We start from the raw sequence: 43,206 nt of genomic DNA, 5'->3' as shown, positions 1-43,206 counted from the left end.
CATCAGGACGAGGTACGGAGCGGCAAAGCTCCACTCCTCGTCCGATACATCTGTTGGGTACGGTTTGCGTTCTGGCATTGCGCCAGGTTACCAGGTTTGGCACAAAGTGCCTAACACGCTCTAGGCGATTATTCCAATCCGCGATGCTCGTTGTATCCAGCCTATCTAGGTTTCAAGGAGATCGTGGCGGCCCTTCCGGATCTTTGGCGAAGTGATCTGGACGGTCTGAGCGACAAACAGTTAATCAATCGTCTTGATCGGTTGCTGTACGGAGCTCAAGGCGATCAATTACTTGAAGATGATGAACGGACCGTTTTCGAGTGCCAACGCGATTGGGAGAAATATGGCGCGTTCAATTTCTTGACAAATTGGGGCGAGCAATTCGACGGGGAAGGCAAGGCTTTCATTTTCTGCCCACCGGCACAACCATCGAAGATTCTTATTCTGCAACGCGGCTTCGACACGATTCGATCCTTGCATACATCAGTGACCGCCGCCACCGACGCTATCCATAAGTTCCTCAAGTGGTTTGATGAGTCGGCAGCGCAGCTTGCCAACCCAAACCCAATCTAGCCGCGCACGTTGACCGACTGCTCAAAATCGTCAAATGGAACCAGATCGATGCAAAGCACCTCTTCAGTTTTTCAAAAAACTGCCGATTAGCATGCTGAGCCCCTGTTGAACGGAATAATCGTGTTTACTCCGGAGTTTTCAGCAAAGGATGGCACGGAGCATATCCTCGTCGTCAATCATTACATTGAGACTGAAGAAGCGCTTAACCTGAGTGTTGCGTTCGTTCGCGCTCGCATCAGCTTCGGTCAGTTGCACCTCCCTTTTCAAAGCGTGAACCTGGTGGCAATTTATGATGTCCGCGGACAAGCAGTCCCAGATTTTCTCGAGGCTCGTCTCCAGGACGCGCTTGGAGACGTCGCGGAGGTTCGGGTGAAGCGAACATGAGCCTGCAATTCATAGCGCATAAGGTGTCCGTGAGCGACATCGAGAGACGTCTGGCGTCGCTGGACTGCGAAGCTGAAGTGTTTCCAATCCATAGCGAGCATGTCGGCATCTCTGTCCCGACTCGGCTTGTCGAGTCAGTCGGCGAGCATAACATCCGCGCGGCGATGCGCAACATTCGCATCTATGACCTCTACTCAGGTGCCTGGACTGCCTAAACTCTCACCGGGAAACAACGGTGACTGGGGCTTGCGTCACTTGCCCTGTCGTCGAACCGCTGCCATACAACGCTCAATAATCACTCCATGCGAATCCATAGTCCCGATCGCAGCGCGCTGGCGCCGCTGACCTACCACTCGACGGTGGTCAACTATCTGCTTGAACGCGAGCCGGAGGTTTGGCGTTGGGCATGTGAGCGTGCCACTGGCGCTGGGCTCTCGGAGGAACTGCGCACCATGCTACTGCGCGATACCTACCGCATCGACGCCGACGCGCACCGTGAGGTACATGCCGCCTTGGCGATTGCGATGGAGCGATTAGGCATTGAAGCACCAGCCACCCTGTACCAATCCGCAGGGCAGCAGATGAACGCTTCGCTCGTCTACGTACCGGGCGAGGTTCACATCATTCTTCAAGGGCCGCTGCTGGACCGGCTGTCACCAGAGGAGTTACTGGCGGTATTCGGACATGAATTGGCGCATTACCTGCTGTGGTCGCGCGACAATGGGCGCTTTCTTGCCGCTGATCGCATCTTGAGCGACGCGGTGGCGGCACCGGACGCGCGTAGCAGTCACCGCGAGACCTACCGCCGTTATGCCCTTCACACGGAGCTTTTTGCCGACCGAGGCGGCTCGGTGGCAGCGGGCGCGGTTGCGCCGGCGGTATCGACGCTGGTCAAGGTGCAGACCGGAATTGCCACCGTTGACGCGGCGGCCTACCTGCGGCAGGCAGCCGAGATCGATTCGCATGAAGCGGGCGCGAGTGCGGCACACAGCCATCCGGAGACCTTCATTCGCGCCCGTGCGCTGGCATTGTGGTGGGATGGGGCCGACGACCTGGATGCGTGGATCGACACCAGGCTGCACGGCCCGCTGACACTGGAGCGTCTGGACCTGCCCGGACAAGTGCGGCTGCAGACCCTCACGCGTGGTTTCCTTGCCCGCTATCTGGCCGGCGCGCCGCTCACGAGTGACGCGGTGCTTGCACAAGTGCGCATGTTGTTCCCTGACTGGGGTGCTGATGAGCCAGCCGTCGGACTCGAGGTATTCGACGCCGTTGCAGTCGACGACAGCGTGCGCGGCTACCTCAACGCGCTGATGGTGGACCTCGCGCTCGCCGATCCCGACCAGCAGGATGCGGCCTTGTTGCGAGCGGGGCAGGTAGCCCAAACGCTGGGGAGCCTCGACGCTCTGCGGCTCAATCTGCGTCGCGATGCAGGTTTCGGCAAGCGCGAGCTGGACCGATACAACCGGCAACTGGCGAAGGAGAGTCAGGCATGAGCGACAGCGCGATCGCAAACAACAATCCGCGTACCCTGCGCAGTCTGATTGCAGCGCAAGGTAGCGCGGCACTGTCCACCGACGACGTGCTGGTGTTGATTGTGCCGCTATTTCACCAAGTTGCCGCGCTGCACGCACAAGGCAAGGTTGCCGCGCTTGACGCCGATAGCATCTTGGTGGGTGAAGATGGCGTGCTCCGCCTGCGTAGAGCCGAGGGCAAATCGCCGGCCATCGACATCGGTGCGGTGCACCGGGTGCAGCCGCATCCGGCGTCGGGCCTGAATATCGTCGGTGCCTTACAACGCACCCATTCCGAAGATGGTCGCCGCGAAGAAACCGATCTGGCGTTGCAACTCGACGTTGCTGCGCCGATTGAGCGACCCGTGTACCTGCTGGGTCCTGCCAGTTGGGAACTGCAGATCGGGCACCATGATGAAATCAGCGATATTTTCCTGCTCGGCTTGATGTTGGCGAGTCTTGCCTGCGGATTGGATTTCGCCGACGAAGACGATTTACGCAGCTTCGTCGCCCACCGCCGCAATCTGTTCCTGGTGTGCGAGAGACTGCACCCTATCGTGGCCGCGGTCATCGTCGAGATGACGGAGATCAACCGGCACGAGCGCGCGACGGACCTCGCAGCCCTGGCCGCGCGCCTGAGCACCTGGCGTGAACAGCCCCTCGTTCTCGACGTGGAGCGCGCTCTCGCAGCCGCCAGCGGTGCGATGCCGCGTCGACGCGCGGTACTCATGCATTTGCGCGATCGCCTGTTCGATCTGTCCCGGCGCAACCGGTTACTTCACTTTCGACCTTCCGCGGCCAGCGTGAACCTGACAGTGGCCAGCGTGCCGCTGATGCTGCAGATCGAAAGTGTACGGCCCGAGCACATTTGCACGTGGGGCGGCCCCTTTGCGGACGATCTTGTGTCGGGCAAGCAAGTCTCGCTGCAGCGCTGGCTTCGCTTCGACGACCAGCCGTACCTGCCGGCGGCCCTCGACAGACTCATCGCCGAAACCCGGCGAGATCGGGCCGAATTCGGCTTCAGCAACCTGCGCCTCGTGATTGCCTTTTTGCGCTGGCACAACCTGAAGGAGTCACCGGACGAGCGCATTGTTTCGCCGCTGCTTTGGCTGCCGGTCGAACTGGTCAAGCGCAAGGGGGTGCGAGATCAGTACGTGATCCAATGCACGAGCGGCGAAGCCGAGTTCAATCCTGTCTTGCGCCATCACCTTGGCCAGCTGTACGACATCCGGCTGCCCGAGACGGTCGACCTGGGCCGCACTACGCTCGCGGAGATACACGCCGACATCCTGAGTCAGATCCGGCGCTCCGAACCCGCGGTGGAGCTCCGTCTGGTCGACCGGGCGGCGGTACGGCTCGTGCGGCAGAAGGCGCTTCAGCGCATGCAGCAATTCAAGCGTCGGAGGCCGGGCGCAAGTGTGAGACGCGCGAGGGAGGACGGACGGCTGCCGCCTTACAGCTACGCACAAGACGACTATCGGCCTCTTGGGCGAGCACTTTTTGAACTTTGGGTTCGGCCAAGCGAGCTGCCGCAGCGTTTCGAGGCGGGTGCCGCGCCGAGTGCCGGGCTCCGTCAGCCCCATATGGCCGATCCGATTGTCGAGACAGCCGACACCGACGACCGTTTAGGTTTCGCGCTTCAAGAGTCTGAAGGGCACCGCTACGCCTGGGATCTGGATCTGACTCAGGTGACGTTGGCTAACTTCAACTACAAGAAGATGTCGCTGGTACGCGACTATTCCCAATTGCTCGACGAACCTCGCGAGAACCCCGCTTTTGACCGAGTGTTCTCCATCGAGCCGCGTGAGGTGGAGGCCGAGGCGCCGCCACCACTTCAAGCGGCTGAACGATGGAGCGTCGTGGCTTCCGACGCCACGCAGAATGCAGCGGTGGGGTTGGCGCGCAACCAGCGCAGCTTCATCATTCAGGGGCCGCCGGGAACGGGAAAATCCCAGACCATCACCAACCTGATCGCCGATTACGCAGCCCGCGGCAAGCGCGTGCTGTTTGTCTGCGAGAAACGTGCTGCGCTGGACGTGGTGTTCCATCGGCTCAAGCAGAGCCGCCTGGAAGCATTGTGCTGCTTGATCCACGATTCGCAGACCGACAAGAAGGCTTTTATCGCCGATCTGCGCGACTGCTACGAGCGCTGGATTTCGCAGCCTCACGGTAGCGAAACGCTGGAGGCGCGTCGCAAGCAAGCGGTGGATTTGCTGACGGAGCAACAGCAACGCATCGACAGTTTCGAGTCGGCCATGGCGGCGATTTGCGAGCCCGTCGGCGACAGCGTGCGCGCGCTTCTGCGGCGTCTTGCCGAGCTTCCCAGTGCCCCCGAACCGGGGGCGGCGATGCGCGAGCGCTTGCCAACTTTGGCGAGCTGGGACCACTACCGGGATTTGACGCAGCGTGTACACCGCGCCATGCGCGAGCGCTTCGGCGTGGATAGTCTTGCCGCACATCCGTTCGCCAAGCTGTCCCGGCAATTGCTGGGCGACGAGCGCGCATTCGGCCGGGCCGAACAATTGTGCGAAGTTGCGGAAGCCCAGTTCGAAGCGCTGGACCGGTTATTGGATAGTTCGGAGTACAGGATCTCTCATGACACCGCCCTGGAACATGCATGCTCCATCGCGACTGACTGTGTGTGGCTGCTGGACACCGGACTTGCTTCGCATCTCGATCTTCTCGATAAATCCTCACCGGCGCATGGTGAAATGCAGAAGGTTCGTGCCGAGCTCGATACGCACACACGGGCGCTGAGCGTTGCCCAAGACGCAACATCGAATTGGCGCGACAAGCTCAGTCGGGACGATACGGAATCCGCACTCATACTGGTTCGCCGGCTGGAGTCGTCGCCGACGCGCTGGCTGCAGCCGCGTTGGTGGCGCCTACGCGCGGAGCTGAAGCGCCGCTACGATTTCGGCAAGCACGCAGTTCATCCCGGCTACCTTAAGGTATTGGACGCGCTTGCTACCGAGCACGCCGCCAGCGCTGCGCTCGCCGCAGCCGATGCCCAGAGCCGGCAGCGGTATGGCGTCGGCGATATGCTCGCATTTACGTCGGCACTCGCCGAACTCGAGCGGCGTCTCCAGAAATCCGAAGGGCTTCGAGATCTCATCGGCAATCTGCGCGGCTCTGCTGATCCGCTAGCGACGGCGCGCGAACAGGCAAGTGCCCAAGACCCATTGGACAAGCTGGCTCAACATGTCGGCCTCGACCTTGCCGTGAACCCCGACACGCGTTTGGGCGAGCTTGCCGAACTGCTTCGAGACCTGCGTGAAGCGCTGGCCGATTTGCCCGATCTCTTGCCGCTGCTGCGTTCTGTCCACGCGGGAGATCCCACCTATGCCGTTGCGCTTCAATCGCTGGATTACCCGCCTGTCCAACTGGATGCGCTGATCGCCGACGAAGCGCTGCGGAGACTGGAACGGGAGAGTCTCACGCTGGCGCGCTTCAGCGGCGCCGCGCTGGCTCAGGCGGCACGTGCCGTCGCGCAAGGACAGCGCGAGTTGCTGGCCCTCAACGCCGAGGTGGTAAGCGCAAGGAGGCATCAGCAGTTCGCTGAACACGTGCGCCAATCCACGTTGTCGGCCACGCAACTCGATGCCGAAGGCAAGACGTTCAAGAAACGTTACGCCGCCGGTCGCCGCGAACTGGAGCATGAGTTCGGCAAAAGCATGCGCCACCGGTCGATCCGCGAACTCAGCGACGACGACTCGGGACTGATCGTGAACGATCTGAAACCGATCTGGCTGATGAGCCCGCTCTCGGTTTCCGACACTCTGCCGCTGTCACCGGATCTGTTTGACGTGGTGATCTTTGACGAGGCTAGTCAGATTCCCACCGAGGAATCGGTGCCTGCGTTGAGTCGCGCGAGCCAGGTGGTCGTAGTCGGAGACGAAATGCAGTTGCCGCCGACCACATTCTTCTCCACCAGCAGCAGCGAAGACGACGAAATCGTGGTGGAAGAGGACGGCGAGCGTATCGCGATCAACCTCGATTCAGACAGCTTGTTGAACCAGGCTGCTCGGAACTTGCCTGCTACGCTGCTGGCCTGGCACTACCGCAGCCGTCACGAATCGCTGATCAGCTTCTCCAACGCAGCGTTTTACGATGGTCGCCTGGTCACCATTCCTGACCGCGTGCTCGAGCGCAGCGAGGAAGACGTGATCCCCGTGCGCTCGGACCAGGGTGACGCAGGAATTGCCGGTGCGGACGCGCTTTTGGCGCGGCCGGTCAGCTTCCATCGGTTAAGCGATGGCGTATATCTGGAGCGGTGTAACGAGCCCGAGGCGCGGTATATCGCGCAAACTGTGCGTGAGCTGCTGCGTAGGGAGACCGGGTTGAGCCTCGGCATTGTGGCGTTCTCCGAGGCGCAGCAAACCGCAATCGAGGCCGCACTCGAAGCACTCGAGCGAGAGGACGCGGATTTCGCCGCGCGTCTTGAGCGGGAGTATGTACGCGAGGACGACGATCAGTTCAATGGCTTGTTCGTCAAGAATCTGGAGAACGTCCAGGGCGACGAACGCGACGTCATCATTCTTAGCATCTGCTACGCGCCAGGTCCGGACGGCAAGATGCAAATGAATTTCGGCCCGATCAACCAGCGCGGCGGGGAGAAGCGCCTCAACGTCATCTTCAGCCGTGCGCGCCATCGAATGGCGGTCGTATCGACGATACAGGCCGAGGCCATTACCAACGTGCACAACGATGGCGCCGCGGCGTTGCGTGCTTTCCTGCAGTTCGCACAGGCGAGCGCCCAAGGACAGTTCGAGAGGGCGCAGGCGACGCTTGGTTCGCTAAACCCGGGGGCGCGTGAAGCTTTCGCGCGGCAGGCCGCATCCGACAGCATCCGCAACGCAATGGCCGACGCACTACGGGCACGCGGTCATGACGTCCACGTCAATGTAGGCCGATCGCAGTTCCGATGCGACCTCGCCGTTGTCGATCCGTCAGCGGCGCACTACGCGCTCGCGATTTTGCTCGATAGTCCGGCGGAAACGGTGACCGATGCCGCCGAGCGCTACGTTTTCCGCCCCGGCGTGCTGCGCAGCTTTGGATGGCGGGTGCTGGATATTCCGGGTAAGGATTGGCTGCATGACCGCGACGCGGTGCTGACCCGAATAGAGTCCATGCTGGCCGATGGGGAAGACAGGGCACTGGATATCGAGGTCGAATTGCCGGCGCCGATGCCAACGAAACCGGCGGCATCGGCTTCACTCGCGACCGACGATTTTCGTATTGCACACGCTGATGAACCGCAAATAGAACTGGTGCGCAATCTGCGCTTTGAGGGCGGAACTTCGCACAAGTTTTGGCGCGTTACGCTGCGGGGCGCTGAACTTAGCGTCAGCTATGGGCGCGTAGGCACCAGCGGGCAGACGAATCTGAAGCAGTACGACAGCGCAGAACGGGCTCGTCGCGAGATGGATAAGCTCGTCACGGAGAAATTGCGCAAGGGTTACGTCGAAGAGTGAACCCGGTGAGACTTGGCGGGGGCTCTATCTGACCCGCCAAGTTAATTCAATTAACAGCAGTTGCGCTCCCCTTCCTAATGAAACGAATACTCGCCCGTCTCCTGACCGCAGTTCGCACCTCTACCGCGTCTCAAGCCGCGCCAAAGGTCGAAACAGTGAATGTCAACTCGTTGCGATACACCATGCCGACAGTCGCGGCAGACTCTATCGTTTACGTCGCTGCAACTAAAGAGTCTTCTCAAGGAGTGCCGCAATTTCACGAGGACGAATGGGCGCAACTGGAGTTCTTCCCAAGAGCGAGATTTGGGGAAATTCAAAAAATTCTCAAGGAGTACAAGTCCTTTGAGGCAGCAAATCGCAGTGAGCACGGATGGAAGGATATCTATGCCCGGCGTATCACTCGCGGTCCAGTCGTATCTAATAGCGTGTCTCCGGGGGAGCTTGCTACTTTAGTGTCCGGAACGTTACTTCAAGCTCCTATTCTTGGGACGTTTTCCGCAGTACTCGGTCAAGTCGAGAACGGGTTCTCTATAGAGCTAGGTGAGAACGCCTATCTCTACGGAATTCAAAATGAAAGTGGCACAACGGTACTTGCGGCCAGTCTCTCTGGTGCAGATGACATGCTTCTAACAAACGCTTTCGCGAGTGTCAGTGAGCGTTTTGGGTTAATTCTGGTTGATTGGCGGCAACAATTCATTTTGGTCTCGGTAGACAAGAATGGAAATATTGATGTTTGGCGCCCTTAAGCATGCTGAATGCTTAAGGGAAACTGGCGAACTCGCAAGTTACGCTGCCGTTACCCTCAGATCATCGGACTACGGTCGCCCGATTAGTCAAGCGTTGAACGGCCACTTTCTGATAGGTCAGATGGCCGCTTCGGGGCTACTAAAGCCTGTCGAATCGGGCCGCGGTCGGCCGAGGCCGTGTGGAAACTGTTTTCTTCTCCCTTACGGGCCCGTTCGCCCGCCCTAATCGAGTCAGGCCCGATGATTCGTGTCTATGGCGCGATGGTGCGCATGGGAACTCTCATTTTGTCGCGCGGCACATACCCGGCCTGACAGAGCCTGTCCAGCGCACAAAGCCCCTCCGGGCTTATGCTCCAGCCATCTTCATCGCCTTCAATGTTCTGGCGACACCGAGTATGTTTATGACCCGCTTCAGGTTGTAGGTCAACACCTGAAGGCTCATTTCAGTGCTCACCCGTCCGAGCGTTCGCGTCAGGAAGTGTGTGGCTCCCATCCAATGCTTCAGCGTGCCGAAGACGTGTTCGACAGTGCTTCTCCGGATCGTCATTGCATCCGGCTTGCGATCCAGCCGACGCTGCATGGCTTCCAGTATCTGTTCGTGTTCCCATCGTCGGATGCGGCGATAGTCGCTCGGAGAACATCGCTCCTTGAGATGACAACGCGGGCAGGCGGTGGGCCAGTACACCTGCAGATTCATGTTATGCTCAATGGTCGTGAATCGACGGATAGCACGCTCCCCTGCAGGGCATCGATACTCATCGTTCTTCGCGATGTAGACAAAGTCTCGCTTGGTAAAGAGACCCTTCTTCCTTGATGCCGAAGTGAGCGGTTTCGGGACATACGCCTTGACCCCCGCCAGTTCGCATGCACGGATATCCGGGCCGCTGAAGTAACCTCGATCGGCCAGCACCTTCAGCTTCGGTTTGCCCATCGCATTCTTCGCCAACAACGCCATCCTGCTGAGTTGCCCGTGATCGCCTCCGACGTTCGTCACCTCGTGTTCGACGATCAGGTGATGCTTCGTATCGACGGCGACCTGAACGTTGTAGCCGACCGTTTCGGTTCTTTTGCCACCACTGGTCATCGAACGGGAATCCGGGTCGGTAAGCGACAACTGCCTGTCCGGCACTTTCTTCAACTGCTTTCTGATCTGCTCGAGCTCACGCATCTGCTGACGCAAGACCGCGATCTTCTCGTAGAGGTGCACGGTCTTCACATCGAAACCTATCGGACTGGTCCGGTCTGCGGTTTCAATCATGTCGAGATATCGCTGGACGCTTTCCTCAATCTGTTGTTGCCGCTTGTCGATCTTGCCGGCCGTGTAGTTTCTGTCACGGCTGTTCACCGCCTTGAACTTGCTGCCGTCGATTGCGACCATGTCGCCGGCCAGGAGCTTCAGTCCGCGACACAGTTCGACGAAACGTCGGCATACGTTGCGAATCGCCGGGCCGTTGTCGCGGCGAAAGTCAGCGATTGTCTTGAAGTCCGGCGCCAGACGTCCTGTCAGCCACATCAGTTCAATATTGCGCTGGCATTCGCGCTCAAGACGGCGGCTGGAGGGTACCCGGATCAGATACCCGTAAATGTAAATCCGGAGCATCACGTCTGGATGATAGGACGGGCGGCCCGTCAGCGCCGGTGTCGAACCGTTGAAACCGAGTTCCGCAAGGTCCAGTTCGTCGACGAAGGCATCTATGACCCTGACCGGATTGTCCTGTCCAATATAGTCATCGACGCATTCGGGAAGTAGTGCGACCTGCTTGCGGTCATCACCTTCAACGAATCGCTTCATGAGTCACCCTGTCTCAACACGTTGATTCAGTTTAGACGATCAATGCGTTTTCACACGGCCTCGGCCATTCACTTACGAAGACACGAAACAAGCGCTCCCTCGTCAGCCAAAGCGGCCAGTCAGCACGACAGCTTGCGATGCCAATAGCGGAACCTGGCTAATCGTGAATGTTTCGCGTGAAATCAATAGGCGACAGGTCCAAAATGGCCCAAATAACCGATCTGGGTCAAGATCATTCGATTGATGCACTTCACGATGACACTGCTTTGTTCGATCGGTCGACCGAAGAGAGCGAAGTTAGGAATCGTATACGCCTTGGCGTACTGCTCGGCTTGTGGATGAAAACGGCGTAGCGAAAGGCCATATGCGGTCTCAAAGGGACGCCCGCCAGTGCGAAGTAGACTGAAATAGGAGGGATAGATAACACCGTCGAAACCTGCACCTCTCGCAGCCATCGCAATATCGCGAGAGATTTCGTACGAATGTGATTTCGCAAGAAAGAGCATATGGATAGCCATGTCCAAGCTCTCGAATTCGGTGACCTCCTCTTTGAGGACCGCTGTAAGCTCCAAAAGCCGCAAGTCTCTGACGGGTTGCAACGTGGCAACATACATATCATCCTCGACCGTGGCGCGACATTCGTGGATGCAGATATCTATATCTTGTGATCCATACATGACCGGGAAGCCCACAGAATCGAGCCGTCCCTTCCCGGCGAAGTGCAATGGAGGGCTGTCATATTCGTGTGGCTCGGCATGATGCTGAGGGTTCACTCGGACGCGATAAAACAATTCGTCCTTCGCGAGTGTTCGAACAGGATATTCTTTTAATACACGGTCAATGATCTGAGGACGTGTCGCCGGATCTTGCAACGCCTTCAACGGCTCGACTTCTCCAAACATCCAGAAACGCGGACCGTAATGGAAGAAACCGATCTTTGCCGCGTCCTCGATCAGCTTCACATCGTTTCTCAGCCATGGCGACGGCGAGATATCGCTCTTGCCGTAATGGTGCTCGTTGCATTGCACGCGCGGTGCCGCGCCATAGTCAAATCGGATAGTCGTGCCGCTGACAAAGAAGCGGTGCGCAATCCCCAATACGTGTTCCTTCGTGAGCTTTTTCCCATCATGGCTCTTGCAGTTTGGGCACTCCCCTTCCTGTTCGACACCATGCTTCCACGAGTCAATCCGCAATCCCTCGTCTGCAAAGCAATTAGAGCAAAGTAGAAACTGAGTAGTGTTCGCTACTTCGTCGGTCATTTCAGATCCTTCGAGTTTGCTGGAGAGTGAAGTACGAAATAAGGGATGAACGCAAAATAAAACTCCTATTTGACTTACGGCTTTAGCTGCAACCGATGATGTAGTCAGGAGTTCCTTGGTAATTTCGAATTAACGAACCTCCGAGCCGTTCAGTTGCTACTTGAACATACGAAGCTTGAAAGCACGGTTAGGTATCTCAGCATCGACACGGCGGCGCGTTCACACGAAAAGCTCAAGGTCAACCTGACCGAGCGCTTTCGCTCAGAACGCGCGCTAACGCGGCAATACGATAGAACGGGCACCGATCAGTGGCGCGTCGGACTCTGACTGATATTCGTCCTTGCCGATCGAGAACGGACCAATTATGGTTTGGATATAGTCGAACCATCTCTCCCCAAGTGTATTCACAAACGCGACGAGCCCGTCTGACGCACGGTCGCTGTACATTGGTGCCCACACAAGACGCGGAACATTAGATCCCGGCAACTCAACATATCGATTTACTGTCATATAGATACAACAGTCGATAGATGAATAGGACGTAGAAAGAATATTTCCTATCAAGGCTCTCACACGATCAGGACCCAGGGATGCAAATCCATCATTCACTACTATTGCTACGCCTCCATTGGATTTTATTTTAAAATGCTCCTTTGTTTCTTTTATTTGTGCGTTTGCCTTCTTAAGGATGCGCGTCAAAGGCGGTCTGAAGAGGCGAACGTAATCACGAGCAAACCACTGCGGCTCGCCTTTCCCGCCAAACAACGCAGGCCGCCAGTCTGGATCCTCGGCGACGACTCTTTGCATAAGCTCATTAAATCCCTTGGCGAAAGCAGGAGAGTTAGAAAACTCGGTTTCAATTTCCTTCAGCTCTGCAATAACGCCATCTTCAAAGAAAGCGAAATCAGCATTTTGAAAGTTACGAGGCTGTGGAACTAGGTCTTCAACCACGGCCCCACCGACATGTGCAACAAAGCCTCTCCACGTTTTCTCCACCGGAACGGGGTTATGTGGGCCGGTATCCCAAAACCCAGGAATTGCTGTCATGTTTGCGCTTGTTGGTTAAGTGTGCCCGCAACGCAGCCGACGGGCGATTGGCCACTATACTCCGGCAAGCGACAGTGGAGGCGCTGCCACGGAACGGCTGCTCCGGGTCGAACACGGCCAAATATGTGCCAAGCGAAGTCTCGACCTGAGACGAACGCGAAAGACAGCATGAGCAGCCAAGAGCACATGAATGCCCCAGCACCCACGCCCGGTGGCATTTCTGGTGGTATCTGCACCAGCAAAATTCCTCAAACCCGCGCCAGCCAAGCGATAGCAGGATTTTTTCGATTCCGGCCCTGGCACCATTAGCATGTAAAGCGAAGATAGATAATGCCCACAAAACCCGCTACAGCAAAGGCTTAGCGGGTTTTTTGTTGTCTGCCGTTGTAAAGCAACGAATGCTGACAATAGGCGCCATTCGGGGGCATGTCGCTACACTGACGTTTTGACCGGCGTAAATGTCCCCATGAATCGCAACCTATGGCACTGACCGACGCAGTCAGTGGTATCTGGCTCGTTTCCGGGCCTTCCCAGCGGGAGATACCACCATGCCGCTCACCGATGTACAGGTTAGGACCGCTCGCTACAACCCCGAGAAAACCGGCAATCCCCTCGCAGACGCCTAACCTGCACTCCCGCACCACCGTCGACAGCGAAAAATATCGCACGCCGCAAAATGCATAAACAATCAGCGATGCTGACGATACAAAAAACAACCCACACCGAAAAAATCGCGCATGCCGCGAGCCGAACCTCTCCCGCGACATACCTATCGGCGCTTACCGGCTCGCGGCGCCCACCCCACCCCGCGCAACCTCGCGCCGACGCTTGACCACATAACCGCCCCACATCAGCACGAGCCACACTGGCACGAGCCATACCGACACCGACAACCCCGGCGTCATCGCGAGAATCACGAGGATCAGCGCCATGAACGCGAGGCAGATCCAGTTGCTGACCGGGAACCAGAACGAGCGGAACACGAGCGTTTCGCCGGCGGCCAGCATCGCTCTGCGCGACTTCAGATGCGTGAGGCTGATCAGCGCCCAGTTCAGCACCAGCGCCGCGACCACGAGCGACATCAACAGGCCGAGCGCTTCGGCCGGAATCAGGTAGTTGATGATTACGCACGCGAACGTCGCCAGCGCCGACAGACCGATCGCCAGATACGGCACGCCGCGGCGGTCGACCTTCAGCAGCGCGCGCGGCGCGTTGCCCTGCTCCGCGAGACCGTAGAGCATGCGGCTGTTCGCATACACGCCGCTGTTGTACACCGACAGCGCCGCGGTCAGCACCACGACGTTGAGCACGTTGGCGGTCAGCGTCGAGCCGATCTGCGAGAAGATCATCACGAACGGGCTGCCGCCCGCCGCCACCTCGTTCCACGGATACAGCGACAGCAGCACCGCGAGCGAGCAGATGTAGAAAATCAGAATCCGCACGATCACCTGGTTGACGGCCTTCGGAATGCTCTTCTGCGGCTCGGCGGCCTCGGCCGCCGTAATGCCGATCAGCTCGAGCCCGCCGAACGAGAACATGATCACCGCGAGCATCATGAAGAGCCCATGAAAGCCATGCGGGAAAAAGCCGCCGTGGCTCCACAGGTTCGCGACCGTCGCCTGCGGGCCGCCGTGACCGCTCGCGAGCAGATAGCCGCCGAACACGATCATGCCGATCACCGCCGCGACCTTGATGATCGCGAACCAGAACTCGGTTTCGCCGTATGCCTTCACGTTGGCGAGATTGATCGCGTTGACGATCGCGAAGCACACCAGCGCCGACACCCACGACGGCACGCCCGGCCACCAGTAATGCACGTAGGTGCCCACCGCGGTCAGCTCGGCCATGCTCACGAGCACGTAGAGCACCCAGTAGTTCCAGCCCGACAGGAAGCCCGGGAAGTCGCCCCAGTATTTGTAGGCAAAGTGGCTGAACGAGCCGGCCACCGGCTCCTGCGCGACCATCTCGCCGAGCTGGCGCATCATCATGAAGGCGATCACGCCGCCGATCGCGTAGCCGAGAATCATCGACGGACCGGCCGCCTGCAATACGCTCGCCGAGCCGAGAAAGAGACCCGTGCCGATCGCGCCGCCCAGCGCGATCAACTGGATGTGGCGATTCTTGAGCCCGCGCTTCAGGCCTTCCTGCTGTTGTGTACTATTCATTGCGCCTTGCCGTGTGGAAACCGTTGTGTCCGGACCGCTGTCTCCGGTCCCCTGTATCGGGGCCCATTGCCCGGCCAGCTGTGGTTGCGGTGACGGCCTAGCCCGGCAAAACCGGTAATGTTACCTTGGCCGATATTCCTCAGACATTCGTGGCAACCCGCGTTGGTTCAGCACCGCACCTAAGCGCGAGGATTGTGATTGTCGCCGCGATAGGGCTTCGGTATGTTGCCGGAGTCGAACTCTCAGCCTGCGGAGATTCAGCATGTTGCCCAAACGCCTGCTTTGCGCCGCCGTTCTGTCTCTCTGCTTCGCGAACGTAAGCGCGCTTGCGCAAACGGCGCCCGACGCCGCATCGGCCGAACAGTCACCGCCTTCGGCCGGATCGCCGTCCGGGAACGAGCCCGCGGACCAGGCCGCGCCAGCGGCTCCGGTGGCGACGGCCCCGCCGGCGCCCGCCGCCGCTCCCGCCGCCCCTGCAAAAGACCAGCCTGCCGCCGCGCCGCTCGCCGGCCCGGTGCGCAACATCGTGCTCGTGCATGGCGCGTTCGTCGACGGTTCGAGCTGGAACGGCGTCGTCGCGAAGCTGCAGCAGAAGGGCTATCACGTGACGTCGGTGCAGAACCCGCTTACCTCGCTCGCCGACGACGTCGCCGCGACCCGCCGCGTGCTCGCGCGCGAGCATGGCCCGGTGCTGCTCGTCGGGCATTCGTGGGGCGGCGTCGTCATCACCGAGGTCGCGGCGAATGCGCCGAACGTCGCGGGGCTCGTGTACGTTGCGGCGATCGCGCCGGAACTGCACGAATCGGCGATGGACGTGATGAAGCAAGGCACGCCGATGCCCGCCAGCCAGAGCATCAGCAAGGATGCGAACGGCTTCCTGTGGGTCGATCGCGCGCGCTATCGCGCCGACCTCGCCGCCGACGTGCCCGAGAACGTCACACGCGTGCTCGCGGCCGCGCAGGTGCCGATCGCCGCGCAGGCGTTCGACGAAGCGGTCGATCAGGTCGGCTGGAAAGATAAACCGTCGTGGTACGTGCTGACGACGAAGGACCGGGCGGTCTCGCCCGCGTTGCAGAAAGCGCTCGCCGAGCGCATCGGCGCGAAGGTCGTGCCGGTCGCGTCGAGCCATCTGGCGCCGGTGTCGCACGCGGGCGCGGTGGCGGAAGCGATCGATCACGCGGCGCGCGAGCTGAGCCGTCAGCAGTAGACGCTGCCGGTAACGGTCCACATCGGCGCCGCGTCGGCACGGGACCCTCCCTTGTCATGCGGAAGCCCGGCGTGACAGCACCGGCCCTCTGTGCTTGCCCGCGCCCGACGATGAGCCTCGCCGGGACAGGCAAGCGTGCTACACGCTCACGGGCTCGAACGGCAACGTCACCTTGCCATGCGCGTCGACGGTAACACAGCCGCTGGGTCCGTCTGCTCGGGAATGTCAGCAAGGCGCGCCGCGGGCGACACGACAATAATCAGCGCCTGCACGAGAAACGCGAGCGCGGCCGCGACGAGGCATGCGTCGATGCTCCAACGGGCGCTGAGCGCCGCGCCGAACAGCGCGCCCACCGGCCGCGCGCCATAGGTTGCGGTGCTGATGAGCGCCGAGACGCGGCCCATCATGCGCTCGGGCGTGATGGCCTGACGCAGTGTCGTCGAAGCGACGACCCACAGGATCGGTCCCGCGCCGAGCAGAAAGAAGCTCGCGAGCGCGAGCCAGAACGATGGCGCGACGAGCGTCGCGACCATCACGAGCGAAGCGAGCAAGCCGCACGACGGACCGATGACGAGCAGGCGACCGAACGCGAGACGCCGTGCGATCGCGGGCGCTGCAAGCGCACCGCATACCATGCCGACGCCATACGCGCCGAGCGTCACGCCGACCATCGAGGCGCCGAGCCCGAGCCGATGCACCGCATACGGCACATACACCGCTTGCAGGATAAAGAAGCCGAGGTTGAAGAACACGGCCGTCAGCAGCATCGGCAACAGCAAGGCATCGCGCAGCACGAAGCGCGTGCCGTCGCGCAGTTCCAGCATGAAGCGACGCGGCGGCACGGCGGCGCGCGGCGGTTCGCGCAGTCCCGCGAGCAATGCGACGGCCAGCGCCGACAATGCGGCCGCGCCGCCGTAGGCCCAGCCCGCGCCGATCCAGCCGACCAGCAAGCCGCCGAGCGCCGGCCCCGCCGAATACGCGACACTGCGCGCGAGTTCGAGCCGGCCGTTGGCATTCGCGTAGGCGGCGCGCGGCACGATCGACGGTACCAGCGATGGCGCCGCGACGTTGTAGGCCACGGTGCCGGTCGCGGCGACGAAGCCGAGCGCGGCCAGCAGCGGCAGGTTCAACGCATGCGTGAGAACGAGCAGCAGCACGCAGAGCATCGCGAGCACGCGCACGCTTTCGGCAAGTGTCATCAGCACGCGGCGCGAATGGCGGTCGGCCCAGACGCCGAGCGGAATCGACAGCAGCAGGAACGGCAGCGTCTGCGCGGTTTGCAACAGACCGGTATCGCGCGCGCTGGCGCCCAGCGCGAACACCGCGACGAGCGGCGCGGCGGCGAGACTGATCTGCTCGGCCGACTGCGCGCACAGATTCGACCAGGCGAGACGCTGGAATGCGGCGGGCAAGCGGCTCGCCGCGGCAAACGAAGACGATGAAGACGTGGCGGGCATCGGCCAACTCCGGAGTTCATGACGAGACGTTCATCGTCGCCGCCCGGCCGTCGCGCCGCGCTCCGCTTCTTGCGGTGTTATTCTTCGCTCGCCATGAATCTCGAAAGCATCCTCTTCACTCAAGGTTTCGGTTCGCGCCGACAATGCCGCGCCCTGATCAGCGACGCGCGCGTGAGCATCGACGGCACCGTATGCACCGATGCCGACGCCGACTTCCCCGTCGCCGACGGCACGTTGCGCTTTAACGTCGACGGTGTCGAATGGCCGTATCGCGAGCACGCGTATCTGCTGCTGAACAAGCCGGCCGGCTACGAATGCTCGCGCGATCCGCAGCATCATCCGAGCGTGTTCAGCCTGCTGCCGCCGCCATTCGCCGAGCGCGGCGTGCAGTGCGTGGGCCGCCTCGATCAGGACACCACGGGCCTGCTGCTGCTCTCCGACGACGGCAAGTTCGTGCATCAGTTCACGTCGCCGAAACGCAAGGTGCCGAAGCTCTATGTCGCGACCACGCGCCATCCGCTCGACGACGCGCAACTGGGCGCGTTGCGCGACGGCGTGCTGCTGCACGGCGAAACGAAACCGAGCGCCGCGCTCGACGCGCAAGCACGCGATCCGCACACGCTCGCACTCACGGTGCTCGAAGGCAAGTACCACCAGGTCAAGCGGATGATCGCGGCATCGGGCAACCGCTGCGAAGCGCTGCATCGCGAGCGGATCGGCGGACTCGTGCTGCCCGCGACGCTCGCGCCCGGCGCGTGGCAATGGCTCGACGAAGCCGACCTCGGTTCTTTACGGAGCGGGTAAACCACGGCTGCGCCACGATCGCGCCGACACTGTCCCCATAAGCCTTTGATGCGCCGGGAAAAAAGCCCGCGCACATCGTGGTACATCGTGGTGCACCGCACAGACGGCGCTGCGCCGCAGCATGCCGTTCCTTTCATGCCGCCCTATACTCGTTTAAACAAACGACTACAAAGATTTTCAAGGAGGGGCGCCATGCATATCGACAGCACGAACGCGATCTCGCAGGCGATGATTGCCTTTATCTGCTTTGCGCTGCTGCTGATCGGCGGCTTGATGGTCATCATGCGACGGCGGCATACGTATCATCCGGGCCTGATCGGCGCCCTGATCGGCGGAATGCTGTGCTTCCTGCTGCTGGAAGTACTGCCGACGCTGACCTGAAGCGAGCGGACCGCGCGGGTGACGCGGAGGGTCGTTGCACGCGGGCAAGCGCCCGATGCAACGCGACGGGTCAGTGTTTTCGCGAGGGCAGCGATATCTCGCACCCTGCCCCTACGCGCCCTTCGCCGCGTCCCGCAAAAAATCCTCGACGCTCGGATAACGCAAGCGCACGCGCAGCTCGTCCTTGAGACGCCGGTTCACGAGCCGCCTCGATTCGCGCATGAAGGACAGCAGGCTCGGATCGATCTGCCGCTCGGCCTGCGCGCGCGTGATGCGCGGCGCGCGTGCGAGCCCGAACGTGTCGGCGACGAGATCGAAGTACTCGCCCATCTTCAGCGAAGAATCGTCGGACGCGTGGATCACGCGCGCGGGTTTGCCGTGCGTCGCGAGGCGCACGAGGATCGCGGCGAGATCGTCGGCGTGAATGTGATTCGTGTAGACGTCGTCGGCCGCGTTGAGCGCCGGCGTGCCCTTCTTGAGCCGCGCGAGCGGCAGCCGGTTGCGCGCATAGATGCCGGGAATCCGCGCAATGCTTGCCGTCACGGCGCCGCGCGCGGTCGCGCGCCGCAACTGCCGCTCGGCCGACACGCGACGTTTCGCGCGCGCATTGGCCGGCCTGACGGCACGCGTTTCGTCGATCCACGCGCCGCCGCAGTCGCCGTAGACGCCCGTCGTGCTCGCGTAGACGATGCGCGACGCGCCGCGCGAAGCGGCAGCCCGGCGCACCCTGTCGGGTACAATACCGGCTGCTTCAGCGTCCAGAAATGAAGCGCGCGCGCGGCGCATGCGCGCGATCGGCGCGACGGCGGGAATCCACGTACAAGCGCGCATGCCAGCGCCCATGCGGCGCACCTGACCCGCGCTGCCGAGCGTCGCCAGCAGTGCGCGAGTGCGGCGGTCGTCGTCACCTGACTTCTGTGGCGGCGCGAGATGCAGCACGGTCGGCGCGAGACCCGCGAGCCGTTTGAGGCTGCGGCGCTCGTCGAGATCGCCGACGAGCGGCGTCGCGCCCGCGGCGCGCAGTTCGGCGCAACGCGCGGCATGGCTCGTCAAGGCGAAGACCCGCGCGCGCGGTTGCAGCAAGGGCACGCAGCGCAGGCCGACGTCGCCGCATCCTACGATCAGCACGCGCGGGCGGCGGAAATTTCGTGTCGCTTTCATGGTGGACGCATTGTAGCCGTCACACACAACAGGTACCGCGCGGTCAATGCGCGCGGGTCCGCTAACGATTCCGATTTTTCGATTCGAACAACTCTATGGCATTTAACGTCACGCTCCGGCAAAGCGGCCGGCAGTTTCAGGTAGAACAGGACGAGCCGGTGCTCTCCGCCGCCCTGCGTCAAGGTATCGGCCTGCCGTACGGCTGCAAGAACGGCGCGTGCGGTTCGTGCAAGGGCACCGTGGTGAGCGGCGAGGTCGAGCAGCGCGCGCATTCGTCGTCGGCGTTGTCGAACGACGAAAAGACGCGCGGCATGGCACTGCTGTGCTGCGCGACCGCGTGCTCCGATCTCGAAGTCGACATCCGCGAAGTCGCCGGCGTCGGCGACGTGCAGGTCAAGAAGCTGCCGTGCCGCGTGAACGCGATCGAGCGCCGCGCCGACGACGTGGTCGTCGTGAAGCTGCAACTGCCCGCCAACGAACGTCTGCAATATCTGGCCGGCCAGTACCTCGAATTCATCCTGAAGGACGGCAAGCGCCGCAGCTATTCGATGGCGAATGCGCCGCACGCCGAAGGCCCGATCGAACTGCACATCCGCCACATGCCGGGCGGTGCGTTCACCGATCACGTGTTCGGCACGATGAAGGAGCGCGACATCCTGCGCTTCGAAGCGCCGCTCGGCACGTTCTTCCTGCGCGAGGATTCGGACAAGCCGATCGTGCTGCTCGCGTCGGGCACCGGCTTTGCGCCGCTGAAGGCGATCGTCGAACACGCGGTGTTCAAGAACATCGCGCGCCCGATGACGCTCTACTGGGGCGCGCGCCGCAAGAAAGACCTGTATCTGCTCGAACTTGCCGAGCAATGGGCGCGCGAAATTCCGAACTTCAGGTTCGTGCCGGTGCTCTCCGAACCCGATGCGAGCGATGCGTGGACGGGCCGTACCGGCTTCGTGCATCGCGCGGTCATTGAAGACCTGCCCGATCTGTCGGCCTACCAGGTGTATGCGTGCGGCGCGCCGGTGATGGTCGAATCGGCGCAGCGCGATTTCACGCAGCATCACCAGTTGTCGGAAGACGAGTTCTACGCAGACTCGTTCACGAGCGCGGCCGATCTCGCAAACGCGGTCTGATCCGGCGCACGGCGTGTTCATGGCGCGTTGAGTCCGCGCGGCGCAGCGCGGGTTCAACGCGGGTCCAGCGTGAACCCAGCGCGCGGAACATGTCAGCATCAAGGCAGAGACTCAAAAATCCGCCTCGTTGCGATGTCATGCAAATTCATGGTTTACACCGGCGCTTTTCTTATCGTATTCTTTCGCGCATGAACCGCATCCAGTCCGAACTCCGACGTCGCCGCTCGCCGCTTCCTTAGGGACGCCGCTGGCTTCGTCACGGATTCGCGCCGCACACGACACTGGGCGCAAGCAGTTCGAATCATGAAAGCCACGGCATGCCGTGGCTTTTCTGTTTTTCCAGCCGCGCTTTTTTTGCACCGGCCGACCCGTCATATCGATTCACCGTGCTTTTTTACCCTTTGCCTGGAGCCTGCCGTTATGAATTTCAATGAGTACCCGATCGATTCGCTGATGTACATCACGAACCGGCCCGACGTCGTGTTCACGCACGGCAAGGGCTCGTGGATTTACGACAACAACGGCAAGCGCTATCTGGATTTCATTCAGGGCTGGGCGGTCAACTGTCTCGGCCACTGCAACGACGGCATGATCGAAGCGCTGAACCACCAGGCCAAACTGCTGATCAACCCGTCGCCGGCGTTCTACAACGAGCCGATGGCGAAGCTCGCGGCTCTGCTCACGCAACACAGCTGCTTCGACAAGGTGTTCTTCGCGAACAGCGGCGCCGAGGCGAACGAAGGCGCGATCAAGCTCGCGCGCAAGTGGGGCAAGAAGCACAAGGACGGCGCGTTCGAGATCATCACGTTCGATCACGGCTTCCACGGCCGCACCATCGCGACGATGTCGGCAAGCGGCAAGCCGGGCTGGGACACGATCTACGCCCCGCAGGTGCCGGGCTTCCCGAAGGCGGACCTCAACGACATCGCCTCGGTGGAAAAGCTCATCAACGCGAAGACCGTCGCCGTGATGCTCGAACCGATTCAAGGCGAAGGCGGCGTGATTCCGGCCACGCGCGAATTCATGCAGCAACTGCGCGAGCTGACGAAAAAGCACAACCTGCTGCTGATCGTCGATGAAGTGCAAAGCGGCTGCGGCCGCGCGGGCACGCTGTTCGCGCATCAACTGTCGGGCGTCGAGCCGGACATCATGACGCTCGGCAAGGGCATCGGCGGCGGCGTGCCGCTCGCGGCGCTGCTCTCGAAGGCGGACGTCGCCGTGTTCGAAGCAGGCGACCAGGGCGGCACCTACAACGGCAATCCGCTGATGACCGCGGTCGGCTACTCGGTGATCTCGCAACTGACGGCGCCGGGCTTCCTCGAAGGCGTGCGCGCGCGCGGCGAATATCTGCGCACGAAGCTGCTCGAACTGTCCGAGGAGCGCGGCTTCCTCGGCGAGCGCGGCGAGGGTCTGCTGCGCGCGCTGCTGCTCGGCAAGGACATCGGCAACCAGATCGTCGAGAAGGCGCGCGAGATGCAGCCCGACGGCGTGCTGCTCAACGCGGCGCGCCCGAACCTGCTGCGCTTCATGCCGGCACTGAACGTGACGGCCGAGGAGATCGACCAGATGCTGGCGATGCTGCGCTCGGTTCTCGACTCGCTGTAATCCACGCGAACCGCACCGATGACGACGCACACGACGCTATCGATCCGCTGCTTCGACACGAGCGATACCGAGGCGGTCGTCGCGCTGTGGCAGGAAGCGTTTCCCGAGTACCGGGACGTGACGAGGCCGCAGCGCAATCCGTATCTGTCGATCGAGAACAAGCTCGCGACGCAGCCGGAACTGTTCTTCGTCGCGGTGCTCGATGCGCGCATCGTCGGCACCGTGATGGGCGGTTATGACGGACACCGCGGCTGGCTGTATTCGCTCGCGGTCGACGCATCGCTGCGACGTCACGGCATCGGCACGCGGCTCGTCGCGCACGTCGAAAGCGCGTTGACGAAGCTTGGCTGTCCGAAGCTGAATCTACAGGTGCTGTCCGCGAAAGCCGACGTGCGCGCCTTTTACGACGCGCTCGGTTATCGCGCCGATGCGGTAATCAGCCTGGGCAAGCGGCTCGGCAAATTCGCGGACGCGGCGCCGGCCGGTTGAACGTGTCGCGCCGGGCGCGGCGTCCTCTTCGCGCCTGAACGAAAAAGGCCGCATGCGATCGACAACGCATGCGGCCTTTTCTTTATCGCCGTAATCGGCGACGCCGCCGGGTTGTGGAACCCGGCGTCTTTACCCGCTTATTCGCCGAGGTAAGCCGCGCGAACCTTCGGATCGTCGAGCATCTGCTTCGCGTCGCCCGACATCGTGACCAGCCCCGAGTCCATCACATAGCCGCGATTCGCGGCCTGCAACGCGAGACGCGCGTTCTGTTCGACCAGCAGCACGGTCATGCCTTCGGCCGAAATCGAGCGCACCACTTCGAAGATCTTCTCGACCATGATCGGCGACAGTCCCATCGACGGTTCGTCGAGCAGCAACAGCTTCGGCCGCGAGATGATCGCGCGCGCCATCGCCAGCATCTGCTGCTCGCCGCCCGACAGCGTGCCCGCGTATTGCGAGGCGCGCTCCTTCAGACGCGGAAAGAAGCCGAACATGCGCTCGACGTCGGACTTGATGCCGTCGGCGTCGTTGCGCAGGTAAGCGCCCATCTGCATGTTCTCGACGATCGACATGCGCGCGAAGATGCCGCGCCCTTCCGGCACCATCGCGAGGCCGCGCTTGAGCAGTTCGTGCGCGGGCAGGCCCTTGATCGACTGGCCCATGTACTCGATGTCGCCGGCCGCGTACGCCTTCAGACCCGTGATTGCCTTCATCGTCGTGGTCTTGCCCGCGCCGTTCGCACCGATCAGCGTGACGAGTTCGCCCTGCCCGACTTCGAGGTCGATGCCCTTGACCGCCTGGATGCCGCCGTAGTTGACCTGCAGGCCCTTGATTTTCAACATTGCTTGCGTCGTGGACATCAGTGGACTCCCGCACCCAGATAAGCTTCGATCACCTTCGCATCCTTCTGCACGTCCTGCGGCAGACCTTGTGCGATTACCTTGCCGTAGTCGAGCACGGTCATCTGGTTGCACAGACCCATCACGAGCTTCACGTCGTGCTCGATCAGCAGGATCGTCCGGCCGTCCGCGCGAATCTTGTCGAGCAGCTTCGTGAGTTCGACCTTTTCGGTCGCGTTCATGCCGGCCGCCGGTTCGTCGAGCGCGAGCAGCTTCGGATCGGTCGCCAGCGCGCGCGCGATTTCGAGGCGGCGCTGGTGGCCGTACGACAGATTGCGCGAGGTGTAGTCCGCGTACTGCGCAATGCCGACATAGTCGAGCAGTTCGATCGCGCGCTCCTTGATCTCGCGCTCTTCCTTGCGCTCGCCCGGCGTCTGGAACACTGCGCCGAGCAGGCCGTGTTTGGTGCGCACATGACGGCCGACCATCACGTTCTCGAGCGCGGTCATGCCGCCGAACAGACGGATGTTCTGGAACGTGCGCGCGATGCCCGCCTTCGCGACCTGATAGACCGCGGTCGGCGTGTACGCTTCGCCGTCGAGCTTGAACTCGCCCGAATCCGGCGTGTAGAGGCCCGTGATCACGTTGAAGAAAGTCGTCTTGCCGGCGCCGTTCGGGCCGATCAGCCCGTAGATCTCGCCCGCGCGAATCTGCAGGCCGACCTCGGAAAGCGCCTGCAGGCCGCCGAAGCGCTTGTTGACGCCCTTCACCGACAGACGGATCGGCGCGTTGTTGCTTACGTTATCGCTCATGTCTTTTTCTCCACCGCGGCCTTATACGCGCACCGGCTTCTTGCCGTTGCGCTTCGCCAGCTTCGCAATCCTGTCTTCGTGTTTCGGCGCGGGCCACAGGCCTTCCGAGCGATACAGCATGATGACGACCATCGCGAGACCGTACAGCAACTGACGGATCACTTCGGTATCGACGATTTCATGGCCGAAGATCATGTTCTGCAGCGGGCCCATCGTCGAGCGCAGGAACTCGGGGAACACCGCGAGCAGCACCGCGCCGAGAATCACGCCGGGAATATGGCCCATGCCGCCGAGCACCACGCAGGCGAGCACCACGACCGATTCCCAGAACGTGAACGATTCCGGCGACACGAAGCCCTGGAACGCACCGAACATCGCGCCCGACAGGCCGCCGAACGATGCGCCCATCGCGAACGCGAGCAGCTTCACGTTGCGGGTGTTGATGCCCATTGCCTTGGCGGCGATTTCGTCTTCGCGGATCGCGGCCCATGCACGGCCGATACGCGAATGCTGCAAACGCGTACAGACCCAGATCACGAACAGCGCGCACAGCACGAACAGGTAGTAGTACAGATACACGGACGGGAACTGCACGCCGAACAGCGAATGCGACTGCGAGAGACTGAAGCCGCCGACCTGCACCGGATCGATACCGGTGATCCCCTTCGGGCCGTTGGTGATGTTCACCGGACGGTCGAGGTTGTTCATGAAGATCCGCACGATCTCCCCGAAGCCGAGGGTCACGATCGCGAGGTAGTCGCCACGCAGACGCAGCGTCGGTGCGCCGAGCAGAATCCCGAACACGGCAGCGAGCGCCATCGCGATCGGCACGATGATCCAGATCGGCATGTGAATGCCGTTCGGCGCCAGATGTGCGATCCAGTCGAATTGCGTGGAGAGGTGCGGCGAGCTCAGCAGCGCGGCCGTGTAGGCGCCGATCGCGTAGAACGCGATGTAGCCGAGGTCCAGCAGGCCGGCGAAGCCGACCACCACGTTGAGGCCGAGCGCGAGCATCACGTACAGCATCGCGAAGTCGAGCACGCGGACCCAGTAGTTGCCGCCCGCCGCGCCGATAATCATCGGTGCCGCGATCACGAGGATGGCCGTAACGACGCCGATCGCCAGCGTCTTCGTCAGGTTCTTTTCGGGGATCAGCGTCGTCGACGGCTCGATCGGTTGAATTGAGGTCATGTTCGTTTACTCCTTATGGCCCGGGATCAGGCGCGATCCGCAACGCGTTCGCCGAGCAGGCCCGACGGACGGAACACCAGCACGACGATCAGCACGATGAACGCGAACACGTCCTGGTAGTTGCTGCCGAACACGCCGCCCGTGAGATTGCCGATATAGCCGGCGCCCAGTTGCTCGATCAGACCGAGCAGCACGCCGCCGACCATCGCGCCGCCGAGATTGCCGATCCCGCCGAGCACCGCCGCGGTAAAGGCCTTCAGGCCGGGGATGAAGCCCATGTAGAAGTGTGCATTGCCGTATTCGGACGCGATCATCACGCCGGCGAGAGCCGCCAACGCCGAGCCGATCATGAAGGTGGCCGAAATCACGAAGTTCGGGTTCACGCCCATCAGGCTCGCGACGCCCGGGTTCTCGGCGATCGCGCGCATCGCGCGGCCGAGCTTGGTCTTGTGCACGAGCAGCAGCAGGCCGCCCATCACGAGGAACGCCACCACGATGATGACGATTTCGGTCATCGAGATCACGGCGCCGGGCGTCGTGTCGGTGGCCTTGATCACGTTGATCGGATCGGTGGGCAGCAGCTGCGGGAACGGCAGCGGGTTGCGCGACCAGATCATCATCGCGAGCGTCTGCAGGAGGATCGACACGCCGATCGCGGTGATCAGCGGCGCGAGACGCGGCGCGCGCCGCAACGGCCGGTAGGCCACGCGCTCGATCGTGTAGCCGACCACGGCGCAGACCGCCGCCGCGATGATCAACGCGATGATGAGCGTCGGCACGTTGCCGAGGCCGGGGAAGTGGTTCTGCAGCACGCCTATGGCGGAGAGCGCGACCATCGCGCCTACCATCAACACGTCGCCGTGAGCGAAGTTGATGATGCCCAGAATGCCGTAAACCATCGTATAGCCCAGTGCGATGATGGCGTAGACACTGCCAAGCACCAGTCCATTGAGGATCTGCTGGATGAAGATATCCATTTAATGCTCCTTAGCCCGTGCGGCTGGATTCGCGTTTTTCATCTGCCGGTGGGCGATGATGCGTCACGGAATCTCAACCGCACTGCGGGTACTGATATAAAAGACCGGTAAGGGTTATCCGCTGCCGGTTTGCCGTGCGGCCGGGATGCGGTCGCGGGCTCGCCTTGGGCGGATGCAAAAACGGCACCGTTGGATGGGTTCGGTGCCGTCAGGCCATACTTCCCGTCATCACATCTTGACGACGTCGAGAACCGCTTTCTTGCCGTCCTTGAAGTCGTAAAGCGTAATGGCGCCTTCTTTCAAATCACCCTTGTCGTCGAACGCGATGTGGCCGATTACCCCGTTGTAATCGGTCGAAGGCATCGCGGCCAGCACCTTGGGCGCCTCGATCGAATTAGCGCGCTTCATTGCATCGACGATCACGTACACAGCGTCATACGTGAACGGCGCGTAAATCTGCACCGGTGTGTGGAAGCGCTCCTCGTACTTCTTTTCGAAGTCCGCTCCCTTGTCCATCTTCGAAAGCGCGAGTCCCGCCTCCGAGCAGACCAGGTTTTGCACGGCGGTTCCCGCCAGCTCACCTACCTTGTCGGTACACACACCGTCGCCGCCAAGGATTTTTGCCCTGATACCGAGCGCGGCCGCCTGCTTCACAAACGGCCCGCCCGTCGCGTCCATGCCGCCGAACATGATGGCGTCCGGCCGAACACTCTTGATCTTCGTGAGGATGGCCCGGAAATCCGTGGCCTTGTCGTTCGTCGCCTCCCGCGCGACGATCTTCGCTCCGGCCGCTTCGGCCGCCTTCGCGAATTCGTCCGCGAGACCCTTGCCGTAGGCGGTCGCATCGTCCACTACCGCGATGCGTCTGGCGCCCAGCGCCTTCGTGGCGTAATTGGCGAGCGCCGGCCCCTGCTGCGCGTCGGTGGCGACCACGCGATAGGTGGTCTTGAACCCCTGTTGCGTGTACGCCGGATTGGTCGACGACGGCGAGATCTGCACGATGCTCGCGTCGCTATAGATCTTCGACGCTGGAATCGATACCCCCGAGTTCAGATGCCCGACCACCGCGACCACGTGATCGTCCACCAGCTTCTGCGCGACGGCGGTGCCCGTTTTCGGGTCCGCCGCGTCGTCCTGCGCGTCGAGTTGCAGCTGGATCTTCTGACCGTCGATCGTCAGACCCTGCGCATTGATTTCCTCGACCGCGAGGCGCGCCCCATTTTCATTGTCCTTGCCCAGATGCGCGATGCCGCCCGTCAAGGGCGCGGCATGACCGATCTTCACGATAGTCGCTTCGCTCGCGGCAGCCACCGCCGCAGCCGAAGCCGCCGATGCGCCCGCCCCCGCTTCGCCATCCTGTTTCTTGCCGCACGCGGTCAGCATCGCAACCGCGGCCGCGATAGACACGGCGTAAGCAAATTTGACTCGCATCAAGTAGGTCTCCTGCGCCTTGCAAAATCCACTGTTCAGGACCTCAAGGCCTTGAGAACGCGCGCATTGTAACTCCAATTTTATGGCTGGCAATATTGTTGAACCGGTGGGGTTTTCCTGCATTGCAACCGTATTTTGAGAACAAAATGCACTTAAGGGAGCAACCTGGTTGCGATCTTTTTTCATGCATCAGTTGCACCGCCGTCGAGCCCTTTGGCATCAAGTGTTGTAGCCGGTTCGGCCTGAATGCCAGATGCGGCGGGATTCGCGGCACGGATAAGCTTTTGGCGCTCATTAGGTAGAACGCACTAATCGGGTGCGCGGTGAAACGGGGGGCATGATTTGCGCCAGTCTAAACGGGGGCGCATGCTCCGGAAATCAATAAAACACCGGATCACGAATCAAAATAATTTGTGCGCAAACCCACGGAAATGGACCCATTCTTCCGATTTGGCACCTTTTCTGAAAGACTCGCCGGCGATGCGGCCATAAAAAAAGCGCACCCTTGGGTGCGCTTTTTTTCGACGCGGATAACCAACCGGTGTCGAGCCGGGTATCGAGCCGGCTGTCAGGTCGGCAGACCGAGCCCGCGCGGCAGCGGGAACGCGATGTTCTCTTCGATGCCCTCGAGCGCGCGCACGTTGCGCACGCCCAGTTCGCGCAAGCGCGCAATGACGGCTTGCGCCAGCACCTCGGGGGCCGATGCGCCGGCCGTCACGCCGATGCGGCGCTTGCCCTCGACCCAGACCGGATCGATCTGATCGGGCGAATCGACCATATAAGCCGGCACGCCAAGCTTTTCGGCCAGCTCGCGCAGGCGGTTCGAGTTCGAACTGTTCGGGCTGCCGACCACGATCACGACGTCGCACTGCGGCGCCATGAACTTCACGGCGTCCTGGCGATTCTGCGTGGCGTAGCAGATGTCCTGCTTCTTCGGCTCACGGATGGACGGATACTTGGCCTTCAGCGCACCGATGATCTCCGCCGCGTCGTCGACCGACAGCGTGGTTTGCGTGACGAACGCGATCCGCTCGGGATCGGCGAGCTGCAACGCCTGCACGTCTTCGATATCTTCGACGAGATGCATGCCCTCGGCCGCCTGGCCCATCGTGCCCTCGACTTCCGGGTGGCCCTTGTGGCCGATCATCACGATGTCGAAGCCGTCCTGGCGCATCTTCGCGACTTCGATATGCACCTTGGTCACGAGCGGACAGGTGGCGTCGTACACCCGCAGTCCGCGCGACTCCGCCTCCGAGCGCACGGCCTTCGACACGCCGTGCGCGCTGAAGATCACCGTGTTGCCGGCCGGCACTTCGTCCAGGCTCTCGATGAAGATCGCTCCCTTCTTGCGCAGATCTTCGACCACATAGGCGTTATGGACGATTTCGTGACGCACGTAGATCGGCGAGCCATACAGCTTGATGGCCCGCTCGACGATCTCGATCGCCCGGTCGACGCCGGCACAGAATCCGCGTGGCTGGGCCAGCAGGATCTCGGCTTCGGCAAGAGTCGTATCCGTGATGCTCATGTTTACAGAATCCCGATGATTTTCACTTCGAACGCCAGCGCCTGGCCGGCAAGCGGGTGATTGAAATCGAACAGGGCCGACGTCTCGCCGACTTCCTTGAGCACGCCAGCATAGCGCCCGCCGCCCGGCGCATTGAATTCGATCAGATCACCCGGCGAAAAATCCTCGCCGATCATGCTGTTCTCCCGCAGTGTAGCGAGAGACACGCGCTGGATCAGTTCCGGATTGCGCGGACCGAACGCCTGGCCCGGCGTTAGCTGAAAGGTCGAATGGTGGCCCACCTTCAAACCTAGCAAAATATCTTCCAGCGGCGGCGCCAGTTGACCGGCGCCGAGCAGCAGCGTGGCCGGCTTGTCGTTAAACGTGTTGATGACTTCGGCGCCATCGGCAAGGGAAAGCCGGTAATGCAGCGTGACGTGTGAACCGGGTTTCACTTCGGAAATGTCGATGATGCTCATGCAATGCTCGCTCAGTCGAAGCGCGCTGCACGCGTGCGCCGCGGGCGCAGTCGACGCGTGTGGCAAACCGTCGGGTGCCGTGCGCAAAGCGCCTATTGTAAGCCACCTAGCGAGCGCCGGCTTGAGTCCGTCGCGCGCGAAGCGGCTCGGCCCCAGCGGCGCCGTCGCACCGTGGGCGCCGTCAATCCGAAGCGGAGGACACTGTATATATGACCGATTTCGCGAGCACAATCGACGAAACACCTGAGGCAACGGCCCTGCCCGCGCCGCGAACCCGAGCAGCCGCGGCCCCCGGGGGCGCAACGCCGCGCAAGCGCGCCCGGTCGCGGCTTTTGCGCGGCAAATGGCATAAGCACGACATGCCGCGCGAGCGGCTCATCAAGCAGGGCGCCACCGTACTGTCCGATACCGAGATGATCGCGCTCGTGCTCGGCTCGGGACTGCCCGGCCACGACGTGTTCAGCGTCGCGAGCCAGCTGCTCGGGCGCTTCGGCTCGCTGCGCGCGATGCTCGACGCGACCTACACGGATTTCGACGGCATCCGCGGCATCGGACCGGCAAAAAAGGCGCAATTGCTCGCGATCATGGAAATGGCGCGCCGCTCGCTGGTCGACAAGATGCGCAAGCGCGAGCTGATGAATTCGCCCGAAACGGTCGAGAACTACCTGCGCCTGCTGATCGGCGGGAGGCCGCAGGAAGTATTCGTGTCGCTTTTTCTCGACGCCCGGCATCGGCTGATCGACTGCGAGGAAAGCGCGCACGGTTCGCTCACGCGCATGGCCGTGTATCCGCGCGAGATCGTGCGGCGGGCGCTGAACGCCAATGCGGCGAGCCTCATCGTCGCGCATAATCACCCGTCCGGCGCCGTGCAGCCGAGTGCGAGCGACTGCCGCCTGACGCACACGCTGCGCGATGCGCTCGCGCTGATCGACGTGCAACTGGTCGATCATCTGGTCATCGGCGCGGACAGCGTCTACTCGTTCGCCCGCGCCGGCTGGCCCGGTGCGCCGACGCATGGCGTCGTGTCGAGCATCGCAAATAAGGTTTGATTTTGCGGCTTTTTTTCTGCTAGAATTCCGGTTTGCCTATTTCCAACCCCCTGTTCCGAAGCCATCAAGGCGTTCCGCAAAGGTCAGGCGGCTGCAGTAGCGAGTCCTTCGGCTCAACTTCAGCGCGGCTCTTTTCGGGAAACTTTCACGGCGTTCGAACTCAGAATTAGCGTATTAGGAGTGCTCTCATGGCACGCGTATGCCAAGTAACTGGGAAAGCGCCGATGAGCGGCAACAACGTTTCCCACGCGAACAACAAGACCAAGCGCCGGTTCCTGCCGAACCTGCAAAGCCGCCGTATCTGGGTGGAAAGCGAAAACCGTTGGGTGCGTCTGCGCATTTCGAATGCCGGCCTGCGCCTGATCGACAAGAACGGTATCGACGCTGTGCTCGCAGACCTGCGCGCACGCGGTGAAGCCTAAGGAGTAAATCATGGCAAAGGGCGCACGCGACAAGATCAAGCTGGAATCGACCGCAGGCACGGGTCACTTCTACACGACCACGAAGAACAAACGCAACATGCCGGAAAAGATGCTGATCAAGAAATTTGATCCGGTCATCCGCAAGCATGTTGACTACAAGGAAACCAAGATCAAATAAGATCGAGGCTCCTCTGCCTGACGAAGGCAAATGTGCAAGAAAGCCCCGCATTCGTGCGGGGCTTTTGCTTTTGTGCGAGCAAAATCCGCATTGACCGCGTAACGCTCCCCGTCCGTAGCTGAGGCAGCATCGCTCGCCACGGCCAGCCGCTTTCACTGCGTCCTCGCAAACCGTCCTATCCCGTTCGGCCGACTTTCGTTCGGTCGTTACGACGCGTATCCTTTGTCGTTTCCGCGGCGCACGATTTATGCGCCATCATCGCAAAACGAAAGAGGGAGATGGTCGGTAATGGAATTCGATGTGGCGATTGTCGGTAGTGGTCTGGCGGGCTTGAGCGTCGCGCTCAATCTCGCGCAAACGCGGCGGGTCGCGGTGATCGCCAAGCGATCGCTGACCGAAGGTGCGAGCGACTGGGCACAAGGCGGCATTGCCGCGGTACTCGATTCCGCGGACAGCATCGACAATCACGTGCGCGACACGCTGGTCGCCGGCGGCGGCCTGTGCGACGAAGCCGCTACGCGCTTCATCGTCGAACATGGGCGCACCGCGATCGAATGGCTGATCGAACAGGGCGTGCCGTTCACGAAAGACGACGACGCCGAACTCGGTTTTCACCTGACGCGCGAAGGCGGCCACAGCCATCGCCGAATCATTCATGCAGCGGATGCGACCGGCCACGCGGTAGTCGCCACGCTCAGCGAACAGGTGCGCCGCCACCCAAACATCACGCTGTTCGAAGATCACCACGCGATCGACCTGATCACCTCGGATCGCCTCGGCCTGCCCGGCCGCCGTTGCCACGGCCTCTACGCGCTCGACCAGCAAAGCGGCCGCACCGTGACGATCGAGGCGCCGCATACAGTGCTCGCCACCGGCGGCGCCGGCAAGGTCTACCTGTACACGACGAACCCCGACACCGCGACCGGCGACGGCATCGCAATGGCATGGCGAGCCGGCTGCCGCGTGTCGAATATGGAATTCATCCAGTTTCACCCGACCTGTCTGTTCCACCCGTACGCGAAGTCGTTTCTGATTTCCGAAGCGGTGCGCGGCGAAGGCGGCATCCTGAAGCTGCCCGACGGCACGCGCTTCATGCCGAATCACGACGAGCGCGCGGAACTGGCGCCGCGCGATATCGTCGCACGTGCAATCGACTTCGAGATCAAGAAGCGCGGCATCGATTGCGTGTACCTCGACATCAGCCATCAACCGCCCGAGTTCCTGCACGAGCACTTCCCGACCATCCTCGCCCGCTGCCTCGAATTCGGCATCGACATCACCAAAGAGCCGATTCCCGTCGTGCCGGCCGCGCACTACACGTGCGGCGGCGTCGTCACCGACCTTGCCGGGCGCACAGATCTCGCGGGCCTTTACGCGGTCGGCGAGACGTCCTGCACCGGCTTGCACGGCGCGAATCGGCTCGCCAGCAACTCGCTGCTCGAATGCCTCGTGATCGGCCGCTCGGCCGCGCAGGCGATCGAAGCGGAAGGCTTCGGCGCCACCGTCCATGCGCCGCTGCCGGCGTGGGACGAAAGCCGCGTCTCCGATCCCGATGAAGAAGTCGTGGTCGCGCACAACTGGGACGAACTGCGCCGGCTGATGTGGAATTACGTCGGCATCGTGCGCACCGACAAGCGGCTCGAGCGCGCCAGGCACCGGCTTACGCTGCTGCGCGACGAGATCCACGAGTACTACGCGAATTTCAAGGTGAGCCGCGATCTGCTGGAACTGCGCAATCTGGTCGACGTCGCGTCGCTGATCGTCGAAGGCGCGCGCTTGCGGCGCGAAAGCCGCGGGCTGCATTTCAGCCGCGACTGGCCGACTACGCTGCCGAAGGCATTGCCGACGGTGTTGTCGCCGGAGTATGCGCGCAAGCGCGACGCGTGAGAAACGGCGGCAAAAGCCGGCACTGAAACGAACGCGGCAAACCAACAAGGCCATGCCCGGAGACTCCCGGCCATGGCCTTGTTCAGCGAGCGCTCACACGTCGACGCGTCGGAGTGTCGGCGTCAGACGATCCGCATCGAGTAATCCGTTGCGCGCACGTCCTTGGTCAGCGAACCAATCGAAACACGATCGACCCCCGTCTCCGCGATCGTACTCACAGTGTCGAAGTTCACACCACCGGATACCTCGAGCACCGCCCGCCCCGCCGTGATACGCACCGCGTCGCGCATCATGTCGAACGAGAAGTTGTCGAGCAGAATCGACTGCGCACCGTGCGCGAGCCCGGTTTCCAGTTGCTCGATCGTTTCGACTTCGATCTGGATCGGCACGCCCGCATTCAAGGCAAGCGCCGCGTCCATCGCCGCGCCCACGCCGCCTGCTGCGGCAATGTGGTTCTCCTTGATCAGAATGCCGTCGTACAACGCGAGCCGCTGATTCGCGCCGCCGCCCACCCGCACCGCGTACTTCTGCGCGAGCCGCAAGCCCGGCAGCGTCTTGCGCGTGTCGAGGACGCGCGTATGCGTATGAGCAATCGCGTCGACATAGCGGCGCGTCGCGCTCGCCACGCCCGACAGCAGTTGCAGAAAGTTCATCGCGTTGCGCTCGGCGGTCAGCAGCGCGCGTACCGGCCCGCGCAGTTCGCAGACGGGAGTGTTCGCGCTCATGCGCTCGCCCTCGCGGTAACGCCATTGAACCTCGATGCGCGGATCGACCGACCGCATCACGGCGTTGAACCACAGCACACCGCACAGCACCGCATCCTCGCGCACGACGATGCGCGCGTTGCGAATCTCGTCCGCCGGCACGAGTCGGCCGGTCTGGTCGCCGGCTCCGACGTCTTCGGCGAGCGCATCGGCAATGTTGCGCGCGAGCGCCGCATCGAACGCGGCGCCATATTGCGCGTGAATTTCCGCGAAGAGCGGCGACACCGCCTCGAACCGCTCGCCCCCGACGGCCTGCCCGGGCGCCTTCTCAAGTACCGCCATTACGCTGCCCCCACATTCGAATACAGTTGCGCGTCGCGCGCGAGATCGCCGCTCGCCTGCACGCGCTTCTTGTGACGCGCCGCGAAGTCCAGCATGCGGTCGATCGGCAGACGCGCCCGTTCGCCGATCGCGCGCTCGACGAAAATCTCGTTATGGCCGCGTTCGAGCACATCGGCCAGATTCGCGAGGCCGTTCATCGCCATCCACGGACAATGCGCGCAGCTCTTGCAGGTCGCGCTGTTGCCGGCCGTGGGCGCGGCAATCAGCGTCTTGCCGGGCGCGGCGAGCTGCATCTTGTGAAGAATGCCGAGATCGGTCGCGACGATGAAATGCGTCGCATCGAGCTTCTGCGCGGCGTCGATCAACTGGGTCGTCGAGCCGACCACGTCCGCCTGCGCGACCACGTTGGGCGGCGACTCCGGATGCACGAGCACCTTTGCTAGCGGATACTCGGCGCGCAGCAGATCGAGTTCGATGCCCTTGAATTCGTCGTGCACGAGGCACGAGCCCTGCCACATCAGCATGTCCGCGCCGGTCTTGCCCTGGATGTAGCTGCCGAGATGGCGGTCCGGCGCCCAGATGATCTTCTCGCCGCGCGCATGCAGATCGGCGACGATCTCGAGCCCGATCGACGACGTCACCATCCAGTCCGCTCGCGCCTTCACTGCCGCGCTCGTGTTCGCGTACACGACTACCGTGCGGTCCGGATGCGCATCGCAGAACGCCGAGAATTCGTCGACCGGACAGCCGAGATCGAGCGAACAGGTCGCATCCAGATCCGGCATCAGAATGCGCTTGTCGGGGCTGAGGATTTTCGCGGTCTCGCCCATGAAGCGCACCCCCGCCACCACGAGCGTTTGCGCGTCGTGATCGCGCCCGAAGCGGGCCATTTCCAGCGAGTCGGCCACGATGCCGCCGGTTTCGTCGGCGAGCTCCTGCAATTCCGCGTCGACATAATAGTGCGCGACGAGTACGGCTTTCTCGCGCTCGAGTAATGCACGAATCCGTGCCTTCAGTGCCGCCTTTTCTGCCGCCGACGGCATCTCGGGCACCTTCGCCCATGCCTGACCGATCCCGCAAGTCGTGCCTTGCGCCTGCGGCCGGTCATATTCGACGGTCCTGATCGCCTGCTGCTCCATGATCTCCTCTGTCCTCGCCGCGCCGCCGCTTGCCCATCGAGTCACTACAGTCGCGACGGCTTTCCACGACGCCAAAAAGAAAAACCCCGCCAACGCGGGGTTTTGTGACGTTCTGAAATTTTAATGGATTTTTTCGCGCTCAAGCATAGCGACGCAGTCGCGTCGCGAAATCGTGCAGCGCCTTGATGCCGCTCTGCTCGGCGCGATGGCACCAGTCCTGCAATTGCGCGAGCAGTTGTTCGCGCGATGCGTTGGAGCGTTCCCACATCGACGCGAGTTCGTTGCGCATATCGATGTAGGTCTTGAGCTTCTGGCTGTTGGCGAAGATTTGCGGCAGCTGGCGCTTCTGCGGCTCGTTCAGCCCAGCCTCTTCCTTGTGGAACCAGCTACGCGCACCGCGCATCAACTGATACTTCTCGCGCGAGCCGACATCCTTCAGATGCGCAAGCTCCTGGCGGTACGCGCGCTTGAGCGCCTTGCCGTAGCGCGCCATCACTTCGTAGCGGTTCGCGAGCACGGCCTGCAGCGTGTCCTGGTCGAGCACGAGCTTGCCGGTGGTCAGACGCGGCGTGGGCGCGACCTTCTTCACCTTGGCAAGACGGAACGCCGACATGATGCGGATGTACATCCAGCCGATGTCGAACTCGTACCATTTGTTCGACAGCTTGGCCGACGTCGCATACGTATGATGATTGTTGTGCAGCTCTTCGCCGCCGATGATGATGCCCCACGGGAAGATGTTGGTGCTCGCATCCGACGAATTGAAGTTGCGATAGCCCCAGAAGTGCGCGAGGCCGTTGACCACGCCGGCAGCCCAGAACGGAATCCAGATCATCTGCACGGCCCAGATCGTCAGGCCGACGACGCCGAACAGCGCGACGTTGATCACCATCATCAGGCTCACGCCGAGAATCGGGTACTTCGTGTAGACGTTGCGCTCCATCCAGTCGCTCGGCGTGCCGTGGCTGAACTTGCGCATCGTTTCTTCGTTTTTCGCTTCGGTGCGATACAGCTCGGCGCCTTCGAGCAGCACCTTCCAGATACCGCGCGTTTGCGGGCTGTGCGGATCTTCCTCGGTCTCGCACTTCGCGTGGTGTTTGCGGTGAATCGCGGCCCACTGGCCGGTCAGCATGCCGGTGGTCATCCACAGCCAGAAGCGGAAAAAATGACTCGCGATGGGATGCAGCTCCAACGCGCGATGCGCCTGGCAGCGATGCAGATAGACGGTCACGCCGATAATCGTGATGTGCGTCACGATGAGCGTGTACACGACGAGTTGCCACCACGAGAAATGCAACAGGCCGTGAGCAAGAAAATCGAGCAAAGAATTCAACAAGGTAAGTTACCTGCAGAACGAGAGATACGGAGCACACGCATTGCGTGTGTCAAGAAAGTGAAAGCATACAGCGGGATAGCACGATATTCTACTTGAAGCATCCCAAGTGTTTGTAACAAATAGGGATTTTTTGTGTGATATCAATATCATAACGGCCGCTGCGGACCGTTTCGGGCGGCGCGGCGGGGCGTCGATCCCGTCAGCGAACGTCGCTCGGGGCGCCGTCCATCGGCCCGAGCGCGGCCTCGGGCAAGGAAGCGGACGCGGCAGCAGGCGCCGCGCCGGGGCCGGTCATAGTTACCGGATGCGGCATAGCGCCGCCCGCCGGTCCGACGATCCGCACTTCGCGTTGCGCGAGCGGAATCGAGATGTCGTGTTCGGAGAACAGGCGCCAGATGTTGCGGTTGATCGTCGAGCGCACGCCCCCCGTGCCGGTCGCCGCGTCGGCGATCCAGAAACCCAGTTCGAGATTGATGCCGTCGGGGCCGAAGCCCACCAGATACGGCGTCGGCACCGGCTCGCGCAAGACGCGCGGCACGTCGTCGGCGGCCTGGACGAGTAGCGCCATGGCCTGCTCGACGTCGGACGTATAGGCGATCTGCACGGCCGCCTTGGCATAGCCGCGCGTCAGGTACGACGACTGGTTCTGCACCACGTCGGTAATGAGCTTTTCGTTCGGAATCAGCGTTTCGATGCCGTCGAGCCCGCGCACGACGGTGTAGCGCGTGCGGATCTGCGTGACCATGCCTTGCAGGCCGCCCGTGCTGATCGTGTCGCCGATCCGCAACGACCGGTCGAGCAGGATGATGAAGCCCGACACGTAGTTGCTCGCGATCTTCTGCATGCCGAAGCCGAGCCCGACCCCGAGCGCGCCACCGAACACGCCGAGCACGGTGATGTCGATGCCGACGATCGACAGGCTGATCAGGATCGCCGCCAGCACGAAAGCCGCCCGGCCGACGCGCGCGACCACGACCTTCAGGTTCGCGTCGAGCGTTTTCGAGCGCATCAGGCGGTCTTCGAACGTCGAGCCGAGCCACATCGCGACGATCATCGTGATGCCGACCCACAGCAGGCCGGTCACGAGCGAGAGCAGCGTCATGTGCGCGTTGGCGACGCGGAACCGCACGCTGCCCATCCACGCGATCACCTCGTCCTGGATGCCCATCAGTGTGAGCACCATGCCGATCCAGACCACCACCGAGACGGTCTTCTCGACGAGGAAAAGCCACGGATGCACGCCGCCGTCGCGGCTGAAGACGCGGCGCGCGAAGAAGAACACGATGTAGATGAGGCCGATGCCGGCAAGCGGCACCAGCGCCAGATCGAGCAGCGCGGTGTGCATGAACTGGCCGGCGATCGCCCGCGCGAGCCACACGAGCGCCGCGCCGAGCAGCGGAAAGGCCGCGCGGTTCAGGCTTTCCATGCCGAAGCGCAGGGTCTGGTAGCGCGGATGCCGCGGGCCGCCGAGGCGGCGGCGCAGCGTGCGCGCAAGCAGCCACGCGACGAGCAGCGTCGCGAGCAGGATGCCGACCTGCCACAACATCACGGGCTGACCGAAGTCGTGCGCGATGTCGCTGAAGCGATGGAAAAAAAGACTCGTCTGCATGATCTCGCCGAAAGCGCCGGCGCGCCGCGACTGCAAGGCAGCCCGCGCACGCCGGCAAAAAGCCGGACGCGCCTAGCTCTGGCGCTCCAGCACGGCGGCGAAGAAGCCGTCGGTGGCGTGACGGTGCGGCCACAGCTTCAGGTAATCGTCCATGTCGAGCTCGATGCGCTGCTCGGCGAGCACGTCGCGCACGGGCACCAGCGCGAAATCGGGATGATCGGCGAGGAACTGCTGCACGATCGCCTCGTTTTCCGCTTCGAGAATCGAGCAGGTCGCATAGACGAGCCGGCCGCCCTTCTTCACGAGACGCGCCGCGCTCGCGAGAATCGACGCCTGCTTCGGCGCCAGCTCGGCAATCGACTCCGGCGACTGGCGCCACTTCAGGTCCGGGTTGCGGCGCAGCGTGCCGAGGCCGCTGCACGGAGCGTCGACGAGCACGCGGTCGATCTTGCCGGCGAGGCGCTTGATCTTCGCGTCGTGTTCGCTGTCGATCAGCACCGGGTTCACGTTCGACAGGCCGCTGCGCGCAAGGCGCGGCTTCAGCTTGGCGAGACGCCGCTCGGAGATGTCGAACGCGTAGAGCCGGCCAGTCGAGCGCATCGCCGCGCCGAGCGCGAGCGTCTTGCCGCCGGCGCCCGCGCAGAAATCGACGATCATCTCGCCGCGCCGCGGCGCGACCAGCGAGCACAGCAACTGGCTACCCTCGTCCTGCACTTCGAGCCAGCCCTGCTGGAACGCGTCGAGCTTCATCAGCGCCGGCTTGCCGACCACGCGCACGCCGAGCGGCGCGAACGGCGTGGCGCCCGCCTCGATGCCGGCCTTCGACAGCGCGCCCAGCACGTCGTCGCGGCTCGCCTTGACCGGATTCGCACGCAAATCGAGCGGCGCCGGGTAGTTCAGCGCGGCGGCCAGTTGCGCCAGCTCGGCGCCCTCGAACTGCGGGCCGAGCGCCTGGCAGATCCAGTCGGGCAGATTCAGGCGAATCCGCAGCGGCAGGCTCTCCGGGTCGATCCTCGACACGTGTTCGAGCCACGTCGCCTCGGCTTCGCTGACGAACGGCTTGAGCGCGTTGCGCCCGACCGTCTGCATCAGGCCGAGCAGCGCCATGCGGCGCGCGGGGTTGCCGGTGCCGCTTTCGGCCAGATGCGCGAACTCCATCCGGCGGCGCAGCACCGCGAACACCGCCTCGGCGATCACGCCGCGCTCGGCGTGCCCGAGCTTCGGATGCGCGCGGAAAAACCGGCTCGTGGTGGCGTCGGCGGGACCGTTGAGCCGCAGCACTTCGGCCAGCAGCGTTTCAGTTTGACCAATCAGGAAACCATGCAATCTCATGCGCCCTCTCCGGCGGGGTGACCGGCAAAGAGCCATTGAGGCTCCGGCGGCGTAAGCGTGACGCGCAGGCCGTCGAGAGCAAGACGCCCTTCGACGAACCAGCGCGCCGCGCGCGGATAAATGATGTGTTCGGTGGTCAGCACGCGTGCGGCGAGCGTCTCGGCGGTGTCGCCCGCCACGACCGGCACCGCCGACTGCGCGACGATCGGCCCGTGGTCGAGCTGCGACGTGACGAAGTGCACCGACGCGCCGTGGAACCGCACGCCGGCGTCGAGCGCCTGCTGATGGGTCTTGAGGCCCGCAAAGCTTGGCAGCAGCGACGGATGCACGTTAAGCATGCGCCCGGCGTAATGGTCGACGAAGCGCGCGGTCAGCACGCGCATGAAGCCCGCGAGCAGCACGAGGTCCGGTGCGAATGCGTCGATCTGTTCGGCGAGCGCCGCGTCGAAGCTGTCGCGGTCGGGAAACTGGCGGTGATCGACCACCGCCGTGGCGATGCCATGCGACGCCGCGAACGCGAGCCCCGCGGCATCGGGACGGTTGGCAATCACGGCGGCGACCCTGGCCGGCCAGCCCTCGCTCGCGCAGGCGCGCACGATGGCTTCCATGTTGCTGCCCCGTCCGGAAATCAGGATGACGAGTTTTTTCATGCGCGGATTTTATCATTCGGCAATCGCCTGACAGCGGCCTCGCAGCCGTGCGCTGCGCCAAGCGTTTATAATCGTTTGTTTTGCGGCACCCTGGCCGCGCCCCTATTGCCACCGCAGCAAGCGCTGCAACCCGTTATCGTGAGAGTCTTCCGCGGTCTTCCCAATGCCGAGAGCCGCGCGCCGTGCGCGCTGACCATCGGCAACTTCGACGGTGTCCACCGCGGCCACCAGGCTCTGCTCGCGCACGTGCGCGCGGCCGCCGACGCCCGCGGCCTGCCCGTCTGCGTGATGACCTTCGAGCCGCACCCGCGCGAATTCTTCAACCCGGCCGGCGCGCCGCCGCGCATCGCGATGCTGCGCGACAAGCTCGAGGCGCTGCGCACCAACGGGGTCGACCGGGTCGTCGTCGAGCACTTCAATCACACGTTCGCGAGCCAGTCGCCGGACTCGTTCGTCGAGCGGATCATCGTCAACGGGCTGCACGCGCGCTGGATCATGATCGGCGACGACTTCCGCTACGGCGCGAAGCGCGCCGGCGATTTCGCCTCGCTGCAGGCGGCCGGCAAGCAGTACGGCTTCGAAGTCGAGCAGATGGCGACCGTCGCCGATCCGTCGGGCGCGCGCATTTCGAGTTCGGGCGTGCGCGCGGCGCTGGTCGCGGGCGACCTCGACGCAGCGCGCGCCGCGCTTGGCCGCGACTACCTGATCAGCGGCCACGTCACGCACGGCATGAAGCTCGGCCGCGATCTCGGCTTTCCCACGCTCAATCTGCCGATCGCGCACAAGCGCCCGGCGCTGGCCGGCATCTTCGTCGTGCAGGTGCACGGCATCGCCGAGCAACCGCTGCCCGGCGTCGCGAGCCTCGGCGTGCGTCCCACCGTCGACGATTCCGGCCGCGTCCTGCTCGAAGTGCATCTGCTCGACTGGCACGGCGACGCGTATGGCAAACTCGTGCGCGTCGAATTTCTGAAGAAGCTGCGCGACGAGGAGAAATTCGTCGATCTCGAAACGCTGACCGCCGCGATCGCGCGCGACGTCGCCAATGCGCGCGCGTGGCTCGCCGCAGCTGGCGCCGGCACGCCGGGCAGCCGTTCCACCGGGTTCGCCACGTCGGCCACCGACCGAATTAGATAACCGCCGCGGTTCGGGCCGGCGCACCGCCCCGCCCGAACCGTCGCCGCGCGCATCGAAGGGCATCGGCATCATGCGAGCCGCCTGCCGGGCGCGTCCCACGCTCCTCGCGCAGCGTGCGCAATCCGCGCCCCGCTGCACATAGAACGAATTCACCGCCATCCACATCATGAGTAACAAGAAAGCCGATTCGAAACCGCAGTCACGCTACCCGGTCAACCTGCTCGACACGCCGTTCCCGATGCGCGGCGACCTGCCCAAACGCGAGCCGCAATGGGTCAAGGACTGGCAGGAACGCAAGGTCTACGAGACGATCCGCGCCGCGTCCAAAGGCCGCAAGAAGTTCATCCTGCACGACGGCCCGCCGTATGCGAACGGCGACATCCACCTCGGCCACGCGGTGAACAAGATCCTCAAGGACATGATCGTCAAGGCGCGCAATCTGGCGGGCTTCGACGCGGTCTACGTGCCGGGCTGGGACTGCCACGGCATGCCGATCGAAATCCAGATCGAAAAGCAGTTCGGCAAGTCGCTGCCGGCGGCCGAGGTGATGCAGAAGGCGCGCGCCTACGCGACCGAGCAGATCGAGAAGCAGAAGGTCGGCTTCCGCCGTCTGGGCGTGCTCGGCGACTGGGACAATCCGTACCGGACGATGAACTTCGCGAACGAGGCCGGCGAAATCCGCGCGCTCGCGAAGATCATGGAAAAGGGCTATGTGTTCCGCGGCCTGAAGCCGGTCAACTGGTGTTTCGACTGCGGCTCGGCGCTCGCCGAAGCGGAAGTCGAGTACAAGGACAAGACCGATCCGACCATCGACGTGCTGTTCAGCTTCGCCGAGCCGGACAAGACCGCGCAGGCCTTCGGCCTCGCCGCGCTGCCGCTCAGCGAAGGCGGCATCGTGATCTGGACCACCACGCCGTGGACCATTCCTGCCAACCAGGCGCTGAACCTGCACCCGGAAATCGTCTACGCGCTCGTCGACACGCCGCGCGGCCTCCTGATCCTC

Annotated in this window: 37 protein-coding genes (1 of these 37 only partly in view); 18 read left to right on the top strand and 19 right to left on the bottom strand. The window is 62.6% G+C overall.

The annotated features are described in order from the left end of the window. Positions 1–150 precede the first annotated feature (150 nt). The 6 genes from F3J19_RS11955 to F3J19_RS11930 all read left to right on the top strand — a co-directional run bounded on the left by F3J19_RS11955 (position 151) and on the right by F3J19_RS11930 (position 8,691). Complete coding sequence (locus tag F3J19_RS11955) at positions 151–573, top strand: hypothetical protein (protein WP_167041227.1); 423 nt, start codon at positions 151–153, stop codon at positions 571–573. A gap of 120 nt (positions 574–693) precedes the next feature. Then, positions 694–957: a hypothetical protein gene (locus F3J19_RS11950; protein WP_167041224.1), complete on the top strand. Its 264-nt coding sequence runs from the start codon at positions 694–696 to the stop codon at positions 955–957. Next, positions 954–1,172 carry a hypothetical protein gene (locus tag F3J19_RS11945; protein ID WP_167041221.1) on the top strand — a complete coding sequence of 73 codons (219 nt, stop codon included), beginning with the start codon at positions 954–956 and terminating at the stop codon, positions 1,170–1,172. Before F3J19_RS11950 ends, F3J19_RS11945 begins: the two co-directional genes overlap by 4 nt. Positions 1,173–1,259: 87 nt before the next feature. Next, positions 1,260–2,453, top strand: coding sequence for a M48 family metalloprotease (locus tag F3J19_RS11940; RefSeq protein WP_167041218.1), 1,194 nt, complete (start codon positions 1,260–1,262; stop codon positions 2,451–2,453). Next, positions 2,450–7,945: an AAA domain-containing protein gene (locus tag F3J19_RS11935; RefSeq protein WP_167041215.1), complete on the top strand. Its 5,496-nt coding sequence runs from the start codon at positions 2,450–2,452 to the stop codon at positions 7,943–7,945. Before F3J19_RS11940 ends, F3J19_RS11935 begins: the two co-directional genes overlap by 4 nt. Before the next feature lie 182 nt (positions 7,946–8,127). After that, on the top strand, positions 8,128–8,691 hold the full coding sequence (locus F3J19_RS11930) for a hypothetical protein (RefSeq protein WP_240158895.1): 564 nt from the start codon (positions 8,128–8,130) through the stop codon (positions 8,689–8,691). Positions 8,692–9,037: 346 nt separating this feature from the next. On the opposite strand, the gene F3J19_RS11925 is transcribed toward F3J19_RS11930, so the two are convergent. The 4 genes from F3J19_RS11925 to F3J19_RS11910 form a co-directional block, all read right to left on the bottom strand. Beyond that, a complete protein-coding gene (locus F3J19_RS11925; protein ID WP_167041209.1) occupies positions 9,038–10,483 on the bottom strand; it encodes an IS1182 family transposase in 1,446 nt (481 codons plus the stop codon). A 182-nt stretch (positions 10,484–10,665) separates the two neighbouring features. Then, positions 10,666–11,742 (bottom strand): RES family NAD+ phosphorylase, encoded by a 1,077-nt coding sequence (locus F3J19_RS11920; RefSeq protein WP_167041206.1) that lies wholly within the window; start codon positions 11,740–11,742, stop codon positions 10,666–10,668. 273 nt (positions 11,743–12,015) lie between these two features. Beyond that, the gene (locus tag F3J19_RS11915) at positions 12,016–12,789 is read right to left on the bottom strand and encodes a hypothetical protein (protein WP_167041203.1); all 774 of its coding nucleotides are present in this window, start codon (positions 12,787–12,789) and stop codon (positions 12,016–12,018) included. Positions 12,790–13,568: 779 nt separating this feature from the next. Next, positions 13,569–14,954 (bottom strand): amino acid permease, encoded by a 1,386-nt coding sequence (locus F3J19_RS11910; RefSeq protein WP_167041200.1) that lies wholly within the window; start codon positions 14,952–14,954, stop codon positions 13,569–13,571. A 262-nt stretch (positions 14,955–15,216) separates the two neighbouring features. On the opposite strand from F3J19_RS11910, the gene F3J19_RS11905 reads away from it, so the two are divergent. After that, entirely contained in the window at positions 15,217–16,161 is a 945-nt protein-coding gene (locus F3J19_RS11905) for an alpha/beta hydrolase (protein ID WP_167041197.1), read from the top strand. A gap of 167 nt (positions 16,162–16,328) precedes the next feature. Here F3J19_RS11905 and F3J19_RS11900 read toward each other — a convergent pair whose 3' ends face one another. Continuing rightward, positions 16,329–17,618, bottom strand: coding sequence for an MFS transporter (locus tag F3J19_RS11900; protein WP_167041194.1), 1,290 nt, complete (start codon positions 17,616–17,618; stop codon positions 16,329–16,331). Between the two features lie 93 nt (positions 17,619–17,711). Between F3J19_RS11900 and F3J19_RS11895 the strand changes: the two genes are divergently transcribed. Further along, complete coding sequence (locus tag F3J19_RS11895; RefSeq protein WP_167041191.1) at positions 17,712–18,422, top strand: 16S rRNA pseudouridine(516) synthase; 711 nt, start codon at positions 17,712–17,714, stop codon at positions 18,420–18,422. Positions 18,423–18,614: 192 nt separating this feature from the next. Beyond that, positions 18,615–18,803 carry a hypothetical protein gene (locus tag F3J19_RS11890; protein ID WP_167041188.1) on the top strand — a complete coding sequence of 63 codons (189 nt, stop codon included), beginning with the start codon at positions 18,615–18,617 and terminating at the stop codon, positions 18,801–18,803. Positions 18,804–18,914: 111 nt separating this feature from the next. Here F3J19_RS11890 and F3J19_RS11885 read toward each other — a convergent pair whose 3' ends face one another. Then, positions 18,915–19,964, bottom strand: a complete 1,050-nt coding sequence (locus tag F3J19_RS11885; RefSeq protein ID WP_167041185.1) for an NAD-dependent epimerase/dehydratase family protein — start codon at positions 19,962–19,964, stop codon at positions 18,915–18,917. Positions 19,965–20,059: 95 nt separating this feature from the next. Between F3J19_RS11885 and F3J19_RS11880 the strand changes: the two genes are divergently transcribed. The 3 genes from F3J19_RS11880 (at position 20,060) to F3J19_RS11870 (ending at position 23,185) form a co-directional block, all read left to right on the top strand. Beyond that, entirely contained in the window at positions 20,060–21,091 is a 1,032-nt protein-coding gene (locus F3J19_RS11880) for a CDP-6-deoxy-delta-3,4-glucoseen reductase (protein ID WP_167041182.1), read from the top strand. A gap of 420 nt (positions 21,092–21,511) precedes the next feature. Further along, positions 21,512–22,696 (top strand): acetylornithine transaminase, encoded by a 1,185-nt coding sequence (locus tag F3J19_RS11875; protein ID WP_167041179.1) that lies wholly within the window; start codon positions 21,512–21,514, stop codon positions 22,694–22,696. An 18-nt stretch (positions 22,697–22,714) separates the two neighbouring features. Further along, positions 22,715–23,185, top strand: a complete 471-nt coding sequence (locus tag F3J19_RS11870; RefSeq protein WP_167041176.1) for a GNAT family acetyltransferase — start codon at positions 22,715–22,717, stop codon at positions 23,183–23,185. 137 nt (positions 23,186–23,322) lie between these two features. Here the strand turns inward: F3J19_RS11870 and F3J19_RS11865 are convergent, their stop codons facing one another. The 7 genes from F3J19_RS11865 to F3J19_RS11835 all read right to left on the bottom strand — a co-directional run bounded on the left by F3J19_RS11865 (position 23,323) and on the right by F3J19_RS11835 (position 30,421). Continuing rightward, positions 23,323–24,045, bottom strand: a complete 723-nt coding sequence (locus F3J19_RS11865; RefSeq protein ID WP_167041173.1) for an ABC transporter ATP-binding protein — start codon at positions 24,043–24,045, stop codon at positions 23,323–23,325. Beyond that, positions 24,045–24,836, bottom strand: coding sequence for an ABC transporter ATP-binding protein (locus F3J19_RS11860; protein ID WP_167041170.1), 792 nt, complete (start codon positions 24,834–24,836; stop codon positions 24,045–24,047). Before F3J19_RS11860 ends, F3J19_RS11865 begins: the two co-directional genes overlap by 1 nt. 21 nt (positions 24,837–24,857) lie before the next feature. Then, positions 24,858–26,027, bottom strand: coding sequence for an ABC transporter ATP-binding protein (locus F3J19_RS11855; RefSeq protein WP_167041167.1), 1,170 nt, complete (start codon positions 26,025–26,027; stop codon positions 24,858–24,860). Between the two features lie 26 nt (positions 26,028–26,053). Beyond that, positions 26,054–27,004, bottom strand: a complete 951-nt coding sequence (locus F3J19_RS11850; RefSeq protein WP_167041164.1) for a branched-chain amino acid ABC transporter permease — start codon at positions 27,002–27,004, stop codon at positions 26,054–26,056. A gap of 228 nt (positions 27,005–27,232) precedes the next feature. Then, complete coding sequence (locus F3J19_RS11845) at positions 27,233–28,435, bottom strand: branched-chain amino acid ABC transporter substrate-binding protein (protein WP_167041269.1); 1,203 nt, start codon at positions 28,433–28,435, stop codon at positions 27,233–27,235. 568 nt (positions 28,436–29,003) lie between these two features. Further along, positions 29,004–29,963, bottom strand: a complete 960-nt coding sequence (ispH, locus tag F3J19_RS11840; protein WP_167041161.1) for a 4-hydroxy-3-methylbut-2-enyl diphosphate reductase — start codon at positions 29,961–29,963, stop codon at positions 29,004–29,006. Positions 29,964–29,965: 2 nt separating this feature from the next. Next, the gene (locus F3J19_RS11835) at positions 29,966–30,421 is read right to left on the bottom strand and encodes a peptidylprolyl isomerase (RefSeq protein ID WP_167041158.1); all 456 of its coding nucleotides are present in this window, start codon (positions 30,419–30,421) and stop codon (positions 29,966–29,968) included. A gap of 209 nt (positions 30,422–30,630) precedes the next feature. On the opposite strand from F3J19_RS11835, the gene radC reads away from it, so the two are divergent. The 4 genes from radC (at position 30,631) to nadB (ending at position 33,957) form a co-directional block, all read left to right on the top strand. Continuing rightward, positions 30,631–31,470, top strand: coding sequence for a DNA repair protein RadC (gene radC, locus F3J19_RS11830; protein WP_167041155.1), 840 nt, complete (start codon positions 30,631–30,633; stop codon positions 31,468–31,470). A 188-nt stretch (positions 31,471–31,658) separates the two neighbouring features. Continuing rightward, positions 31,659–31,892, top strand: coding sequence for a 50S ribosomal protein L28 (rpmB, locus tag F3J19_RS11825; protein ID WP_006050117.1), 234 nt, complete (start codon positions 31,659–31,661; stop codon positions 31,890–31,892). 10 nt (positions 31,893–31,902) lie between these two features. Beyond that, on the top strand, positions 31,903–32,070 hold the full coding sequence (gene rpmG / locus F3J19_RS11820; RefSeq protein ID WP_008919555.1) for a 50S ribosomal protein L33: 168 nt from the start codon (positions 31,903–31,905) through the stop codon (positions 32,068–32,070). 288 nt (positions 32,071–32,358) lie between these two features. Continuing rightward, on the top strand, positions 32,359–33,957 hold the full coding sequence (gene nadB / locus F3J19_RS11815; protein ID WP_167041152.1) for an L-aspartate oxidase: 1,599 nt from the start codon (positions 32,359–32,361) through the stop codon (positions 33,955–33,957). Between the two features lie 122 nt (positions 33,958–34,079). Here nadB and nadC read toward each other — a convergent pair whose 3' ends face one another. From nadC to purN, 6 genes are all read right to left on the bottom strand, one after another. Beyond that, entirely contained in the window at positions 34,080–35,003 is a 924-nt protein-coding gene (gene nadC / locus F3J19_RS11810) for a carboxylating nicotinate-nucleotide diphosphorylase (RefSeq protein ID WP_167041149.1), read from the bottom strand. After that, entirely contained in the window at positions 35,003–36,142 is a 1,140-nt protein-coding gene (nadA, locus tag F3J19_RS11805) for a quinolinate synthase NadA (protein ID WP_167041146.1), read from the bottom strand. The genes nadC and nadA overlap by 1 nt, the downstream gene beginning before the upstream one ends. 139 nt (positions 36,143–36,281) lie before the next feature. Next, on the bottom strand, positions 36,282–37,478 hold the full coding sequence (locus F3J19_RS11800; protein WP_167041143.1) for an acyl-CoA desaturase: 1,197 nt from the start codon (positions 37,476–37,478) through the stop codon (positions 36,282–36,284). Between the two features lie 199 nt (positions 37,479–37,677). After that, a complete protein-coding gene (locus F3J19_RS11795; RefSeq protein ID WP_167041140.1) occupies positions 37,678–39,087 on the bottom strand; it encodes a mechanosensitive ion channel domain-containing protein in 1,410 nt (469 codons plus the stop codon). A gap of 72 nt (positions 39,088–39,159) precedes the next feature. Then, positions 39,160–40,419 (bottom strand): RsmB/NOP family class I SAM-dependent RNA methyltransferase, encoded by a 1,260-nt coding sequence (locus tag F3J19_RS11790; RefSeq protein ID WP_167041137.1) that lies wholly within the window; start codon positions 40,417–40,419, stop codon positions 39,160–39,162. Beyond that, positions 40,416–41,069, bottom strand: a complete 654-nt coding sequence (purN, locus tag F3J19_RS11785) for a phosphoribosylglycinamide formyltransferase (protein WP_167041134.1) — start codon at positions 41,067–41,069, stop codon at positions 40,416–40,418. Before purN ends, F3J19_RS11790 begins: the two co-directional genes overlap by 4 nt. Positions 41,070–41,207: 138 nt before the next feature. On the opposite strand from purN, the gene F3J19_RS11780 reads away from it, so the two are divergent. After that, positions 41,208–42,203, top strand: coding sequence for a bifunctional riboflavin kinase/FAD synthetase (locus tag F3J19_RS11780; RefSeq protein ID WP_167041131.1), 996 nt, complete (start codon positions 41,208–41,210; stop codon positions 42,201–42,203). Positions 42,204–42,369: 166 nt separating this feature from the next. Continuing rightward, a protein-coding gene (gene ileS, locus F3J19_RS11775) for an isoleucine--tRNA ligase (protein ID WP_167041128.1) crosses the window boundary here: on the top strand, positions 42,370–43,206 show its 5' end (the start). Its footprint extends 2,001 nt past the window's final position; 837 of the gene's 2,838 nt are visible here — the first part of the coding sequence; its start codon is at positions 42,370–42,372; the stop codon falls past the right edge of the window.

This window comes from Burkholderia sp. Ax-1724 (assembly GCF_011752995.1).
Taxonomy (GTDB): domain Bacteria; phylum Pseudomonadota; class Gammaproteobacteria; order Burkholderiales; family Burkholderiaceae; genus Paraburkholderia.
The sequence above is the reverse complement of the archived record's forward strand: the minus strand, read 5'-3'. Positions and strand labels throughout refer to the sequence as shown.

Excerpts from the sequence above, each read along its gene's own strand:
- F3J19_RS11875 (WP_167041179.1), top strand. The coding sequence starts at position 21,512 with ATGAATTTCAATGAGTACCCGATCGATTCGCTGATGTACATCACGAAC.
- F3J19_RS11880 (WP_167041182.1), top strand. The coding sequence starts at position 20,060 with ATGGCATTTAACGTCACGCTCCGGCAAAGCGGCCGGCAGTTTCAGGTA.
- nadC (WP_167041149.1), bottom strand. The coding sequence starts at position 35,003 with ATGGCGGTACTTGAGAAGGCGCCCGGGCAGGCCGTCGGGGGCGAGCGG.
- F3J19_RS11790 (WP_167041137.1), bottom strand. The coding sequence starts at position 40,419 with ATGAGATTGCATGGTTTCCTGATTGGTCAAACTGAAACGCTGCTGGCC.
- F3J19_RS11945 (WP_167041221.1), top strand. The coding sequence starts at position 954 with ATGAGCCTGCAATTCATAGCGCATAAGGTGTCCGTGAGCGACATCGAG.
- F3J19_RS11860 (WP_167041170.1), bottom strand. The coding sequence starts at position 24,836 with ATGAGCGATAACGTAAGCAACAACGCGCCGATCCGTCTGTCGGTGAAG.
- F3J19_RS11850 (WP_167041164.1), bottom strand. The coding sequence starts at position 27,004 with ATGGATATCTTCATCCAGCAGATCCTCAATGGACTGGTGCTTGGCAGT.
- F3J19_RS11835 (WP_167041158.1), bottom strand. The coding sequence starts at position 30,421 with ATGAGCATCATCGACATTTCCGAAGTGAAACCCGGTTCACACGTCACG.
- radC (WP_167041155.1), top strand. The coding sequence starts at position 30,631 with ATGACCGATTTCGCGAGCACAATCGACGAAACACCTGAGGCAACGGCC.
- F3J19_RS11930 (WP_240158895.1), top strand. The coding sequence starts at position 8,128 with ATGCCGACAGTCGCGGCAGACTCTATCGTTTACGTCGCTGCAACTAAA.
- F3J19_RS11870 (WP_167041176.1), top strand. The coding sequence starts at position 22,715 with ATGACGACGCACACGACGCTATCGATCCGCTGCTTCGACACGAGCGAT.
- F3J19_RS11890 (WP_167041188.1), top strand. The coding sequence starts at position 18,615 with ATGCATATCGACAGCACGAACGCGATCTCGCAGGCGATGATTGCCTTT.
- rpmB (WP_006050117.1), top strand. The coding sequence starts at position 31,659 with ATGGCACGCGTATGCCAAGTAACTGGGAAAGCGCCGATGAGCGGCAAC.
- F3J19_RS11910 (WP_167041200.1), bottom strand. The coding sequence starts at position 14,954 with ATGAATAGTACACAACAGCAGGAAGGCCTGAAGCGCGGGCTCAAGAAT.
- F3J19_RS11915 (WP_167041203.1), bottom strand. The coding sequence starts at position 12,789 with ATGACAGCAATTCCTGGGTTTTGGGATACCGGCCCACATAACCCCGTT.
- nadB (WP_167041152.1), top strand. The coding sequence starts at position 32,359 with ATGGAATTCGATGTGGCGATTGTCGGTAGTGGTCTGGCGGGCTTGAGC.
- nadA (WP_167041146.1), bottom strand. The coding sequence starts at position 36,142 with ATGGAGCAGCAGGCGATCAGGACCGTCGAATATGACCGGCCGCAGGCG.
- ispH (WP_167041161.1), bottom strand. The coding sequence starts at position 29,963 with ATGAGCATCACGGATACGACTCTTGCCGAAGCCGAGATCCTGCTGGCC.
- F3J19_RS11895 (WP_167041191.1), top strand. The coding sequence starts at position 17,712 with ATGAATCTCGAAAGCATCCTCTTCACTCAAGGTTTCGGTTCGCGCCGA.
- F3J19_RS11845 (WP_167041269.1), bottom strand. The coding sequence starts at position 28,435 with ATGCGAGTCAAATTTGCTTACGCCGTGTCTATCGCGGCCGCGGTTGCG.
- purN (WP_167041134.1), bottom strand. The coding sequence starts at position 41,069 with ATGAAAAAACTCGTCATCCTGATTTCCGGACGGGGCAGCAACATGGAA.
- F3J19_RS11905 (WP_167041197.1), top strand. The coding sequence starts at position 15,217 with ATGTTGCCCAAACGCCTGCTTTGCGCCGCCGTTCTGTCTCTCTGCTTC.
- rpmG (WP_008919555.1), top strand. The coding sequence starts at position 31,903 with ATGGCAAAGGGCGCACGCGACAAGATCAAGCTGGAATCGACCGCAGGC.
- F3J19_RS11935 (WP_167041215.1), top strand. The coding sequence starts at position 2,450 with ATGAGCGACAGCGCGATCGCAAACAACAATCCGCGTACCCTGCGCAGT.
- F3J19_RS11865 (WP_167041173.1), bottom strand. The coding sequence starts at position 24,045 with ATGTCCACGACGCAAGCAATGTTGAAAATCAAGGGCCTGCAGGTCAAC.
- F3J19_RS11940 (WP_167041218.1), top strand. The coding sequence starts at position 1,260 with ATGCGAATCCATAGTCCCGATCGCAGCGCGCTGGCGCCGCTGACCTAC.
- F3J19_RS11920 (WP_167041206.1), bottom strand. The coding sequence starts at position 11,742 with ATGACCGACGAAGTAGCGAACACTACTCAGTTTCTACTTTGCTCTAAT.
- F3J19_RS11795 (WP_167041140.1), bottom strand. The coding sequence starts at position 39,087 with ATGCAGACGAGTCTTTTTTTCCATCGCTTCAGCGACATCGCGCACGAC.
- F3J19_RS11925 (WP_167041209.1), bottom strand. The coding sequence starts at position 10,483 with ATGAAGCGATTCGTTGAAGGTGATGACCGCAAGCAGGTCGCACTACTT.
- F3J19_RS11900 (WP_167041194.1), bottom strand. The coding sequence starts at position 17,618 with ATGCCCGCCACGTCTTCATCGTCTTCGTTTGCCGCGGCGAGCCGCTTG.
- F3J19_RS11885 (WP_167041185.1), bottom strand. The coding sequence starts at position 19,964 with ATGAAAGCGACACGAAATTTCCGCCGCCCGCGCGTGCTGATCGTAGGA.
- F3J19_RS11855 (WP_167041167.1), bottom strand. The coding sequence starts at position 26,027 with ATGACCTCAATTCAACCGATCGAGCCGTCGACGACGCTGATCCCCGAA.